The organism is Bradyrhizobium sp. WYCCWR 13022 (assembly GCF_030435535.1).
Classification (GTDB): Bacteria; Pseudomonadota; Alphaproteobacteria; order Rhizobiales; family Xanthobacteraceae; genus Bradyrhizobium.
Map to the genome: position 1 here is coordinate 57,672 of NZ_JAUIZJ010000017.1, position 55,824 is coordinate 113,495.

The following is a 55,824-nucleotide window of genomic DNA, read 5'->3' on the forward strand; positions in this document are numbered from 1 at the left end:
AGACTCATCCCTCTCTGGATAAGCCTTCTCCAACTGGCGACGCACACACAGGAGGAGTCCAGATGAGCACGGGCAAGTATTTGCGCGTCACACGACGCCGTTTCCTGCAACACACCGGTCTTACCCTTGCCGCCGCATCGGTGCCGTCGGTATATGCGCCGTTCGTCTCCCGCGCGCTTGCCGACACCAAATCCCTTTCCATCGTGCAGTGGAGCCATTTCGTCCCCGAGTACGACAAATGGTTCGATGCGTTCGCAAAGGACTGGGGAGAGAAAAATCACGTCGAGGTCACCGTCGATCACATCCCGGTCGGCAACGTCGCCGCGCGCGCCGCCGCCGAGGCCTCCGCACAATCGGGCCACGATCTGTTCGGCTGGAACGGCGCGGGCGGCGCGCACCTCTATCGCAAGTTCCTCGTCGACGTGACGAGCCTCGTCGAGGCGACGGAGAAAAAGTACGGCAAGGTCAGCACGATCGGGCGGCAGATCGGCTACAACCAGGACGACAAGACCTGGTCTGCGTTCCCCGATTTCTACATCAACTTCCCCATCATGTATCGCAAGAGCATGTGGGACGAGATCGGAGTGAAGCCGGACACGTGGGACAACGTGCGTACGGGCGGCGCCAAGCTGAAAGCCAAGGGTCATCCAGTCGGCATTTCGCTCGGGCACAGCAACGACCCGAATACGACCTGGCGCGGCCTGCTGTGGAGCTATGGCGGCGCGCTTCAGGACGCCGATGGCAAGAGCGTCGTGCTCAACAGCGAGGAGACGGTCGAAGCCGTCAAATATGTCTCGGCGCTATACAAGGAGGCGATGACGCCGGAAGTGCTGTCGTGGGACGACTCCAGCAACAACCGATATCTCGTGTCGGGCGTCGGCTCGCTGATCGTCAACCCGATTTCGGCCTACCGTACCTTCCAGAAGGCCAACAAGAAGGGCGCCGACGACACCTTCGTGATGGCCCCGCCGAAGGGGCCGGTACGCCAGATCATGGGCGGCGCGTCCGAGTTCTACGGCATCTGGAAGTTCGCCAAGAACAAGGAAGGTGCAATCGAGTTCCTCAAATACTACGCCGATCACTGGCCGGAAGCGTTCAAGGCGAGCGAGGGGTACAACAATCCCTGCTTCGCCAACCTCGTGCCGAAGCCGATGCCGATTCTGTCGAATGATCCGACCTCGACGCCGAATGACAAGCTTGCCGTGCTGCAGGATTCCGGACAGTGGTCGGCTTCCCCAGGATATCCCGGTCCGTCATGGCCTGCCGTCGACGAGGTCTACAACGACTTCGTCATCTGCGACATGATGTCGAAGGCCGCGACCGGTCAGATGTCGGCCGAGGACGCCGTCAAATGGGCGCACCAGCAGTCCGAGGCGATCTTCACCAAGTGGCACGGCAAAACCTGAGGCGGTGTCCGGACGGCGCTCGCGCGGGCCGGACACCGCAAAGGTTGCTACCTGTCACAAAGAACGGCGCTCCGCCGCATGATCGACGGCGGGGCGCAGTGCATTGATCTCAGGAGGTCCGATGGCTGCGGTATTGACTAGGGATATCGTCAAGAAATTCGGCGAGGTGCCTGCCGTCAACGGCATCTCGCTCACGGTGCCGGATGGCGAGTTCATGGTGCTGCTCGGCCCTTCGGGCTGCGGCAAAACGACGTTTCTGCGCATCATCTGCGGCCTCGAGCAACAGACGAGCGGCGATCTCCTAATCGGCGGCCACGTCGTCAACGACATCCCGCCGCGCGCTCGCGGCGTTGCGATGATGTTTCAGAGCTATGGTCTCTATCCGCACTACACCGTCCGCAACAACATTGCGTTTCCGTTGCGGACGCAGCGAGTGCCCCGCGAGGAAATCCAGAAGAAGGTCGATTGGGCCTCGCGGCTGCTTGGCATCGGCCATCTTCTCGACCGGCGGCCGCGTCAGCTCTCCGGCGGCGAGCGCCAGCGCGTTGCGCTTGCGCGCGCGCTCGTTCGCGAGCCGACTGCGCTTCTGCTCGATGAGCCGCTGTCCAATCTCGATGCCAAATTGCGCACCCTGGCTCGGCAGGAAATCAAGAACTTCCAGCAGAGCGTTGGGCTTACGACCGTCTACGTGACCCACGACCAGGTCGAAGCGATGGGCATGGGCGACCGCATTGCGGTCATCGACCATGGACGTATCAGGCAGGTGGGCACGCCAACCGAAATCTACGAAGATCCAGCCGACCTTTTCGTCGCGACCTTTGTCGGCGCGCCGCCGATGAACGTCGTGACGCACAACGGCGGCGGCTATTTGGGTTTCAGGCCGGAGAATTTCCTGCCCAGGAACATGATTGAAGATGGCGGCGCGACCGAATTCTCGTTTCGCGTCGACCGCTCCGAATATCTCGGGTCCGAGCGCATCGTTTACGGTGTGATCGCTGATTTCAATTCGAGCCAACCAATCACGGCGAAGTTGCCGCCAGCCCACGTCGCCGAAGCAAGCATTCATCCCGGGGAGTGGCATCCGTTCGCGGTGAAGAACAGCGCCTTGCGTCATTTCGACGCCGGCGGCAATCGCAGCACTCGCCACTGAACCGGGGACAGCTGATGGCAGTCATTGCCGAGCCCATTGCGAAGCCGGTTTCACGCTTTCACTTCGTGCTCGACCGTCGCGAAGTGCTGGAAGCGATTTTGGTCGCGCCGGCGATCCTGTACGTCTTGCTGCTAGTCGGTCTTCCGCTGCTGCTTGCGATCTATTACTCGGTCAGCGCATACACGATCTACGACCCGACCTGGAGGTTCGTTGGCCTGGCCAATTTCGAACAGATCCTGCAAAATCCGACGTTCATCGAAACCTTGCGCAATACCTTCATCTTCACGTTCGGGTCGCAACTGCTCGGGCTCGTGCTCGGAAAGTTCGGCGCGTTCCTGCTATTGCGACCCTTTCGGGGTCGCAAGATCGTGCGGGCGCTGATTATTCTGCCCTTTGCGGTGCCGGTCGCACTCGCCACGATCGCCTGGCAGTGGATGTTCGATTCGCTCTACAGCGTGATCAACTGGAGCCTGATCGCGGCGGGCTTTCTCACTCGCGAAGATGCGCCGAACTGGCTTGGCGACCCCTACCTTGCAATGTTGTGCATTGTCATCATCAACGCCTGGCGCTTCTTTCCATTTGCCATCGTGATCTTCCTCGCCGGCATCACTGCCGTTCCGCAGGACGTGATCGACGCGGCCACGGTCGACGGTGCAGGTTTTTGGCGCCGCAACTACCAGATCATCCTGCCCATGATCCTGCCGATCATGGCCATCGGCCTGATCTTCGGCATCGTGTTCACGTTCACTGATCTCTCCATCGTCTTCTTGCTGACGATGGGTGGTCCTGGCGGCGCGACATCGGTGCTGGGCTTCGCTGGCTTTCAGACCGGCATCGTCTCCGGCGATGTCTCGCACGGCGCGGCCATCTCGTTGTTCATGCTGCCGGTGCTGCTGGTGGTGGTGATTTTCATGCTGCGCTTCATTCGTCGCCGGGAGATCTGAGATGTCGTCCCCCGTTGCCCGCTCGCTCCGCGAAACCGGCTTCTTCCTCGGCGTCGCCTTCTTCGTCATCCTGGCCGCGTTTCCGTTCTATTGGATGGTGATCACGGCGTTCAAGCAGAACAGCGACCTCTACGACATCGCCAACACCCCGTTCTGGTTCAATGAGCCGCCGACGCTCGAGCACATCAAGTACCTGTTCGAGGAGACTCTGTTCGCGCGCTGGCTGCTGAACTCGCTAATCATCGGCGTCTGCGTCACGGCGATCACGCTGGTCACCGCGGTTCCGGCCGGTTACAGCTTGGCCCGCATGACCAGCCGAAAGGGCGAAGCGCTCGGCATCATGATCTTCCTGACCTACCTGGTGCCGCCGACCCTGTTGTTCCTGCCGTTGTCCCGGATCATCGCCGTGCTCGGTCTGCAGAACTCGATGTGGGCGCTGGTGCTGGTCTACCCGACGTTCACGATCCCGTTCTGCTCGTGGCTGCTGATGGGATTCTTCAAGGCGTTGCCGGTCGAGATCGAGGAGGCCGCGATCGTCGACGGCTGCAGCCTGTTCGGCGCGTTCATCAAGATGGCGATTCCGCTGTCGGTGCCGGCAATTTTGACGGTGGTGATCTTTACGTTCACCCTGACCCTTCAGGAGTTTGTCTACGCGCTGACCTTCGTCTCGTCATCCGACCAAAAGCCGATCACGTTGGGCGTCTCGACCGACTTGATCCGCGGCGATGTGTTCTTCTGGGGTGAGATCATGGCGGGTGCCCTGATCGCCTCGGTGCCGGTGGCTATCGCTTACAATCTCTTTCTCGATCGCTTTATCGCCGGTATCACCGGAGGAGCGGTCAAGTAAGCTGACTTCGTACGTCGGATCGACGGTCCCTTGCACGCCGCGGTCGAATTGCCGAAGTTGGGTCAGGTCTGCCGGAGGTACGGTAGAGCGCATCAGATTTGCTAGACCTGAGCTATCGCGCTTTGACCCGAAGCTGCTTCGACGGCTAACATTTGTGGCAGTACGTCGCCACAAGCTGAATTTTCGACGACACTTCGCCGCCAGGCGACGGATACAAGGAGTTCGTGGGCGGCAGCGTGCTTACGCCTCATCGCGGCTTTCCTTGATCAAAGGGTGCAGCTTGGCCTCCTTTACGCGGATGCCGACGCCCCGCTCGGCGTTGTGCTCGTCCATCAGAAACTCGACGCCCATCTCCTGCAGACAATCGACGAGCGCTTTGAGAGTACGGTCGTGGGGAATGCGACCGCCATTCTCAATGTGCGCGATCGTTCGCTTCGCCACCTTGGATGCAAGCGCAAGTTCAGCCTGAGAGATCTCCAGCCAGACGCGCGCAGACGCAATTTGCCTTCCGTTAACCATTATGGTGCATTTCTGGTGCACTCGGGTGCATTTCTGGTGCACTTGTGCGCCAACGGTGTTACGGTCCTGTCAACGCAACGAACGAGGACCCTGATGACCTTTCCCGACGCCGATGGCCAGCCGCAGTTGATCCCCCCTGCGCAGGTCATTTCCGCCGACGACACGCCCTTCTCCACCATCTGCTCCGAGGCTCCTGCCGAATCCGCCGCCGATCGCGCATCGGCGTACGGACGCTATATCAGCAGCGCAGCCTGGCAAACCAGCCCGGCCCGCCTGGCCGAGCTCGAGGCGTCCGGACACCGGTGCCGGCTCTGCTTCGCCTCGCGCCGGGAGGCAAGGCTGGAGGTGCACCACCGCACTTACCGAAACTTCCGCTGCGAACTCGCCGAGGACCTGACGACCCTCTGCCATCCCTGCCACCTCGGCGTGACCGGCATGGAGCGCTTCCGCAAGTACGCGCGGTCGCCCTTCAAGCCGCCGACGCCGACGCCGGCGGCGCCGCCTCCTCCCGCCCTCTTCGACTACCGCTCGCCCCTGGAGATCGACTAATGAGCATCGAACACATTGCCCTCCGCCTCGTCGGCATCGGCCCCATGTTGATGCGCAATTCGCGCCTGGGCGATCCTCTCGATCCCATCGCCAAGCAGATCGACGCCGTGACCGGCAAGAGCGAGAGGACCGAGGCCGACCATCTGCGCGTGGCGGAGCTGGAATTCCACGGTTCGCTGTATCTGCACAACGGCACGCCGTGCCTCCCGGCGAACATGGTCAAAAGCGTCTGCGTGGACGGCGCCAAGCCGACGAAGATGGGCAACACCACCAAGGCCGGCTTCCGCGCGGACGGCCCGGCCCTCCTGCAGTACGACGGTCCCAAGACCGCGCCGGAGTTGTGGAAGGATGAGCGCTTCCGGTACCGCACGACCGTCCGGATCCGCAGGACCGGTGCGCTCACCGTCAGGACCCGACCCATGTTCGACGGCTGGAGCGCTGTCATTCGCGGCACGTTCCTGACCTCGCTGCTCGATCGCGAAGACATCGTCGGGTTTTACCGCGTGGCCGGCCTGTACGGCCTCGGCGACTACACCCCCGAGTTCGGCCGCTTCCAGGTCGAGGAAACGGTCAAATAGCTCCCCGTGCCGGGGCGTGGCCCGGCGAGGCATGGCATGGCCCGCCGTGGATCTTCAGGAGAAAGATCCGCGAACATCATCAATTGCAACGAACGCGCAGTCGGCTGCGCGATCGATGGAGGCTGACCTGAAGAACTACGACGACGAGCAAAACGATCCCGCACGGCGCCACGACTCCGGCTGGCCCCGCGTGCTGAGTTACTGGCGAAGGGTCCCCGCCGAGGAGTTCGACGACGCCTTCAAGGCGGAGGTGACGGCCTTCGTGCGCGGAACGACAACCACGATCCCGGAGTGGCGCCGTGCGATCGCGGGCGACACCGCGGCCGCCATCGCTATGGTGATCGACTGCAAGGCGCCCGACACCATCGGCATCAAGGTCGACTTCGCCATGACGGTATTGCTGGCCTGCGCCTTCGACGACCCCGCCGCGGCGCTCGTGCTCTCCGTCAAGCTCCGGCAGATGCCGCTCCCTGCCCGGCTTCGCAAGCAGCTCGCCACCTCGTGGCTGGTGGCGAACATGCTCTCGTGCCTCAAGCGGTCCGCGCCAACCTGCGGAGGGCATGGCACCTGAGCAACAGCAAGGCTTGCGACCAGCACCTCACTGTTCGTGTCGTCGGTGTCTTGGACGGCGCCGGCCGCGAGTCGTCGGCCACAACTCCGACTTCAACCTCAGCCGAACCTCAAGGTGATGACCTGACGACGTCTCTTACCATGCCAAAGATCGCCGTGACGCCGGACAGCGTAGCTGTCTCCGACGACGACACGATGCCGTGCAAGGACGTCGCGGGCATGGGTCCGCTGGAGCTCGAGGTCTATCGGGACGACTGGCGGGACGCTGCGCAATTCAGGCTGCGCGCCGCTTTCGTGAAGGCGATGAAACGGCGCGGGACGGCTCCGAAGAAGACCGGCAAGGCCCGGAAAAAGTCGCCCGAGGCGCCGTCCGAAACGTTTTCGCAACTCGGCAGCCGAAGGTTCGTCGAGATGCTGGACGACGACGAGGTGGAAACGTTGCCGGAGAGACCCAAGCCCGGCCCTGCCTACCCGGTGATCGCCGCCAAGGTCGCCGCGCGTCTGCTCCTCGCCCGTCTGTTCGACGGTCGCAAAGACGTGCTCGGTCGGCTGAAGCTTGCGGCGCCGGTGGTCACCATCGACGTCGCCGAGCGCGACCTGCTGCCGGCCGTGATCGGCCACTGGCAGGACGTCCTCTTTCCGGAGGGCGTGCGGGTGATGGATACGGGCAACTTGGGCCGGCGGGACGATTTCGACATGGTCTGCCTGACCATGACGCAGCCCCGCAAGAGCAAGGACACGAGCGAATCCGAGAAGGAGGCACTTTCCGCTCTCTGCTTGGGGCTTCCATTCGTCGCGATCTCGCCCGATGCGGAAACACACCTGCCGGCCGTGCTGCTGAAGTCGGACCCGATCAGGCTCGTGTTGCCACCTATCGATGCTCGCATCGTCGCGCTGGCGATCCGCGTCGTCACCGGCAAACCTTGTCGCGAAATGTTGGAGGAGGATGCCGCACATTTGCTCACTGCCATGGATCTCTCGATCGGCATCCGGTTCGACCGGTCGCCGGAGGAATGCCTTTCCCAGCTCAAGCGCCTCGTCGACCTGAAGCGGGCGCCGGCGTCTGTTCGGGCCATCTCGCTCGACGACCTGCACGGCATGAGCGCGGCGGTGAGCTGGGCAAAATCGGTAATCACGGATCTGAAAATGTGGAAAGCCGGTATGCCCTGGTCGGAGATCGACGCCGGCGCGTGCCTGGAGGGACCGCCCGGCGTGGGCAAGACGACGCTTCCCATGGCCATGCAACGTTCGGCCGCCGAGCAGGGCATCAAGCTCGAGCTGGCGTCTTGTTCGCACAGCCAATTTCAGGGCGCAGGCGAAGGCCACCTTGGCCACTTCTTACGCGAGATGACCAGTTTTTTCGCATCCGCACGGGCAAAACCCCGGCCGATTCTGGTCTTTATCGACGAATGCGATTCTTTCGCCGACAGATCCAAATTGCGTCATTCTCATGCCGACTACGTTACCGCTTGCGTGAACGGGCTTATTTCCGAGCTAGACGGAATCTCAAGCGGCCGCGAAGGCGCGACTTCGAGCCGCGAGGGCCTGATACTGCTTGGAGCTTCAAACGATCTCAGCAGATGTGATCCCGCGATCCTCCGCTCGGGCCGTCTCAACCGCATCATCAAGATCGGACTGCCGGACCTGAACGACCTGGAAAAGATGTTTCGCTTTAGGCTCGGCGGGCGGCTGGTCCACGACGACCTGCAGGAGATCTGCATGCTGTCGCTCGGCAGCACCGGCGCCGACGTCGAACGCATCGTCAAGGATGCGCTGCGCGTCGCGCGCCATGCCTCGCGTGATCTGATGCTGTCCGACCTGCGCGCCGTCGTCTCGCCCGAGGAGGACCGCGACTTCGATACGCAGCGGCGGGTCGCGATCCACGAAGCGGGTCACGTCCTCATGGACGTGCTCAATTTCGGCGCGCCGCAAGGCGTATTCGCGAACATCGCGGCCGTCGGCCAGCGCGGCGGCGCCACGGTGCGCACCAAGTCCCCGCCCTTCGCAGGCACTTACTCGGACTATCGTCTTCGGCTGGAAACTCTGATCGCAGGACGCACCGCGGAGAGCTTGCTGCTGTCCGAACATTCGCACGGCTCCGGCGGTCGCAGGGGATCGGATATCCACCTCCTGACCACCACCGCCGTCGCCATGGTCGGCTCGCTTGGGCTGGCCGGTCCAGCACCACTGCTGTTCTTCGGTTCGCTCGACGACACCGAGGAGCTCATGAGCTATCCCGAAGTCAGACGGGCGGCGCACGAAGAACTTCAGAAGGCCGCCGAGAGCTGTCTCGCCAAGCTGACCGCGCATCGTCCCGTACTCGAAGAGATCGTGAAGATCTTGCTGCAAGCGCGCCGCATCGACGGGCTCGCCGTTGTCGATCTCCTCGCAAGGTCGAAGATCCGGTCGTGAGCCAGCATTTTCCGATCGAGATAGGCGACCGCGACCTAGAGGAGATCGCTGCCTTGCTGGAATCCTCGGGCCGGTTTCGGGTTCTGAGGCGGCTGGCGAAGCCCGCCCCCGCTCCGGTGCCGTCCGACCTCTTTCGACGGGGGCTGTTCGTCGACGTGGAGACGACCGGGCTCGACGCAGGCAAGGATACCGTTATCGAGCTCGCCATGGTGCCGTTCGGCTACGGCGCCGACGGCGAGATCGTCTGGGTCGGCCAAGCCTACTCCGGCTTGCGCGATCCCGGTTTTCCCATCCCCGAGGCCGTGTCGCGCCTTACGGGCATTACCGACGCCGCCGTGAAGGGCATGTCGATCGACGCCGCCACCGTCGAGGCCGCCGCACGCGAGTGCGCCGTTGTCGTCGCACACAACTGCGCTTTCGACCGAGCCTTTTGCGAGCGACTTTGGCCCGTCTTCAGAGACAAGCCCTGGGCCTGCTCGTTCCAGGAGATCGACTGGTCCGCCGAGGGCTTCGAAGGAGCGAAGCTAGGACAGATCGCCGCCGGCTTCGGGTTCTACTTCGATTCGCACAGGGCCGCGGACGACTGCTACGCCGGCGTCGAGATCCTCCGACGGAAGCTGCCGAGGAGCGGCTCGGCGGCGTTCGCGACGCTGCTCGCGTCGGCGCGGAGGACGACCGCACGCATATTGGCCGGCGACACCCCGTTCGCCGCACGGGAAGTTCTTAAGCAACGAGGGTACAGATGGCATCCCGGCTCGCCCGATAGACCGAAATGCTGGTTCGTCGAGCTTGGCGAAGAAGACGTCGTGGCGGAGATCGCTTTCCTTCGGGAACGCGTCTACAGAAAACCGAATCCCGATATCTCATTTGTCAAGTTGACCGCCTACGAGCGCTACTCGGATCGGATGCTAAGCGACGTTCGGAAGGTCGGTAATCAGATGGGAAGCCTCTCCGCGAGATCCGGAAAGGCGCATCACGGCCGGCGGTGAGCTGGAGCAGAACCGCAGCCGCCTTATTTGCCCGGCGGGCATCTTTCAATTTTTTGATGCCCGGGACGTAAACCCCACGATCGCGCATACGCCAGAATTTCGAAGGAATTTTCGCTGCTCAGGCTGAGGGAGTCCCCTCTCCTCATTCCTGCGGGGATCCACGTAAGCGGCGACTCCAAGTACTGCGCAGGCCAGCGTTATACGCCCGGCGATAAGTGCCCGCGCATATCTTCCTTTATTGCGCAGGAATAATTTGTCCCATTCCACACGCTTCTTGCCGAAACCATCACTTTCGAGTCCTCGTTGAGCGACCCACGCGTGGCAGTGCGGGTCGTAGCCATGGTCTGAAGCTTCCGGATACTCGATGTCGGGTCGAACGGCCATTCCTTGGTTAGCGAATTCTGCCAGCACAAATGCCGCGGCGGGCCGTAAAAGGTCCCGAGAGGCGTTATGGGGGAGCATCTTCTCGAGGAGGCGACGAGGTCCAATTTACTTGGCCGTCACAAGCGGGATTCCACCGAAGACCATTGAAATTACGGGCAACATAGTTTTCCCATAACTCGGCAGCATGCCTTCGACGCACGATCTCTTCAGCTGGGGTCGGCGTCGACGGCTCGGGGAATTCAAGTTCGTGCCAATCGGATTTTAAATTGGAGCGGATCTGTTTTGGCTCTGACGGAGCAACCAACGTCAGAGGCCGAACGTTGGAATTGCCATCGCCGATCGGGCGCATCAACGGGTGCTCGGCTCTCGCCAATGGGGTCTTATCCTGTTTTTTCGGGATCGATCGGGTGACGCCAGGCGAAATGGCATGGGTATCGGCCGGGAGATTTTGGATTACAGGCGCGGGATAGCTCAATACAGACGTCGCGGCGTCGCCGGTGGCCAGAAGGGCAGCCTCCGTCGCCTTCTTTGCATCGTCGATCTTCCTGCGGACCTCCGCAGCACGCGCGACGTTGCCGGCTTGCGGCACCTTCTCGCTCGCGACCCCGATCAGCCCGCGCCGCCGGCGGCCATGCTGGACCCGGCCATATTTCGCCTGCGTTCGGTCGGTGCAGTGCCCGCAAGCGGCCGCAACGGCTACGCCGGCCCCTAGGGTCGCCTTTAGGTCTGCGATGATTTGGTGGCGGCACACGTATGGCGTGATGTTGACGAGGCAGCCCGGCAAGGCGATTTTGCCTAGTCGCAGCAGCTTTTTCCGGCTGCCGTCCTTTGAGTGGAGGCTGACCACCAGCACCTCGCCTTCACATCGCTCTGCCAGGTAAGAAGCCGCCCCTCCCGCCTTCGTTGGGTTGATCTTCACGACCGTGATGCCGGTGCCGAACTTGCCGTTGTGGGCCTTGGCGGGTGCGATCGTGATGTCGATGCGGTGTGCCGAACGGCGTCTCACCAGCACGCCTTCCGACCATCCGGAGCCACGCTCGCCAGGCATCATATCTTCCGATCGAACCGGGACAAGCAGTCGAACCGCCAGGGCATCCAGATCCGCCTGGTCCGAGGCATCGGTCCAAGTCTCAAGCGCCTTTTGCCAGACCGTATCATCCCACGCCGGCGGCAGGTCTCCCAGCACGTGGATCTTGGAGTTTGCGCCGGGCACAGGATGAGGGCCATTCGCGGCCTCCCAACGCGACGGCGATGACTTCAACGCCGCCGCGCCCTCCTCCAGCGGCGGATCGATCTCCACAGCCGGCTCGATGCGGCTCAGCAAACGAACCAGGACTGCAGCGCACAACCTGGCTGAGCTGTCATCGTTGCGAACGCGAGCGGCCTCAAGGGCGCTGCAAAGGCGCACCAAGACCGACCGGCTGGCCCAATACATGGCAGCGCGACGGTAGTAATAAGTGCCCCTGGCGATGCCGGGCAACAAAGGATCAAGGACCGGCTCGCGCAGCATGTTCGCGAGCGTGCGGCGATAGCGCTTTTCGGTCGTGGCGTTGACCTGGCGATCAGGCAGCCTGCCGATCAGTTCCTTGGTTCTTTGAAGTAGTGCCGCGCGGTCCATCGCCCTGCTCGCTTTGCCGACACCCTCGTTATTGTCGGACGCGGAGGACGGTAACCCGGCAGCCTGCAAGGCGGGATCCAATCCTTCGAGGAGCACGACGAAAAGCCGCATTCCGGCCGTCACCACGGCTGTTGCGCGGTCCACAAATGTCATCCAACGCGGTGACCTTAGACTGTCGGCCGCCGCAAAAAGCGTAGTTTGATCAATGGATTACAGGGAGCCTGTGGTGTTGCTCAGAATCTAGGTTGCCAGTTGGCTTCGAAAAACAGCTCCAATTTCAACAACTTAGATCGGCGTAGCCGGCCGCGAGGATCGTCGCCCCAGTGCCCACACCACGAACCGGTCTGCACCCTGACTAGTTGCACCTGGTCCTGCCACTCATCAGAATGTGTGGACTTGCGACCTCAGGTCGATCTGCTCGGTGCCGACCTGGCCGATAAGATATTTTGCCGACCGCTGCATGCCTCCGAGTTCCCCGCTCAGGAGCCGAGCACGAAAGCCGGCTCGCTCGCGAATCTCGATGCACCTCAGAGCCTCAGGACAGCCGGATGCCGCGACGGCCGCCTCCAGGCGCCCTTGGCGGAATCGTCCGAAATCCCTGGCATGGTGGACGAGGCAATCCGGAGCCGAGAAGAACTAGTCATGGGTCTTCGCCAGGCGGCGAGGTCGTCAAGCAGCGCAGGACCCGCCGCGCGGATTGCGACCAACTTGGCTAAATCCCGCGCCTGAGTTCGATGGCGGGCTCGAGCGAGGCCCGGGACGTGGGTCTGTCTTAATTAAAATCAGAATCCGCCAACGCGCATAAAGAGTGCGATATATCTACTCAATTTTAAATAGATATCGTGCGAACATTTGACATTGTCTGACTTTTTTTATATTTATTTGACATGGAGAATCGCCATGAGTGATGGTCCGTACAAAAGCCTGAATATGACGCCCGCCTGGAAGAAGTTCGCGGAATGGGCGCATAAAGTCGCCTTTGAGCCTGATGAGGTCGCTAGTCGGGTCATCCCGGCCTTGGAAGAGACGTGGCGCGACGAAGGCTGCAGCGAAGTCGTCCGTGCCATCCAATTGATTTTAGGCGATGCCCGGCAGATCGACTTGTTCGGCCAAGATAAGTCAATCGAACTGGAAGCTGCGCGACGAGAGCTTTCCGCCGGATCCCCGATGCGGCGCCTTATCGTCGATTACATCGTGCAATCATTGGCGAATGGAAAGCGCGGCTACGATGCGGTGTGTGACGGCGTCGAAAGCGCGTTGCGCGACCGCGCGGCGCGAGGTCCCCGGCAGGTAGAAGAGCATTATCTGCGCAAGCAAAGTCCCGAAGCCATCGCCACCCGCATTAGAAGCCGTATGGAGGACGCTATCGCAAGCACTCCGATTACGCGCCTTGCGCGTCGTTTGTCCGGCCTAGACTCCGCTACTCAACCGCAATCCGTCAAGAAGCAAGGGCTTGAAGACGGCGTGAGCCTACCATGAGCAACGATGAACTGCCTGCGGTCCAAGTCGATGTGCATGAAGCCGGCGGGCGTGCCCGCGCAGGCCGGGTTCCCTGCGAGATCGAAACCAACCTTATCTTTAAGGCACATAATCTTGCAGCGTATTTTTTCGCCAAGTGGGAGCCAGTCGTCTTCGATCTGATGCTTTTGGCCGCAGCTGTCGAATTCTGTGATCGCATACAGCGCCGACCGGCCCTGCGATGGGGCCGCGCTTTTGAACTGCGCCTACCGGTTCATGATCCACACATTTGGCAGCACAAGAGCGTTTCTAACACTCTGCATGAAGCACTTGAACTTCTGACGGGCGACCGATGGGAAATTACGTTCACGAAGCGTAGGAAGCCGACTGCCGAACCAGTGCAGGAGCTATTCAATCTAGATACGGAGGTTGAAGCTGTCATTCCCTTCAGCGAGGGACTTGATTCGCGTGCAGCCGGTGCGTTGATGGCGGAAGAATACGGCAGCAGATTGATCCGCGTCCGCCTCGGGTCAAAAACGAAGGACCAGCCGAAAGATTCGTCGGGCCGCAAGCAACCTTTCATGGCGCTGCCATATCAAGTGAAGCCCGTCGAATCCCGCTTTGTCGAATCAAGCGCCCGGTCTCGCGGCTTTAAATTTGCAGTACTGAGCGGATCCGCCGCTTACTTTGCCAAAGCGGGCAAGGTCATTGTTCCAGAGAGCGGGCAAGGCGCGCTCGGTCCGACGCTAGTACCGGTCGGTCAGACGTACGAAGACTATCGCAACCATCCGCGTTTCATGAAGCAGATGACGGAATTTTTCAAAGCACTTCTCGGCGCTGACATCGAATTTGTATTCCCCCGCCTATGGTTCACTAAAGGTGAAACGCTGAAAGCGTACATAGAATTGAGCAATAGCAGGAATGATGAGTGGTGGAGGACGCGATCGTGCTGGCAGGATAATCGCCATGTGTCAGTCAATAATCACCGACGCCAATGTGGCATTTGCGCGGCCTGCATGCTGCGCCGACTGAGCGTTCATGCGGCCGGTCTCGCGGAACCCGCAGAGATGTACGTCTGGAAAAACCTCTCTGCGCCGACGTTCGATGCAGGCGTCGCCGTGGGATACAATAAAAGGACGCGAACTCAGAAGCAGTACGCTATCGCCGGCACGCTGCATCTCGATCATCTGGCGCACTTGAAGCAATCTCGCGCGGCTGAACGTCCGCTCAGCCTTGCGGTGTTTCAACTGGCGCGTTCTCTCGGGGAATCGGAAGCGGCCATCGCTCCAAGACTGGAACGGCTGCTCTCCCAACACAAAAAAGAATGGAATAGCTATATGAACTTCTTGGGGCCGCAGTCCTTCATTGCGCAGTGGGCGGACAATGACCAGTCTGCTTGACACTATACCACCAACGGAGGTCGGCGAGCGACTCCGAGAAGCGCGCGACCGCGTGAAGCTCAAGCAAGCCGACGCCGCGGAATCCGTTGGCCTTTCGCGAACCACCTTGGTTGCAATCGAGCAAGGGCAGCGGCGGGTACGAATCGACGAGTTGCGCAAGCTTGCGAAACTTTATCAGATGTCGATCAATGAGTTGATGCGTCAGGAGGCGATCCACACTGAACTCGTTCCGAAATTCCGGAAACTGTTCCAGCAGGACGACAGTGCGATCGAACTTGCTGTTAAGCGGTTGGAGGACCTCGCCCGAGCCGAAGCAGAATTGGAGCAACTTCTCGGCGTTCAACCCCTGCGCAACTATCCACCGGAACGACCGATCCTTCCCGGTGATGTTCGGGCACAAGCGGAGCAGGATGCCCTTGAATTGCGGCAGCGGCTTGGACTGGGATTGAGTCCCATCTCCGACGTCGTAACGCTCCTGGAGCTTGAACTCGGTGTACGCGTTTACATTCGGCGTATCGATGGCGGGATCTCCGGCATATTCGCATATGATGAGGCACTCGGCGCCTGCATCCTTCTCAATGGCAATCACCCTCGTGATCGCCGCGCTCAAACGGCGGCGCACGAACTTGGCCACCTGGTTTCTACGCGGCGAGAACCAGAGGTGTTGGAAGAGGGAGTAACCGAGAACTCCCGCGAGGAGCGTTACGCCAACACCTTCGGCAGAGCATTCATGACCCCCGCTCGTGCGGTCATGCAAAAATTCAAGGAAGTCACTGTCGGATCGGAAAAACTGACTCGGCGGCATGTCATCATTCTCGCCCATTTCTTTGGCGTCTCTCGCGAAGCGATTGTCAGACGACTAGAAGAGCTCAAGCTGGCGAAGTCCGGCACGTGGGATTGGTTTCTGGCGAACGGAGGCATCAGTGATCAGCAGGCCGTCCAAGTATTGGGCGACCTGACGAGTCCCGACATCCATAAGGCGGATGCGGACAGGCCAACGACGCTTCGGCTTGCTCTCCTCGCGGGGGAAGCCTGGCGCCGTGGAATGCTGAGCGAGGGCCAACTCGCTCGCATGCTCCACTTGGACCGTGTCGAACTGCGGCGCATGTTCGACGGCCTGGAACTGGAAGGGAGCGAAGCCGATGGGGCTGTCATGCCTGATTGACCCCACGGCACCGGTGGTTGTCGATGCGAGTACCGTGATCAATCTGAATGCAACGGCCTGCGGGCCGCGCATTCTGAAAGCTATTCCGAATCCGTTCATTATTACCGACGTCGTGCAGGGAGAACTGCTCGAAGACCACCGTAGCGGCCGTCAGGATGGACGGTTAGTTGCTGAGCTTGTTGGGGCGGGCCTGATCTCGGTCGCAAAACTTGATGATCTTACCGAGTCCCATTTCGAGGATTTAGTGATCGGTCGGGGTGATGCGACCCTCGACGATGGTGAAGCCGCGACAATCGCTTACGGCATGGAGAAAGGAGCAATCACCCTGATCGACGAGCGGAAGGCCACGCGATTGACTCGCGAGCGATATCCGCGTCTGACCGTCGGCAACTCCCTTGATGTGCTCTCCCACAGCGCTGTGTTCGCGGAATTGGGACACGACGGAACTGCTGATGCAGTCTTCAATGCTCTACGCCTAGCTCGGATGCGAGTACCGCCTGCGACGCTCGAGTGGGTTGTGACATTAATCGGGCGAAAACGCGCCGCGGTGTGCGAGTGCCTTCCGCGCAGGTATCGAGTAACACAGGAGATCCCAACTAAGTAAGAACTTGGTCTTTATTGTACATCCGGTGCCGCAACGTGTCGCACGGCACGGTAATGAGAATTGATCAGCGATCGCCTCGGATGTATCGATGAGACATTCCTCGCCTCGAAACTCGATCGGCCAAGTCTGGAAATCAACGGGTTACGCTGGATATAGTAGCGGGGGGCTCGCCCCGCTCCTAAGTCGAGGCAACCGCGCCCCCGGGACGCGCCTTTCGTCCTCTCATCTTCTGCTCCGGCAACCCATTCGTCAAAGCGGCTTTTCGCATCTCAACTGCTTTCGCCAAGCGCGGATCCTTCTTTGCCGCTTCGTAGGCCGGCAACACCGCTTCCATCCACATCAACATGCCTTCGGCCTTGAACACCACGCGATCGGCGGCGCTGTAAACGCTCTGGGTGATGGCAGCGACCTCGCGCGACATCTTGTCTGCACCGCTCACGCGATGATCCAGGAGCGCGGATGCGTATGCACCTTCGCCGAAATTCTCGAAGAAACTCGTGACGGACCGACGCTCGTCGTGAGGGCCAATCCGGTTGGGCAGCCCGACCACGGTGAGCAAATCGGGCCATCCCGGCTTGCGTCCGGCCAGGGCATCGAGCGCGTGATTGAGGGAGGAAGGGGTAATCGCTTTGTCCAGATGGGCCGGTACGCGATTATCGTTACGTTGCTTAGCGGCAAGAGCGCGCACAAGATACTTGTTACGATCCTGCGGAAACGCCCACATCGAGACCGCTCCCAGTTGCTGCTTCGAGTACCGCGCCACTCTTTCGAGTATCTCGATCGCAATAGGCGGTACGCTCAGCTTGATTTCGCGCTTGTTTTTGACCTCATCCGGTTTCCAGGTATAGACGCGCCAGCCAGCACGCTCCGGCGCGGGATCAGGCACCCAGCGATCGGAGCCCAAGGCGAGCATGTTCACCAGCGCGGAGCTCCGTTGGGGAATCATCCATGAAACCTGCAGGGCACCCAGGACCGCGTCGTTGTTGTTGCCCCCCAAAGGCCTGACGGCCTCCAAAAGCGCAATCAGCATCCCGATCTGGGCCGGGGTCAGATAGCGCCCCGAGCGATCCTCCATTTCGTACTCGTGGGACAATGCCTCCCACCAGGTCGCGGTCGGCTCAAGGCCGGTGAAGCGCCGCTTTTGCTTGAGTCCCCAGCGCAGGACCCGCTTGGCGAGATCGGCATATTTCGCTCCAGCCGAGGGACCTGAACCGCTGGCGTCAATCAAGTCGCGAACCTCTTCCAGATCCTCGAGGCGAAGCTCCTTTACGAAGCGCTTCTTAAGTTCGGCGTTCTCCGGCCGATCTCGCAATCGCGTCTCAATCTCGGTGATGGACGAAGGCGCAAGGCGCAACTTGGGAGCTTCATTCCGGCCGCCGTCTTTCGAGCTTTTTGTCCGCTGCGCGTATTGAGTGATCAACGTCTCGAAGGTCCAGAGTTCGCCCTTCAAGGCTTCAGCACGGTCAACGGCGACAGCGACGGACTTTTCGTCGCCGCCCATCAACCTGGTTTCGATGACGGCGTCCGGGTCGCGCCCGTTTTTGATCGCGAATATTGCCTCGGTGGCAATCTTCTTCACCTGGGCGAACGTAAAGTCTCCCACCGCACCAAGCCGCCGTTTTACGACCGTGGACTTTTGGCCTCGGACACGCGTGCGAGCCTGCACATAGTAAGCAACTTCTCCGCCCCTGACGCGGATGCTCAGGCCTCTGGGATTATCGATCGCGAACTGACATTCGGCGTCCGCGTCGCGCTTCGCGCCGGCTTCGCTCAGCAAATCTTTCGTCAGCGCGTATCGCTTGTTTGCCATTTCCCTGGCCTTTTGGGGATACAAGGGGATACACAAATATGGAGACCAAAGGCCCGTTCCACAAGCGGTCGATTTTAGCCGCCTCCATAACCTATTATACTGTCAACAAATTTTTCAATTTCAGACCCCTTCGGGCGATATCCTGTTTACAGGCAATAGGTTTTGTAAACCGAAGGTCGGGGGTTCAATCCCCTCAGCCGGCACCAGCGCTCAATGCGTCCTCCTCAGCTTGAAGTCTTCTGCGCCGTACCTCGTTGCAAATGCTCGACGCCGAGGCCTGTTATCTCGACCCACGCATGTTTCGATTGCTCGAACACCGATTTGATCGGCGCCGGAAAATTCGGGTCCGCCATCGCGCCGAGAGCAACGCCGATCATCCCCGGGAACTTTTCCGGCGTCCAAAAAACCGTCGAGCCGCAATCCGGGCAGAAATATGAGCGAACCTTGCCCCCGCTCTCGCCGGAGCGAACATATTCCTTCGGCGTCCCTGAGATCTTGACGGCCTCCATCGGATAGAAAGCACCAACCCCAAATGGCGCGCCGCTCCGCCGCTGGCATTCGAGACAGTGACAGGCCGCGACCAGGTTGGTCGGCCCCGGAAGCGATAGCGCAATGGCGCCACAACTGCATCTGGCATCGATCATTGGCCGTGCTCCTCAAGTCTACTCCGCCGGTCTCCGGAGGTTCTAGTCCGCAAGTGACCGTATTGTCCGACAAGCCGCGGCGGGCGGACTGATCCTGGCATCTCCCACATCGGGGCGATGATGGCGCGGCGATCCGTCAGGCCGCGTCCGCGCTGCCGTCAGGCAGTTCATCCAGCCGCCAGAGCCCGAGGCTCTTGTCGCGCCAGCCGCCATCGCCTTCGTCGCAGCGCTCGTTGATCAACTCGCGCGGGCGCGGCCAGTTGAACGGTGCCTTGGTCATGTTGAGCGCGCGCCAGTCGCCGTCCTCGCAATCGCGATTGTCGTCCCATTCCGGGAACGTCGTGGCCAACAGGAATTGCGCTCCGCTCGCACGGAATCGGGCGGTGGCGCGCGCGATGTTCTGGACGCTCAGATGCACGAGACAGTCGCGGCACAGGATCGCGTCGGCAGACGGCAGCGGGTCGCGCGTGATATCGGCGACGAGAAAGCGGCCACTCAGATCGCCGCGCGCTACGCGCGCGCTGTTGGCCGCGATCAGCGACGGCACGATGTCGATGCCGGTATAGTCCACCTCCAACTTCATGCTGCCGATCCAACCGGCATCGCCGCAGGGTGCATCGAGCAGCGAGCGCGCCCCAAGGCGCCGCAACAGGCCGGGCAGCGCTTCGCGGATCGCGGCGGTGGCGAGATCTTCCGACCCGAGGCCCGAGACCGACGTCGCAGCTCCCCACAGATTCGTCCGCTCGATCCGCTCGAAGCGCGCGGCGAGATCGAGGCCGGTAAAATTCCGGCGGTCGGCCACGAACCGCTCATGGGCGAGCACGGTGGGACGATTGGAGATCATCGGGCGGGACTCGCGTCAAGATTCCGTCGCAAGCGCAATATACACGGGGCGCATGGCGTCCGAAATCACCCTCCGATCGCCACGACAAAGATCAACCGACGCGCGGCTCTGGCCGCCATCGCCGCACGCGGTGCGCGGCCCGGCCGCACTGACGTCATCGCTCAAGGCGCAACCTTCGAGAATTGATTGGCCGCTGGCGGTGCGGCGACCGCTACCGACCAGATTGGGTCAGAGTGCAACATGAGGTAGAGTGCACGCCGCATGCAGTTCGATACCAGCCGAGAAAGCGTCAAGATCATCGCCGGAGCCGTCGCAGCCGTCGTCGCGACGCTCTTCCTTTTCGCGATCGCGATGGCGCTCTTGCTGCAATAGAAATCTGCGGCGGCACGAGGCCGCCTGCGGCACGAGGCAGATCATTCGTGGATCTGCCGGCGCGACGATGCCATGCCGGAACCAAGGCGGGGGCTGGCTTGTTCTCGTCCCGTGCGGATCCGGGAAGACAATCGAAACATGGTCCTGTTGACGACGTTCACGCTGTGCTGCGCCGTCGTGGCCGGTGCGCTCGCGGTACTCGAGCCGGTGCTTGGGCGGGCGCCCGAGAAGCAGGTCGCCGACGGCAGGCCGATGGAGAGCGCAAGCCCCGCATCGATCCGGGTGGTTGGTGCCCCCTTCGTGCCAAACGTCAATCCGCGCCAGCGTTAGCGATCCGGGGAAACCTCCCGGCCGTCATCCGGTCGAACATGGGTGCGGACCAAATCCTCGACGAACGCAATCACCTCCGCCCGCTTCTCGGGCGGCAGTGTCAAAAATGCGCGCACGAGCCGCAGGCCCTGCGCTTCGTCCGACGGGTTGGCCTTGGCGTCCATATACCTAATGTCAGGCGTCCGGGAAAAATATGCAATCCCGCGGAGACCGCCTGCTTGATTCGGCGCCACGACTTTGGTGGAATGTTTGCAACAGGGGTGGTGGATCATGAAGTGGATCAGGGAGCGCGACGCACTGATCGCGCAGACACTGGCCTTCGTGCAGTCGGTCTCCGGCCGGAAGGACGACTTTCGTCAACCGGATACCGCTGTGGCTGCGCCGGTCCCGGTTGCGGAGATCGTCTCCGTCGAGACGGTGACGGTTGAGTTCGAGCCACAGTACGCCGATCCACCTCAGCCCGCCCCGCCGCCCCAGCAGCCCTTGCCGGTCGCCCCGCCACGGGCGAGCGACTTCCGCAGCGAAATGCAGGCCCGTATCGCCAATTTTCGAAAGCATCAGGAGCGGTTCGAGCGCGAACGCGAGGAGTATTGTGCGGCGACGCTGACAAAGCTGCGCGCCGCCATTCGCGAGGTGCGCCCGCCGCCGGTTCAAAAATAGACCGGACCGCCTACAACCAGGACCACACCAGCCAGAGATTGGCTGCGCAGGCACCAAACAGTGCCAGCGTCAGTGGCAGGAGCATGTGCCCGCAGCAGGTTTTCAGGTCGGTCGTCATGGCCGGAAACATCCGCTGATTCCGCCAAACGAGTCCCAAGGTTTCTTTTTTGGAGGATTCAGGACTCGTTAAGGACTCAAGCCCCGGCTATTCGCCAGCCTGGATCACGCCCCCGTGATCAGCTGGGAACCCCTCGCAGCGCGAAGTCGTTAACGCGCTTTCCGGGAGCGGGAAGCATGCCCTACGCCCTGTTCTGCAACGACGGCCAGATCAGCAAGGCCTATCCTGACGAAGCCGACGTCTGGAAACTCGCGCAACGCAGCGGACTGGTCGTGGATGTCGGCACCGACGACGAGCGGCACGGTCCGCGCCGGGTGCTCGACAATGACTACGAGATCAAACCCTGCCGCGCCGCCCAAGGCGAGGACCCCGCCAAGAACAAGGCGGACGCCGAGCGGGAATCCAGGATGGAGCTTCAGCTCAACTCGTGAGATCTGCCTGAACGCCGGCAGGCTTAGGGCATGGCGGTCGCCAGCGAAGCCTGCTCGCCGGCCAGCGACACGCACGCCTTGCGACGGTGCAGCCCGCGGATTGCTCCTGTCACCTTCAACACTTTACCGGAAGGACAGGAGGCGTCCTTCACGAAGGCGACCTCATAGGGTGCCAACATCAGAGGCTCGGATTTGAGGATTGTTTGGGCAGAACACGGCAGGGCAACGAAGCACGAGATCACCACCGCCGACGCCAAGATACGCATGTTCGTTGTCCCAACCTACCCGGCAACTCTCTAATAACGCATTCCGGAGCGCGAGTTCCGTAAGTCGCAAAAATTATTTTTGCTTTACGCGATCCCCGTGACGCGCGTGAGAAAGCGCGCACCGAACTGTTTGCTTGCAAATGACGCGCCAGATGGTTCACGCAATACAAACATCGGGGCGGCAGGCAGGAAGCCGACCAACGAAAGGCCGGCGGAGCCGGCCTTTCGTCAGATCTTTGTGCTGGATCTGGTCGCTCTCGGCCGATCAGTAGCGCGATGCCGCCGGACCGCCCCAGCCGAAACGATAGTTCACACCGACCTTGACGGTATGCTCGTCGTCCCGGCCGCGGACACCGACGATCTCGCCCGGACCGGAAGCGGAGGTAAATGTGGTGCTGCCGAAATTATAGTACTGGTACTCGGCCTTGGCCGACCAGTTCGGCGCGAACATGTATTCGAGGCCGGCACCGACGGTGTAGCCATCCTTGCTGTTGCCGGTGGTCGTGAAGGTCTGCGGCACGCCGGCGACGTTGACCCCGAGATTGTTGTTACGCCAGGCATAACCGCCCTTGGCGTAGAGCAGCGTTGGCCCCCAAGTGTAGCCGATGCGGCCGGTGACCGAGCCGATCTGATCGGTGTTGGAGGTCACCTGCGTGCCCAGCGGGAACGTGACCCCGTTGTTGTTGGTCGGCAGCCAGGAATACTGGGCCTCGACACCCACCACCCAATTGGGCGCGAACTGGTAGTCGAAGCCGCCCTGCACGCCGCCCAGGAAACGGGCGTCGCTGGACTGGAAGGTGGTGTCGCCGGCGAAGGCACCGCCGACATGGCCACCGATGTAGAAGCCGGTCCAGTTGTAGATCACCTGCGGCGGCGTGTAGGCCGGAGCCTTGGTGTAGGTGCGCGGCTGCATGTCGGCTGCTGCCGCCGGTGCGGCCAGCGCCAGCAGAGCTGCTGCACCGAGCAAAATCGTCTTCATGGTCATCCCCGTTCTTTCATTTACGACACTCAGGAAACAACGTGGCGTGAATTGGGTTGCTTCGCGGCGATGCCGGAACGTTGATCGTTCGTTACTGTGACGGGGCGGCAACATCGCGATTTTGTTCCGCCACGTCCGGCTCTTGCGCACGATTTTTTCGCTCGCGCAGAACCTGCCGTAACTATTTGTCGCAAGGCAAAACCGCCCGTTCAAAGCTCGCCAAAATGTGATCCAGCGGCTCCGGCGGCACCTGTCCTAGCACCGGGCGATGAAGGTGGGCTTTGCGCTACCGCGTCATCTCTTCCAGTTCTGGAAAGGGTGCGTAAACCGCGCCGGCGCAGAGCTCGTTTGTGCGGTCGACGATACGGTCGCCCCGCCCGTTGACGAAGATGGCGGCGCGTTCGCGCATGCCCTTGTAGCTGCCGTCGCTCTCGCGTGGCGTGAAGTGCAGACAGCTCACGTAGAACTGCCGTCCGCCGACCTCTCGCAACACAGGGTCAGCCATGCCGGCCTCGCGCACGCCGACGGGATTGTTGAGATACGCGCGCATCAAGGCCAGCGTGTCGCTACGGAAATTGTCGGGAAACGGCTGGGGCCCTCCAGCCTGCCCCCCGCCCATCAGGGATGGGCGATCACCGTCGCTGCCGAAACAGGCCGCGAGCGCCAGAGGCAGCATCAGGATCGCCGCGCGTTTCGCCAATCGCCCCAAGGGATCAAATTCTCCGGCCAGTCAGTTTCGGAGATGTTCTAGCCCCAAGGTTGCACGAAGGGAATTCGCTTCCGCGAACGACGCACCGGCCCGCCGTCAGCACCCCACGCTTTCGCGCGAGGGGTGACGATGGGCCGGGCCTGAACTCCGTACGAGGCGGCGGGGCAATGCCAGGGATGCCGCCTCGCAGGGGCCAGCGGTTAGCTGCGCTTCTCGGTGGGCGCTGGCTTGGTGAGGCCCGACTGCGTCTTCAGCGACTTCTTGGCCGACAGATGCTTGTGGTGATGGCGATGCGTCCGCACCGTCTTGTGCTCGCCGGGCGTGATCGCGGCGTTGGCGTTCATTGCCTTCGTCTTGGTATCGACCTTGGTGCCGGACTTGATGTCGGCGGTCTTCGCATCGGCCTTGACGCTGGCGTCGGGTTTGGTGGCGGTGGTCGACACCTTGCTCTGGGTCTGGTCCGCCTTGATCACCGGCGCGGTCGTGGTGGTCTTGCCGGCTTCGGCCGCGAAGGCCGGCGCCGCGATGACAGAAACTGCGAGCAAGGCTGCGGAAATGGTCTTCAACATGGTGGTCTCCTCTTGGAAGGATCTTGAGGCGGCGCCCTCTCGCCGACCCTTCGATCATGGGGAGAGCCTAGATCGAGCACGCTGAACCAGTTGTGAAGCGCCCGGCAGGCTTCCGTTCATCTGGATGACGAATTTGTTATCTTGTCGTGGGAGCGCCGAAGGGCCGGGAACAGCCGGGAATGTTTTTGCCGCCCGGGTGTTCCGGTCTTTGGGCAATCGTGTAGGATCGCCACGTTTCATTCGGGAGAACTTAGATGCGCAAACTCTCAACGCTTCTTGTGCCGGGAATCGTCGCCATGACCCTGGCGGCCGGGCCGGCTCTGACCAGCGCCTATGCCGCGGGCAGTGACGAGCCCTCCTCGCCGCCGAAGTCGGATACCTCGACGAAGAAGGGCAAGAAGAAGAGCTCTTCCATCAGCGATCCCAAATTCCTCGCGGCCTATCGCACCGCTTACACCACGATCTACGACAAGCACGACTATAAGGACGCGATCGGCCAGCTGAAGCAGCTCAAGCGTGACGACGTGGCCGACGTCGCCAATCTGATCGGCTACTCCTACCGCAAGCTCGGCGACTATCAGTCGTCGAAGGTCTATTACGAGATCGCGCTGAAGGACGATCCGAACCACGTCCGCACCTGGCAGTATTACGGCCTCTGGCAGCTCGAGCAGGGCAACCGCGAGCAGGCTCAGTATCATCTGAACAAGATCGCCTCGCTCGCCGGCACCGACAGCTCCGAGTATCGCTCGCTGGCTGCCGCGCTCGACAAGCCGACCGGCGCGACGCTCGTCTACTGAGGACATCGCATCTTCGTTCGACGCGAACGGGCACAACCTTCCGGGTTGTGCCCGTTCTGCTTTCTCGGCTAGCTTTCGCGCACCTATCCCCTGGCAAATTGGTAGCGCAATGGACCCGTGGCTGCGATCCGCGATCGACTACATCGGCTCCTGGATTGAATTCCAGCAGACGACCTTCCAGCAGCCGGGCGTCTTGCTCGCCTTCGTCCATCGCGGCGAGGTCGTCGCCGAGCAGGCATTCGGGCTTGCCAATCTCGACACTGGCGAGAAGCTCACCCCGCGCCACCGCTTCCGCATCGCCTCGCACTCGAAAAGCTTTACCTCGGCCGGCATCATGAAGCTGCGTGAGCAGCGCAAACTCCGGCTCGACGATCCCGTCGGCCAGTATGTCAGCGGCCTGCATCCGCGCGTCGCCGAGACGACGATTGCACAGGTGCTGTCGCACAGCGCCGGGCTGACGCGCGACGGCGCCGACTCAGGCCAGTTCATCGACAGCCGTTCCTATCTCAATGCGAAAGAGCTGCTCGCGGAGTTGAAGCTGCCGACCGCGATCGAACCAAGCACGCGCTTCAAATATTCCAATCACGGCTTTGGCCTGATGGGCCTCGTCATCGAAGCGGTGACGAAGGAACCCTACTCCGCCTGGATCAAGCGCGAGATCATCGAGCCCGCGGGCTTGCGCGAGACCGAGCCCAACGCTCCGCTTCCCAAGGGCGCGCCGTTTGCGCGCGGCCATACGCGCAAGCTGCCGCTGGGCGAACGCTGCGTGATCCCGGGCGACAATCCGGCGCACGCGATGGCATCAGCCGCGGGCTTCGTTGCCACCGCTGCGGACACCGCGCGATTCTTCGCCCAGCTCGCACCCAACGCCAGGAAGAGCGTGCTGTCGGTCGCGAGCCGCCGCGAGATGACGCGGCATCATTGGCGCGTGCCGCAAAGCTTCGAGGCCTATTACGGTCTCGGCGTCAACGCCGGCAAGACCGACGGCTGGGACTGGTTCGGCCATGGCGGCGGCTTCCAGGGTTACATTTCCCGGACCTGCTCCATTCCGGGCTGCGAGCTCGCGATCAGCATTCTCAGCAACTCCATCGATGGCGCGGCACCCTTCTGGATGGACGGCGCAATGCAGATACTGCGCGTCTTCAAGACGCGCGGCGCTCCCGACCGCCGCCTGCGCGACTGGACCGGCCGCTGGTGGACGATCTGGGGCGCGACTGACCTCGTACCCGCCGGCAACCGTGTGCTCGTCGCCAATCCGCAGTTCAACAATCCATTCATGGATGCCGCCGAGATCGAGGTCACCGGCCGCGACACGGGCAAGCTCGCCTGGGCGGCCGGCTATTCCAGCCATGGCGAACCGGTGCGCCGCCTCCGCGACAAGCGCGGCAGGGTTGGCGACATCTGGCTTGGCGGCGCCAACATCAAGCCTGCAAGCGTCGTCGCACGCGAGATCGCGCGGCGGTATCCACCACGCAAGCGGCGGCCTATTCCCTGATCAGCGCCTCGACCTCTCCACGCAAAGCCTGCCGCGAACCGTCGCGTGAATAGAACATGTGGCCGCCGGGATAGACCACGAACTTCACCCGCGACGTCGCGAAGGCAGGAAGCTGGTCAAGCACCCGCTTCGTGCCGAAATAGGGCGTGGCGAGATCGAACAGGCCGTGCGCGACCAGCACATTCAGTTTCGCGTCGGTAGCGAGTATCTGGCGCAGCTCCGACAGCGATTGCGGCGGGTTGATACCGCCGCCGAAATTCCAGTTGTGCTCGACGGCGCCGTTGAGGACTTCATAGGAGCCATCCGGCCGCCAGTTGAGTTTTCGCGTGAGCACATCAACGGCGGCACTCGTCAGCGGCGCCTGAAGCGCATCGCCGGAGGGATCGCCGAAGCGTGAGCCGCTTGAATCTGGATAGGGATCGAGGCCACGGACCGATCCGTCATAGCGCCCGGTCACCATGCCATTCTTGCGATCAAACTCGCGGCGAAATTCACCGACATCGAAACGACCGGCGAGCCTTCGGCTCACTGCCTGGTCGATGCCGGTAAGCTCGGCGACCTTGTCGGCGAGACGATTGGTGGCCTCCTTGTCCGCCTCGCCCTTGACGAGGTCGGCCAGGAATTCACCGCGTGCGTAGGCCTCCACATCGGCGAGATCCGCGCGCTTGACCGGCCCCCTGGCTTCGCGCGCCACCGCAACATAGCTCGGCAAGGTCGCGACATATTGCAGGAGGCTCGAGCCGGAGAACTCGCGAAAATCCAGCAGCGGCGATACCAGGATCAAGCCTTTGACGCCGACGCCATGCTGGATCTGCAATTGCCGCACGACTTTCGGTCCGCGGATGCCGCCATAGCTCTCGCCGGTGACATATTTCGGCGAGGTCAGGCGGTCGTGTTTCTCGAGCCAGCGGCGAATGACGAGCGCGATCGAATTGACGTCACCGTCGACCGAATAGAACCTTTTCCGCGCATCCTCGCCGCTCGCGATGACGCGGCTGTAGCCGGTGCCGACAGGATCGATGAAGACGAGATCGGTGAAGTCGAGCCAAGTCTCCGCGTTCGGCTTCACCTCCGGCGAAGCCGACGGCGACAGCCCCTCGCCGTCGAGCGGCAGCCGCCATGGCCCGACCGCGCCGAACTGGAGCCATGCCGAGGACGCGCCGGGCCCGCCGTTGAACAGGAACGTGACTGGGCGCGTGGCGCGGTCGGCGCCGTCGAGCTCATAAGACGTGACGGCGATGTCGGCGAGCGGCTCGCCCTTCTCGTCGAACACACGGATGGAGCCGGCGGTCGCCGCGAAGCGGAGCGTTCGGCCCGGTAGGTCGAGGGTCTGCCTGGTGGTCGAATCTCCGGGAAGACGACGATCGGGCGCCGATGGCGAAGCCTGCGTCGCATTCTGTGCACTGCCGCCGCGTCCACCCTTCTGTCCCGCGGGCGCTGCAGCCTCGCTGCGCGGCTGCGGCGGTTCGTCCGCCCGCGCCGGGCCGGCGAGCGCGAAAGCAACGACCGCCAACGCCAACCCCGCACCGCGCAGCATGCGCAATCTCGTGACCATGACTGTTCTCCCTGCCCCGCTCGCGGTTTTTCGATCACAGATCTAGCCGCCAAATGCGACCGTTTGGCGGATCTGAGGCCCTGGACGGGCCTTCCGGGCCGATGAACCCGGCTTCGACCCCAAATGGTAAGCCTTGTTGGAGGGCGCGTTTGCCTTGCCAGCTAGTCGTCCTCGACAATACAGGCCCAGGTCGTATAGACGACCTCGGCGGAACTTTCTCGAGCCAACGGCTCCTGCCTGGAAGCCATGATCTGGAAGCCATGACCAAGCCATCGCGATACGACCGGATCGCCTTTGTCGCCAGCCCGAGCAGCGAGGCCGAGGCCGCCTTCCACCAGCTCACCTCGCAATACGGCAATTGCGATCCTGACGAGGCCGACGTCATTGTCGCGCTTGGCGGCGACGGGCTGATGCTCCAGACGCTGCACCACCACATGCGTTCGGGCAAGCCGATCTACGGCATGCATCGCGGCACTGTCGGCTTCCTGATGAACGAGTACTCGACGCACGATCTGCGCGCACGGCTCGAGGCTGCACATGAATCCGAGATCAATCCGCTCCTGATGCGCGCGACCGACGTCAACGACCGCGTGCACCTGCACCACGCCATCAACGAGGTCTACCTGTTCCGGCAGACCTCCCAGGCCGCACGCCTGCGGATCCTGATCGACGAGCGCGAACGCATGCCCGAGTTGATCGCCGACGGCATCATCGTGGCGACGCCGGCAGGCTCGACGGCCTACAATCTGTCGGCGCAAGGCCCGATCCTGCCGATCAACGCGGCGCTCCTGGCGCTGACGCCGATCAGCGCATTCCGGCCGCGGCGTTGGCGCGGCGCCCTGCTCCCCAACACCGCCTATGTCGTGATCGAGGTGCTGGAGGACGACAAGCGCCCGGTCGCGGCGGTCGCCGACCACGAGGAGGTGCGCAGGGTCCGGCGCGTCGAAATCCTGTCCGACAGGACCATCTCGATGCGCATGCTGTTCGACCCCGGCCACAGCCTGGAAGAGCGCATTTTGCGCGAGCAGTTCGGTTACTGAGCCCCTGCCGCGCGGGCGGCGGCAACCCTTCGTTAACCCTCGGCACGATATGGTTAATGAAGGTTGACCGCTTTGGCCCGGGCGTCATGTTTCGCATCGACTTCAACAAGCTGCGCTTCCTCGTCTGCGACGATAATCCGCACATGCGCCGCATCCTGCGGACGCTGCTGCATTCGTTCGGCGCGCGCGAGGTCTACGAGGCCGAGGACGGCGCCACCGCGCTGGAAATGTACAGCCATTACGTGCCCGACATCGTCATCACCGACTGGGCGATGCCGATCTTCGACGGGCTCGAGCTCGCGCAGATGATCCGGCAGCCAGAATCCAAGGGTAACCCCTACGCACCGATCATCATGCTGACCGGCCATTCCGAGAAGCGCCGCGTCACCGTCGCGCGCGATGCCGGCGTCACCGAATTCCTGGCCAAGCCGATCTCGGCCAAGGGCCTCTACCAGCGCATCCTCAACGTGGTCGCCAGTCCCCGGCCCTTCATCAAGACCAAGACCTATTTCGGCCCGGACCGGCGCCGCAACACCAACTCCGCCTATATGGGCCCGGAGCGCCGCGTCGGCGAAAAACACGAGGTGCTCCAGCAGCCCTCGCTGCTCGACAAGGCACGCTCCTCCATCTAGCGCAACGTCTCATCCGACGAGGCAGGCATCATGGCGAAGAACAGCGCAAAGGACATCGAGGTCAAGGCCTTCGCCACGCACCACGTGATCACGCAGCCCAATCCGCTGCGCAAGGTTCTGCGCCGTGTCGAAGAAAAGGACATGGACGACCCGATCGGTCGCGCCGAGCAGGCGCTTGCCGGTCTGTCCGGCGAGTTCAAGACCTGGATGACGACCGAGGTCAACCGGCTGTCGGCCGCCCATGTCGCCATCCGCAACGACGGCTTCACCAAGGCGCGGCGCGACGAGCTGTTCCATGCCGCGCACGACATCAAGGGCGACGCAGCCACGTTTGGCTTCCCGGCAGCCGCGGGAGTTGCGGAGAGCCTCTGTCGCGTCATCGAGCACGCGCCAGATCTCGAGAAGGTGCCGGCCGAGCTGTTCACGCACCACATCAACGCAATCCTCGCCATCGTGCACGAGAACACAAAGCTCGACAGCATCAGCGTCTCCGCCGAGCTCAGCCGCCGTCTGCGCAAGGTCGCCGACGACTATCTCGCCGACGTCAACCGCGACCGCCCCGAGCATCTCGAAGTGATCCTCGCGCCGAGCATCGTGCCGGCGGAGTAGCGCTCGGCTCTCTCCTCGTCATTGCGAGTTTAGCACCGGCGGAATGCCGACCCGCGCTTGATGTAACGTGAAGCAATCCAGACTGTCCCCGCAGAGGGATTCCTGGATTGCCTCGCTGCGCTCGCAATGGCGGAGTTTGTGGGGCCGGCTCGAACTACGCCGCGATCAGGTCGTCATACATGGGGTCGATCGTGTCATCCGCGACGATCTCGTCGCAGAACAGCCTCGCCTCTTCGCGGGCGGATTCCGTGGCGAAGCGACGCAGCAGGACCATCAGCGGCTCGGTGGCGCCGCGGTCGGTCTCGCAATGGGTGAGTACGCGCTCGACCATGCGACGGCGAAGCCGGGCCGCGGTGTCGTCGGTATCGACGAAGCCCTGCTCGTGGCAGGCATCGAGCGCGACCTGGAACGCGGCGAAGGTCGCCTCGGGCAACCCGGCGCGACGGAGTAGCGCGTGCAGGCTGTTGCCGCCGCGGTCGTGCAGCAGCGCCGAGACGCGCGCGAGCGGCAGATCGGCGAGTTCGGCGAGCGCGGCGTCAAACAGGTCGAGATTGCTCGACAGCAGAGCGCGCAGGATCAGGCCCGCGGTGAGCTGGCCGGTGACACGCAGATGCTTCACCAGGCCCTGCATGTCCTCGCCGCGCGAGCGCGCAGCGATGTTCATGGTGGAGCGGTCACGCGCCTCTGATGTCATGCGCTCGGCACGATCGGCACTCAGCCAGTTCCGCGCCACGACGAATTGCGCCAGCGTCTCGGACAGCTTTGCCACCAATGCGGCGCGCGTTGCGGCCGGAATGTCGTCCAGCACGAGCATTGCCTCGCGGATCGCGGCGAGATGGCCGTGACGCTCGACAATACGCGTCCAGGAGAACGGCGCGAGCTCGGCGTGGGGATTTTCAATGAGCTCGAGGGACGCGGCCGCACAGCCGACCTCGGCGATGGCGGCGCAGATCGAGACCGGCAGCGCGATGCGGCGGGCGACCGCGCATTGTACCTCGTCATTACCGGTCGCGACGATGTCGACGAGATCGGCGTCGATCAGCAGCGGCGAATGTTCGAGCACGGGCAGCGCCACGGTCGGCTGATCCGCCGACAGCGCCCGCACGATCGACGCCGGCGCATCCGCGCTGCGCGCAAAAGCCTCGGCCATCGCCTGCCGCACCAGCGGCGACGGATCGTCGAGCAGCATCAGCAGCGCGCCTTCGGCGGCGACGCGGTCGTCATGGGAAAGGTCCGAGATCAGCCAGGCCCGGGCCAATGCCCGCGTCGCCTCGGCCCGCTCACCGGCGGGCGCGGTCCTGATCCAATTGATGAACTGCCGAACAATCATGGTGCTTCCGGCTTACGCAACGAAGAACGTGGCGGTGACGGCGTGTCACCTGCAACACAAAATAAACCACGACGCTTAACAAAGCGTTCACCATAACCGGCTGGTTTTGTTGATGATTTGTTAAGAGCTGAAAATCGCCCAGCGGACGCGGCGGCGCGGCTAGCTCGAGAACGTGCCGCTGCGGTCGCTGAAGAGATCGAGCGGCTGCGGCGGCCGCACGTCGGGCGTCGCCGACGCAACCGACGTGAGCGAAGCGTTATTGCCCCACAATTTCTGTACCGTCGTCGAGACCGGCTGCGTCGCATCGCCGGGCTGATAGATCGAACGAAACGCAGGTGCAGTCGGCGCGCTGTCGGCAACGGCCGTTGACGGGGTCGCACTCACCGGCGTCACTGAACGCGAGTCCGGGAAGGTCTGGAGATAGGCCGCGCCATTGACCATTGGCGCGGCGGGCTGCACGCCGTTGGCGGCGGCAACCTGCGTGGTCGACGGGGTGTCGCCATACATCGCCATCGCGCTACGCGTCGATTTTGCATTCGAGGCGCTGGCGTAGCGCGCATTCAGTACTGAATAGACTTCGGAGACGCTGCGCGCACGCCCGTCCCTGGCGTAGAAGATCGAGCGGTTCGCGGAGGCGGCATTGGGAAACAGCCGAGCGCCAACAGCTTGCGGATTGTCCTCGGCATTGGCAATCAGTTTCGCCGCACCGCCGACGCCCATGAAATGCGCCATGTAGAGCTCGCTGTCGGATGGCCGGCGGCCAATCAGACCGGTGAGCTTGAAGCTGTTCGACTGCGTCAGCGCCGCCGCCATGCTGGATGCGGCTTCGGGATCGTCACGCAGCTTCATGATCGAGCGCTTCATGAAGGGATCGTCGACGGTGTAGGTGCCTGACGACGTCCTGGTGATGGCGTCGGCATAGTTGCCATAGCCGAGCTGGGTGCCCGCCTCCTTCACCGTGCCGAGCCAGGTCTGGTCGATGAACTGGTAGAGCCCGTGGGCGGACGAGGTGGTGGCGCCAGCCGACGGATCGAAATCCGATTCCATCTTGGCGGTCGTCAGCATGTATTCGAAGCTGACGCCGGTCTGGTTCGACGCCTGCCTGATCGCGCCCGCGACGCGCCGCGCACCTTCAGTTGCGGTCGTCTGCGATGCACTGGAATTGTCGACCGACATGATGGCGTGACCGGCCCGCGCGGCGTGTGAGCGGCGCCGGCAATTCGGGCGCCTGATCGTCCCACCGTGGGACAATTATGGTTAACGCGGGGTTAATTTGCGGGCTACTGTCATTCCGGGGCATCGCACAGCGATGAACCCGGAATGACGGGTGGGCTATTTCCTGTAGACCGCGTCCGGGTCGAACAGCCTGTCGGCATCGACAAACACCAGCTTCGCACCGCCGCCCTCGGCCTCGACCTTGCGGTAGAAGCAGGATCGGCGGCCGGTGTGGCAGGCAGCACCAGTCTGCTCGACGCGAAGCCAGACCGCATCCTGGTCGCAGTCGGTGCGAATCTCGACCACGCGTTGGGTCTGACCTGAGGTCTCACCTTTTCGCCACAAGGCATTGCGCGAGCGGCTGAAGTACCAAGCTTCGCCGGTCGCAATGGTCCTGCGCAGCGCCTCGTCGTTCATGTGCGCGACCATGAGCACGTCGCCGGTCGCGACGTCGGTCGCGACGACCGTCACGAGGCCAGCGGCATCGAACTTGGGGAGGAAGGCCAGGCCTTCCTCGATCTCGTGGGAGTGAGCGGACACGGCCGTCCTCGCTTCAGATACCCGCGAGGTCAGCGCGTGAGGCCTCGCACCATGGACAGGAAACGGGCCTGCTCCGCCGGATTGTCGCGGAACATGCCCGTGTAGCGGCTGGTGAAGGTGGAAGCGCCATGCTTGGCGACGCCACGCACCGACATACAGGTATGCTCGGCCTCGATCAGGACGGCAACGCCGCGTGGCTTCAGGATCTCGTCGATCGCGGCTGCGATCTGCGCCGTCAAATGCTCCTGGGTCTGGAGCCGTCGGGCGAAGATATCGGTCAGGCGCGCGAGCTTCGACAGGCCGACGACGCGTTCCACCGGCGTGTAGGCGATGTGCGCCTTGCCGTAGAACGGCATCATGTGATGCTCGCACTGCGAGGTGAACTCGATGTCACGGACCAGCACGAAGTCGTCATAGCCGGCGGTCTCGCCGAACGTGCGGTCGAGCACCTCGGCCGGGCATTGGTGATAGCCCTGATAGAGCTCGTCGAAGGCCTCGACGACGCGGCGCGGCGTGTCGAGCAGGCCCTCGCGCTCGGTGTTCTCCCCGATATAGGCGAGAAGTGTCTTCACCGCGGCTTCCGCCTCGGCGCGCGCCGGGCGCGGCTGGTCGGCGCGGACGGCGGCCGCGAGGAATTCGGCAGGATCGAGCTCCGCCGGGCGGCTCTCAACCTGCTTGTCAGCGGGCTTGCTGGGGCGGATGGATTTGATGGCAGCGTCCATGTCTACTCCGTTCGACGGCCTTGCGGCCGGAGTGTCACCGGCAGACGGGGCGGACGAGCCGCCGGACGCCTGAAGAGAACAGTATTTGGCGAAAGAGGTCACTTGGCAATAACGCCGGCTGCGCAGATCTGGATCACTGCCAACGCACCGCCGGACTGTTTTTCCGCCAGTTCCGACCCTATATAGGACCGTGGACGGCGCCCGCCAAGGCCGATCCGGTAGGTAAGTGTTGGACTCCATCACATGCTGAACGACATCTATAACAAGCGGATCATCGAGCTGGCCGGGAATATTCCGCGCCTCGGGCGGTTGCCGGATCCCGACGCAAGCGCCACCGCCCACTCCAAATTGTGCGGCTCGACCGTGAAGATCGACCTCAAGATGGAGGGCGATACCGTCACCGACTTCGCGCATGACGTGAAGGCCTGCGCTTTGGGACAGGCCTCTTCATCCATCATGGCAAGTCACGTGGTCGGCTCGACTGCGAGTGAACTCCGTGAGTTACGCGACACCGTTCGCAAGATGCTCAAGGAGAATGGCGCGCCTCCTGAAGGCAAATGGGAAGAGATCAAATTCCTCGAGCCGGTCCGCGAGTACAAGGCGCGCCACGCCTCGACGCTCCTGACCTTCGATGCCGTGGTCGACGCAATCGGCCAGATCGAGGCCAAGGCGAAGCAGCCGGCCACCGCGTAAGGGCCAAGTCGAGACCGAAGCTCTTACTTCTGCGGCGCAGCCCCCGGCGCTGCCACGCTCCCGGTCGGGACCACGGCTTCCGCCGTCTTGGTCGACTTGGCAGGCTGCGGCCCCGCCTCCTCGCCGAACCTGGCCTGCGTCTTCGGTGCGAGCTCCGCCACCGCTGGCGCCGTGATATCGACGTGTGGCAGCACATCGGCAACCAGGTCTGTCGTCACAAGATTGGTCAATTTCAGCTCGCCCGCATCGAGCTCGTGCAGATCTTCCCAGGGCGGCACGCTGAGCGCGAGCGACAGCAGGTCCCCCGCCCCGCCCATGTCGAAGGTGTATTTGGCGAGCCGGCCGATGTCGCGTTCCACGATCATCAGATCCTGCGCGTTGTAGCTCGCGGCCTTGGCGTCGTCGGCGCGGTCACCCATCCAGATCTGATGGACGCGGACATGGGCCGCTTCCGGGACGTAGCGCTTCTTGCCGGCCAGCAGCAGGAACACACACATGGATTCACAATAGGCCTCCGAAGCGACCGCCGGACGGGCGCCTTGGCCGCCGCCGTTCTGCTGCGTGATGCCGACGGTGGTCAGGAGGCCGAGACTACGGAAGCGTCGACCGAGCGTGATCGCATCGTTGACGGAACCGCCGCTGGAGTCGAGCACGACGGTAGCGCCGCCCAGCTGGCGTCCGCGGGCAAAGTCGTCAAAATCCTTCGGGGTATCAGCGGTGATGATGCCGACCGCACTGACCCAGCCGCGGCAGTTCGGTGCGCAGGCGACCCAGCCAAATTTCATCGGCAGCTTACGCTCTTCCAGCGAGGTGCCGGCCCTGGCCGGCGAGCCAACAGTCGCGACGGCGCCAGCCAACACGAGACCACAAGCGGCGGTTCCCACCAGCAACCAACCGCGAAGGTTGAGCGACTTCAGAACTCTCAAACTGGTTCCTTCCCCAAGCCCCAAAAGCAATCAGGCAAGCCCCGTTTCGACGTTCCCATGAGTCTACACAAGAACGTCACAAAAATGGTATCCGGGGGAATACAGATCGTCCATAGGTACTTGCTGCACTGCTCCCTCAAAGCAGGCAAAATATGGCTCGCGTACAACAGCGCACTGTTCCCTGCGCTGGAACCGCGCATCGGCGCGTACAGGATGTCGGCACAGCGCACATGAAGCACACAACCTGCGAGCACTGTTCCGCTCCCGTTGCCGAAGCGCTGCGGCTGCCCCGCAGATTCGGTCGCGCGCTGATCTGGCTCTATCGCCATACGCTGTCGCCACTGGTGGGTTACAACTGCCGCCATCTGCCCACCTGCTCCGTGTATGGCGACGAAGCGATCGAGCGGTTTGGCCTCTGGGCCGGGGGCTGGATGACGCTCGCGCGTCTGCTGCGCTGCAATCCCTTTGGCACCTCGGGCATCGACAACGTGCCTCTCACCGTGCCCAAAGGTGCGCGCTGGTATCTGCCATGGCGTTACGCGCGCTGGCGCGGCGTCAATGCGTCCTAGGAACGCTGCGGTGCTTTGAGCTTCGCTCCATTGAGCGGAACCGGAACTCTGTCCTCGCGTTGTCGTGACGCTCCCACGGGAGGAAACAACAATGCGCTGGAAAATCAGCCCCCATTTTCACATCAGGCCTGGTTCACATCTTGGCTTCAATCCCCGGGATCACGATCCCCGAACCATCGACATGCTCGCGATCATAGCGCTGCTCGTTCTCGTCGTCGGCTCCGGCTGGTATCTGGCGGCAAGTCTCTCAACACCGCCGAGCACGACGGCGTTCATCGTGCCGAGTCAAAGCGTGCACTGGTAGCTAGCGGAACCAGAAGAAGCGGCCGGGTGGCGGCGGGATCGGCTCGGGTGGACGCGGCCGCTTCGGCCGCGGTTTCGGCGGCGGCTCCGCGGATGATGTGGTCTCGGCCGGCGCGGTTTCGCTTCCGGGGATCTTCACCGACAGCAGCAAATTCGACTCGTGCATGCGCCAGCGATAGCCGACGCCGAAATCGATCGGCTGGGCGCGCGTGAACAGTTCGGCGTAACGCTCCTGGTAGCGGCCGGGGAATTCGTTGATCGGACCAAGATAGCGGCCGAACGGGAAGAACCGCCACTGCCGCGAATTGTAGTTGGCCAGCGGAATGCCGGAATCGTCCTGGATGATGGTCGCGCTGTTGGCGAGCAGCCAGTCCCGCACGACGGTGAAGTTGCCTGCGTGCAGGAGGTACGACGCGCTCTTGATCAGGCTGTTGCCGGGCCCGAGCGCCTGGCAGAATTTCAGGAAGCCGGCGGCGCGTGCGCCCGAGTTGGAGAGATCGGTCGAGAAATAATACAGCGTGCGCGCCTCGCCGTCGGCGCCTGCGAAGGTGATGCGAACGCCACGCGTGGCATTCGGCCCCGGATTGTCGTTGCCTGTATGCATTCCCCCCTTGTCGTCGAGCGCGACCATCTCGACGTTGCGGATGGTTTTGCCCGAGCGGGCCAGGAAGACATAGAGGATCGGCAGGGTGCCGTTGACCTGGTTGGAGTGCAGGTCGACCTTCATCTGCTTGGTGATGAAGAATGAGAAGCTCAGGATCGAGCCGAGCGAGCGCTCGACATTGTAGAGCGCGGCGTTGACCGAGCCACGCTGCAATCTGGTCGGATCAGGCACCGCGCCGACCGGCTCCAGCGCGCCCAGCACATAGGTGCTGGCCTTGGAATAGAAGGCGTTGGCGTAGAGGAAGTCCGGGCCACTGAAAAAATAGAACATGGTCGGCCGCGGCGCGGCGAGATTCACCTCGGACCAGTCGCGGATCTTGGACAATTGCCGTTGCTCGAGCTGGGCAAAGGCGCCGTCGAAGAATCTGGCGTGACGCTGCCAGGACGGGTCCTTGGTGAGCGCTAGCAGCGGTGAGTCCGCTGACGGCTGCATGCCCGCGAGGAAGCGCGCCGTGTCGTCGAAGGTAACCTCCGCGGCACGCACGGACGAGATGGCCGCAGCCATAAGGGCAAGAGCGACGGCCGCAAGTCTCATGGCTCGAAACATGTCTATTCGCGATGATGTGACGTAGAAGCGGCGACCGGCCGCCTGCGGAAAACAGCATAAATCAACAGGCCCGCAAGCATGACGAACATCCCCGACAGCGATTGCACCGGCCGCTCGGTCAAGAGGTAGTACATCATGGATGCGGTCACGAGCAGGAAAACGAGCGGCGTGAAAGGGTATCCCCAGGCGCGATAGGGCCTCGGCAAATCGGGATCGGTGATGCGCAGCTTGATGACGCCGGCGACCGTGAAGAACGAACAGAACAACAGCGCGAACTGGATGAAGTCGAGCACCGCCTCGAAGCTGCGCGTGAACAGCAGCAGGTTGGCGACCGCGAGCTGGAACAGGATGGCGTAGGCCGGCGCGCCGCGCACCGATCGCTTCGAGAACACGCGCAGCGCCGGGATGTCTTCCCCCATCGTCATCATTACGCGCGGGCCGATCCACATCATTGCACTGATCGAGGAAATCAGGCCGACGCAGATCATGGCGCCGACGATCCGGCCGCCGAGCGAGCCGAAAATGGCACTGCCGGCCACGCTCGCGACGTCGAGCTGGCCGGCCAGGGCGTCGATCGGCGTCGCGTAGAGGAACACCGCGTTGAGCGCGACATACAGCACCAGCACGATCAGCGTGCCCGCAAGCAGCGCGCGAGGCAGACTCTGCTGCGGCGTGTTCATCTCGCCGATGATGTAGGTCGCAGCATTCCAGCCCGAGAACGAGTACATCACGAAGACGAGCCCGATCGCGAAAGGCGCGCTCACGATATGGGCGAGATCGCCCGCCTGCGGCGCAAAGGAGATCGGCTGCGGCGTGCCGATGATGAAGCCCGCAACGAGGAAAGCGACGATCAGCACGACCTTGAGGATGGTCGAGATCAACTGGAAGGTCGAGGAGTGCCTGACGCCGGTCAGTTGCACGATCGACACCAGCCACACCACGCCGATGGCGAGCGGGATCGGCGGCACCTCGGGCACGACGGACTTGGCATATTCGCCGAAAGCCATGGCCGCGAGCGCCACGGGTGCAGCGAAACCCACCGTCGCCGAGACCCAGCCGGCGAGAAAACCGAACGCCGGATGGTAGGTGCGGCCGAGGAAATTGTACTCGCCGCTCGAGCGCGGAAACATTGCGCCCAGTTCGCTATAGGAGAACACGCCGCACAGCGCGACAATGCCGCCGACCGTCCATAGCGCCAGGATCGAGAAGCCCGAGGGAAGATCCTTGACCTGGAAGCCGAGGCTGGTGAAGACGCCCACCCCGATCATGTCGGCCACGACGATCGCGGTCGCGACCAGAACGGAAACTCCGGAGCCTCCGGTCAACCGCCCGGTCCAGGGCGCAGTTCCCGCATCTGATGCCGTCATCTGGGTCCCTGAGCCTCAGGCGTGGCGCCTCGTGGGAGGCATCGTGCAGATTGGTCCAGTCAATTCAAGCAGGGTTAACAAGGGTTAAATGAGGCAAGCAAAATAGGTAACGAGCCACCTTTTATGCCCGTTTTTGGCAATAAACCCGTAGCCGGCCGCGGAAATGCGCGCGTCTCTCCCACAATCGCGACACGATTGCGTGGTCTTTTTTGATCGTTCCGGATGTGGGGAAGTTTGTCCGGACGCTTAACGTCGCCTAAACGCCAGTCGGCTCAATTGTCTCAAGATTGCCGATGGTTCGTGACTTGGGGTCATGGGTGGATGGTCGGGGCCGTTCCGAAATTGGAAGCAGACATGCGTGCTGACCGGACCAAGGCGTCCGGCGCGCGTGGTCGTGCGCTTCGGATCGCCCTCGTCTCAGGCTTGGTGCCCCTCTCGCTCACGCTGGTTCAATGCGGCCAGTCACCCAATCCGACGGCGCTCGCCGCGGGCTCGCAGGCCAATGTCCAGGTCATTGGCAAGACCAATCCCCAAGTCGCCAGCCGGCAAGTCACAAGCGGCGACACGTTCGACGATCGCTTCCCCGCCCCGCAATTCAAGGAACGCTTTCCCTCGGCAAGCGAGAGTTTCCTGCAGCGGCAGATGTCGGACTTCTCGCCCAAGCGCGCCGTGCAGCAACCACCCAAGCCCGAGCAGGCACCCTACAAGGTCGCGTCGCTCGCGCCGCAGGTCCCCTACCAGCGTCCGCAGCGCGAAGACCTGACGACCCTCGTCAGCATGAAGTCCTCGGCCTTCCCCTATTTCGGCAACAATCCCGCCTCCGACGCGCCCTTCCTCAACATCTCCAAGGGCGAGCGCCGCGGCCACCGCAGCTATTCGGGACGTGTATTCTGGCAGGACGAAACCTACAACGACAGCCGCGTGCTGGTGCACGTCCCCGAGCACTTCGACGTGCGCAAGCCTGGCGTGATCGTGGTGTTCTTCCATGGAAATGGCGCGACGCTGGAGCGCGACGTACGCGACCGCCAGCTGGTGCCCAAGCAGATCACCGATTCCGGCGCCAATGCCGTGCTGCTCGCGCCGCAGATGGCGGTCGACGCCGCAGACTCCAGCGCCGGAAAATTCTGGCAGCCCGGCGGCCTCAAGCGCTTCATGGAGGAATCGGCGAGCCACCTTGCCCGTCTCACCGGCGACCCTAACAGCGCGCGGGCCTTCGCCAACATGCCGATCGTGATCGTCGGGTATAGCGGCGGCTTCCTGCCGACGGCTTGGAGCCTCGAGGTCGGCGGCATCAGCGATCGCGTCCGCGGTGTCGTGCTGCTCGATGCGGTTTATGGCGAGATGGACAAGTTCGCGTCCTGGATCGAGAGCCACCGCTCCGGCTTCTTCGTCAGTTCCTACACGCACTACACTGCACGGCGCGACCACGAATTGATGAGCATGCTCAGGCAAAAGGGCATCAGCGTCTCCGAAGACATGGATGGACCCTTGCGTCCCGGAAGCGTGGTGTTCGTGGAAACCGGCGACGGCATCACCCATCGCGACTACGTCAACCGCGCGTGGACGCAGTACCCGCTCAAGGACGTTCTTGTGAAGATGTCGGCCACGCCGGCGCTGGCGCTGACGCGCGTCGCGGCCACCAGCCCTTCGGCATCGAGCCGCTGATCCCGATATTGCGCACGCCGGCATTTCGGCGTGTTGCCTGCAATTCTCTCAGGCCATGATCAAAATGTGATGTTGATGGCCGACAATCCCCGGCAGCCACCGGATTGTTTCTGCTGGCCACGACCATAATTTGCCGGCCAAGTTGAATTTGGATTTCCACGGGGACAGGCAGTGCGTCAGGGACTCTACAAGGTCGACTTCCACACCGTTCACGGGACCGGCTGCGGCGTCGTCTACGTGACTGACGGCAAGATGCGCGGCGGCAATTCGGCCTTCGCCTTCATCGGCACCTATACCGGCCAAGGCGACAGCATCAAGGTCAAGATCTCGACCGAGCGCTACAACGACGACCCGTCGTTCAAGGCTCTGTTCGGCATCGACCGGATCACGCTGACGCTCGCCGGTCGCGAGGATGGCGACACGGCGGAGTTCGAAGGCACCGCGCTGCAAGTGCCGGGCGTTGCCTTCAGGGCCGTATTGAGCCGGCTCAGCGACTAGGCCGCCGGCCCCCAAGCTTCAGCTTTTGGGCAGCTTCGGAATGCTCTCGGCGAAACCGTTGAAGCAGGCCAAGCGCTCATCCTCTTCCTTGAAGAAACGGCAATCGGCGTAGCCCTTGGCCTTCGCCGGCTTCGGCTTCGGCGTCGGCGCGACAATCGCGTCGTAGCAGTTGAGCCGGTCCTTGGTGCCGTCGTCGAGGTCAAGGCACGCCTGGAGCCGTACCGCGACCGACTGGGGCTTGCCCTTGGGCGCCGCGGCCGGCTTGGCAGCCGCTTCTTTGGTGCCGGCCTTGGTCCCCTTGGGCTTCACCTGCACCAGCGGCTTGTCCCCCACCATCGGTGGCTTATCGGTTTGCGCAAATGCGGAGGCTGAATAGAGCACCGCGGCTACCGCCAGAATCATCCTCATTTCAGTCAAACCTCTTTGGTCCCCATGACCGGCCTTCTAGCGCTCTCCCGCGCCGTTTGCCAAGCGCCTTGCGCACAGGAGAGACGGCTTTCAACCCGGGACGGCGGCCGCCGGCCGGGGCCGGCTCGCAACCACCAGGACCAGCGCCAGAACGACGAAACCGACCGCCACGAAGCCTGTGCTGTGGAGCAGATCGCGGGCAAACAGCAGCCCTCCGACGGCAGAACCGATGGCCTGGCCGATATAAAGGACTGACGTATTGAGCGCGACGGTTGCGGGCGCAAGCGGCGGTGCGGCCGCGACCAGCCGCACCTGCTGCATCGAATTGGTCGAGGCAAATCCCAGTCCCCAGATCGCAACCCCGACCGCCATCAGCACAAGCGTGCCTGCGCTCAGCGCCCAGCCGGCAATGCCCGCCAGTAACAGGCTCGTGAACAGCAGCGAGGTCCGGTACGGCCCCCAAGTGTCGACGATACGGCTCGCGACCACAACGCCGAGAAAACCGCACACGCCGTAGATGCCGAACACCAGTCCGATCGCGTCCGGGCTTGCGTCGGTCAGCTTCTTGAGCAACGGGCCCATGAAGGTGAATACCGCGAACTGGCCGGACATCTGCAGCATCGTGATCGCGAGCAACAGCAGGATCGCCTTGCTGCGGCCGACCTCGCGCCACGTCTTCAGGTCGACAGGCGTGCCCTTCAGGCCGGCCGGCAGGCACACCAGCAACAACAGGAAGCTGACGCAACCCAGCGCGCCGATCTCGCCATAGGCGGCGCGCCAGCCATAGCGGCTGGCGATGAAGGTGATCAGCGGAAGGCCGACGGCGGCAGCGAGCGACCAGCCAAGGAAGATATAGGCAATCGTGCTGCCGCGCCGCTCCGCCGGCACGATCAGCGCCGCGGTGCCCGCGGCCTGCGGCGTGTACAGCGCGCCGACAGCGAGCATCACCAGGCGGATGACGAGGAGGCTTGCGTAATCGGGCGCGAAGGCAGAAGCGAGATTGCCGAGGGCGAGCACGGCAAGCGTGGCGGTCAGCAGGAGCCGCCGTTCGATGCGGCTCGTCAACCACGCCGTCACCGGCGAGCCGATGCACAGCGTGATCGCGCCGAAGGTGATGAGCAGCCCGGCGGTGCGCACGCTGATGCCGAGCCCCTCCGACAATTCAGGCAGCATCCCCGCCGGCGCCAGCACCGAGCAGCCGGTGACGAGATTGCCAAGCATCAGGGCTGTGGGCGTGAGGCGGTCGGCGCGCGAATTTTCCATGCAAATGCATGTAGAGCAGCCCCGCGACCAGTTAAAGGGTGCAGCGCCAAATAGTTGGAGCGTCGCCTCCGCTTTTGCGCGCCAGTTTCTTGGAAATGCCGGATTGCGCAGGCCGAATCGCCTGATATATCGCTCGTTCCCGCTTACCTGCGCTCGTTCGCAGGAGTGAGCCTCAGGAGAAAAGCAATGTCCGAACAGCCCAAATCCGAATCCGGCTTCCAATATTCCCTCAGCAACCTGAAGCCCGTGACCCCCGCAGCCAAAGTCACCCTCACCTTCCCCGACGGCGCCCAGCGCCAATATGACAAGAGCATCACCGGCCTCGACATCGCCAAGGGCATCTCGCCCTCGCTGGCCAAGCGCACGGTCGCGATGGCGCTCGACGGCGAGCTCGCCGATCTCAACGATCCAATCGAGGCCGACGCAAAGATCGAGCTCGTCAACCGCGACGATCCGCGCGCGCTCGAATTGATCCGCCACGACTGCGCCCACGTGCTGGCGGAAGCCGTGCAATCGCTGTGGCCGGGCACGCAGGTGACCATTGGCCCGGTGATCGAGAACGGCTTCTATTACGATTTCTTCCGCAACGAGCCGTTCACGCCGGACGATTTTGCCGCGATCGAGAAGAAGATGCGCGAGATCATCGCGCGCGACAAACCTTTCACGAAGGAGGTTTGGGATCGCGAAAAGACCAAGCAGGTGTTCCGCGACAAGGGCGAGGCCTTCAAGGTCGAGCTGGTCGATGCCATTCCCGGCAACGAGCCGATCAAGATCTACTACCAGGGCGACTGGTTCGATCTCTGCCGCGGCCCGCACATGACCTCGACCGGCAAGGTCGGAGGCGCCTTCAAGCTGATGAAGGTGGCCGGTGCCTATTGGCGCGGCGACAGCAACAACCCGATGCTGACGCGCATCTACGGCACGGCCTTCGCCAAGCAGGAGGACCTCGACGCTTACCTCAAGCAGATCGAGGAAGCCGAGAAGCGCGACCATCGCAAGCTCGGACGCGAGCTCGACCTGTTCCACTTCCAGGAGGAAGGTCCTGGTGTCGTGTTCTGGCACCCCAAGGGCTGGACCATCTTCCAGCAGCTGATCGCCTATATGCGCCGCCGCCTGACCGGCGATTACAGCGAGGTCAACGCACCGCAGATCCTCGACAAGGTGCTGTGGGAGACCTCCGGCCATTGGGGCTGGTACCGCGAAAACATGTTCGCGGCGCAGTCCGCCGGCGACGAGGCCGAGGACAAGCGCTGGTTTGCGCTGAAGCCGATGAACTGCCCCGGTCACGTCCAGATCTTCAAGCACGGCCTGAAGAGCTACCGCGACCTGCCCTTGCGCCTCGCCGAGTTCGGCGTGGTACATCGCTACGAGCCGTCGGGCGCCATGCACGGCCTGATGCGCGTGCGCGGCTTCACCCAGGACGACGCACACATCTTCTGCACCGAGGACCAGCTCGCCGAGGAGTGCCTGAAGATCAACGATCTCATCCTGTCGACCTATGCGGATTTCGGCTTCACCGGCGATCTCACGGTGAAACTCTCCACGCGGCCGGAAAAACGCGTCGGCACGGACGCGATGTGGGATCACGCCGAACGCGTGATGGCGACTGTGCTGCGCGAGATCCAGTCGCAGAACAACCATATCAAGACCGAGATCAATCCGGGCGAAGGCGCCTTCTACGGGCCGAAGTTCGAATATGTGCTGCGCGACGCCATCGGCCGCGACTGGCAGTGCGGCACCACGCAGGTCGACTTCAACCTGCCGGAGCGGTTCGGCGCGTTCTACATCGACCATGACGGCGGCAAGAAACCGCCTGTCATGGTTCACCGCGCGATCTGCGGCTCGATGGAGCGCTACATCGGCATCCTGATCGAGCACTATGCCGGCAACTTCCCGCTCTGGCTCTCGCCGGTACAGGCGGTGGTCACGACCATCACCTCGGAGGGCGACGAATACGCCAAGGTGGTGCTGGAGCAGGCCCGGCGCGCCGGACTTCGCGTCGAGATCGATCTGCGCAACGAAAAGATCAACTACAAGGTCCGCGAACACTCGCTGGCCAAGATCCCGGCGCTGCTCGTGGTCGGCAAGAAAGAGGCCGAGACGCACTCGGTCTCGGTCCGCCGGCTCGGCAGCGACGGCCAGAAGGTCATGACGACGGAGGAGGCAATCGCCGCCCTCGTCGACGAAGCGACCCCGCCGGATGTCCGGCGGGCACGCGGCGCGGTCTGATCCCTGAAATCGATCTAAACTTGCTTTCGGTTGCGGGCGTGCATGCCTATCTCGGCATGGCACGCCCGCTGACCAGCCGAAGAGGCCATCGCAATGCCTGACGCCATCGAACTCCTCAAGACCCGCCGCTCGGTCAAGCCGCGCGAGATGACCGGCCCCGGCCCCTCGCCCGCCGAGCTCGAGACCATTCTGACCATCGGCGCGCGCGTACCCGATCACGGCAAGCTCGCGCCGTGGCGCTTCATCGTTTTCGAGGGCGATGCACGCCAGCGCGCCGGCGAGGTCATCGCCAGGGTCTTTGCCCGCAAGAATCCCGGCGCGCCCGCCGCTGACATCGAGACCGAGCGCAAGCGTCTCACCGATGCGCCACTGGTGATCGGCATCGTCAGCTTCACCAAGCCGCATCCGAAGGTGCCGGCGTGGGAACAGGAGATGTCGGCGGGCGCCAGCGCCATGAACATCGTCACGGCCGCAACCGCGCTGGGCTACGGCGCCTGCTGGCTGAGCGGCTGGTTCTCCTTCGATCGCGACGTGCTGGACGGTCTTGGCCTCAAGGCGGACGAAAAGCTCGCCGGCCTCGTCCACATCGGCAAGCCGACCAAGGCGAGCGAGGATCGTCCGCGACCGGTCCTTTCCGAAATCGTGACGCGTTTTTAATCGAAGTCCTGTTGACGCCTCCGACGTCTTGCGGCTCTGTTCCCGGCGAGGGAGGAAGCCCTGATGAAGCGTCGTGAATTTCTGGTCGGGGCGGCGATGATGGCCGGCACGATGGCGCGGAGCCGCGCCACCGACGTCCCTGCTCCCGCACCCGACAAGCTGCGACGCATCACCGCGTTCTTCGAAAACGAAGTGACCACCGGCCGTTTGTCGGGCGCGATCGTGCTGATCCATCAGCACGGCAAGCCGGTTTATTTCAAGCTGTTCGGCGTCCGCGACGTCAGGACGCGGCTGTCGATGACGCCGGACACGATCTTCGCGATCCATTCCATGAGCAAACCGATCACCAGCCTGGCGGCAATGATGCTGATCGACGAGGGCAAGCTTGCGCTCACTGATCCCGTCTCTAAATACATTCCCCTCTTCGCCGGCACCAAGGTCGGAATGGAGGTCACCAGGCCCGACGGCTCGATGGCGCTCGAGATGGTGCCGCCGATCCATCCGGTGACGATCAGGGATTTGATGCGGCACACCTCGGGCATCACCTACGATTATATCGGCGGCAGATGGGTCGAGCTTGCCTACAAGGCCGCCAATATCTTCGAGGGCCCCTTCAACAACCGGGAATTCGCCGACCGCATCGCCAGGCTGCCGCTTGCGCGGCAGCCTGGGACGCTGTGGCGCTACGGTCATTCCACCGACGTGCTCGGCAGCGTCATCGAAATCATCACCGGGCAGTCGCTGTACGATGCCCTGAAGCAGCGCATCTTCGACCCGCTCGGCATGACCAGCACAAAATTCGCGCTGTCGACACCGGACGAATTCGAGCGGATGGCGCGGCCGCTGCCGAGCGACCAGATCCTGCTCGATGGCGAGCGTGAACGCCTCGACCATCCGGAATGGCAATCCGGCGGCGGCGGCCTGCTCTCGACCATCACCGACTATCAGCGCTTCGCGCAGATGCTGCTCAACGGCGGCGAGTTCGACGGCAAGCGCTATCTCAGCCCGGCCGCCTTCAAGGCGATGACGACCGACCAGATCGGACCTGACTCCGGCGTCGAGCGCGACTATTTCTATTTCCCCGGCGACGGTTTCGGTTATGGCTATGGTCTCGCTGTTCGCACCGATCCCGGCAACGCAAAGCCGCCGCCGGCGGGCTCGATCGGCGAATTGAAATGGGACTCGGGCAGCGGCACCTATTTCGGGGTCGATCCCAAGCTCGACATGGTCTACGTCCTGATGGAGCAGACCCAGAACGAACGCGGCCGCATCACGCCCGCCTTCAAGGAACTGGTCTACGGCTGCTTTCCGCCCGAGCTAAGCCGCCCGTGAGGTGCGCTGACCGAAATCGGCGAGCAACTTTGCGATTTCGGCGGCGGGCCGCGCTGCGCTGAACAGAAATCCCTGTACCTCGTTGCAGCCTTCCGCCCGCAGCCAGTCGAGCTGGTCCTCGGTCTCGACGCCCTCCGCGGTCGTGGTGATGTTGAGGCTGCGGCCGAGCCCGGAAATCGCGCGCACGATCGCGCCGCAATCGGGCCGCTGCGCCAGATCCTTCACGAAGGAGCGATCGATCTTGATCTTGTCGAACGGAAAGCTGCGCAGATAGCTGAGACTGGAATAGCCGGTGCCGAAGTCATCCATGGAGATGCCGACACCGAGCTCGCGCAATTGATGCAGGATCGCGAGGTTGGCATCGGTCTCGGCGAGGAAGATCGACTCGGTGATCTCGAGCTCGAGCCGCTTCGGCGACAGGCCGGATTGCGCCAGCGCCGAGATCACGACCTGAACCAGATTGCGGCTGCGGAATTGCGCCGGCGACAGATTGACCGCGACCTTGACGTCAACGGGCCACTTCACCGCTTCGGCACAGGCTTCGCGCAGCACCCATTCGCCGAGCTGGGTGATCAGGCCGATGTCCTCGGCGACAGGAATAAACTCCGCCGGCGAGATCATGCCCTTGTCGGGATGACGCCAGCGCAACAGCGATTCGAAGCCGGAGATGCGATCGGATGCGATCGACACCAGCGGCTGGTAATGCAGCTCGAACTCGCCATTGGCAAAGGCGCGGCGCAGATCGAGCTCCATGTCGCGGCGCTTCTGCGCCTGGAGGTCCATCTCGCGCTCGAAGAAATGATGCACGCCGCCGCCTTCGGACTTCGCCCGATACAGCGCCATGTCGGCATTGCGCATCAGCTCCTCCGACGTCACGCCGTCGCCCGGCGACAGCGCGATGCCGATGCTGGCGCCGATCACCATCTCCTGGCCGTCGATGTCATAGGGCGCCTTCAGCATGTCGATCAGCACCGTCGCGCAGGCGCTGGCCTCGTTCGGCGAAACGTCCGCCGCCAGGATCACGGCGAACTCGTCGCCGCCGAGCCTTGCCGCGAGATTGGCGCCGCGGACCGCGGTGGTCAGGCGTTCGGCAACCTCCTTGAGCAGGCGGTCTCCCGCGGGATGCCCGAAGGAATCGTTGATGTTCTTGAACAGGTCGAGGTCGATATAGAGCACGCCGACACGCTTGCCGCCGGCCTGGTCCAGCGCCTGCTTCAAGCGTTCCTGGAAGTATTCGCGGTTGGGCAGATCGGTGAGCCCGTCATGATGGGCCATGTGGGCGATCCGCGCCTCGGCCTTGCGCCGCTCGGTGATGTCGACCATCGCAACCAGATAGCCGTCGCGGTCGTCGAAGGCGACGCGGCGGCCCAAGGTGAGCACCTCGATCTCGCTGCCGTCGGCGCGCAAGTGCCGCCAGTTGCGCGAGGAGTGGTAGGTTTCGCCGATGCGATCGAGCGCTTCGGCGTGGCTGTCCCATTCGTCCTCGGGCCAGATCTCGTGCAGCTTCATGCGCAGGAACGCCGCGCGGCTGTAGCCGTAATGCTGGACCGCGGCGTCATTGACGCCCAAGAACTCCTTTGTCTCGGCGTCGAACACCCACATCGGCATCGGGTTGTTGTCGAACAGCAGGCGAAACGAGGCGTCACGCCGCTTCAGCGCCGTGACATCGGAGATCGCCAGCGAGATGACGTCGGCAAATGCGGTGGCGCTGAGCCGGAGGTAGCGGCCACCGTGCTCGATCTCGAGCTGCTCGCCGCGGCCGCCGGAGACGGCCTTGAGCAGGAGCTCCATGACGTCGGGCGCAGCCAGCAGCGTGGTGCCCTGGCCGATCTGCCGCCACAGCAGTCCGCCGCTCGCAACATTCAGCAGCAGTTCCGCGCTCTTGTTGTGATGCACGACCTGGAAATCGAACGGCCGGCCGCTCGCATCGCGCAACGTCGCCAGTGAGACCACCGCGTCGTCGGTCGCGGAGAAGATCGCGTCCAGCAGATTGTATTGCGCGCCGCGCTCGTTGACGTAAGCGCCGACCAGCGTTGCGCCCCAGCGCGAGGCGGTCGGCAGCGCCAGCACATCGTAGGTCCTGACCATGCCGTCGCGCACGCAATGGGCGCTGGACTGATGCGGTCGCTCGTTCCTGAGCGCGTTTGCCGCGGCCTCCGACAGCGCGGTGGCGCAGTCCGGCGACAGCTCCGCGACCGGAATGTCCCAGCGCTCATCGCCGAGCCATTTCTGCACGTAGCGCCCGCTGCGCGACAGCTCGAGCGTGCCGTCGCCCTTGAGCAGCGCGATATGATCGGCCAGCCGCCCGAGGCTGCCGAGCATCACGTCCTCATAGCGCGGCAGCCGGTCACCCGGCTTCAACGCGGCGCGCCATTTGCGCTGAAGCACCGGTATGTCGTCGAACATTTCGGTGGCCGGTTTGCCCGGCATCTTCTTCGCGGCACTCATAGCAGTCCCCAACGCACTTTCCCGGCGCATCCAATGCAACCGCGCTTAATGGCGTGTAAAAAGGACGCAGCGCCGGTTCCGCTCTAGTGATTATGACAGTTTTAAGTTGGACGATGGTTAGCGCGCTTTAGAGACTGTGACAGTGGCTTGAAATGCGAACTCTCTGTAACGCGCGAGTGCTGCTGCGCCCGCTTCCGGGGCACGAGACCTATTTCAACGTTAGACATGGATAATCATCCTCGCGGCTTGTCCGCCCGAGTTTTGCTTCAACACCTCACCCTCAAATGAAAGAGGGCGCAGGGAAGACCGGGTGCTGACCTGGCACCCGCGGTCCACTGTGCGATATCTGCGCTACAAGAGGCTGCACAGCGGCATACAGGTGAAGCCAAACATCCGGCCTTCCCTGCGCAGTGGTTTGACGGCTTATGTCGTGATCTCCCCGGGGAGCGATGCACTATTGCCCCCGTCGCCCTGCGGATGGTTGATGTGTGCGTCCGGTTGGACATCGCACATCACCACAGGGCTTGGCGCACAGGCTCCGGGCGCCAGGACCACACGATTTTGCCGTACGCGGATCACACCGGTCGTGTGCGCGAGGTCTTGCTCACGGTTGCCCGCCCTGCAAAGCCCTTCGCGCCGATGAGACCCACGCCCACCACAGCCCGGCCCGCGTCGTGACGATCGCGATACGCCCCTCTTCCAAGGGCCGGGTTGCGCGACACATACGCCGTTTCCGAATTTCGGTAAAGCGGAATATTTTGAGCGGCCGGTCTCGACCAATGGATGGCGTGTTTTGCCCGTTGGGCACCGCAAGGGGTTGTGGTCGGATCACCCCGCCAGCTCCTCAATCACCAGATCCAGCAGCGCGCGCAGGCGTGCCAGCCGCTTGAGATCACGGTGATAGCCGACATAGGTGTCGCGGCCCGGTGGCGCGGCGCCGATGTCGAGCGCGACCAGGCGGCGGTCGCGGTCGCCGAGGGGACGCGGCAGCACCGCAAGGCCCCCGCCGCCGGCGCAGAGTTCGGCCTGCGCCTGGCGGTTGTTGCTGCGCGCGCCGATCTCCGCCTTCGGCAACGTGCGCTTCAGCCAGACGGCGTCGGGCATGTCGGCGAATTCGGCGTTCATGGTCACGACGCGAATGCCGCTGCCGTCACCGGCACGTGGCGGCTTGCTGCCCTTCCTGCCGTACAGCGCGTAGGGAATGTGGAGCAGCTTTCTGGAAACGACCTCGGGCTCATCAAACGGCTTGATGCGAAAAACGAGGTCGGCTTCACGCCGCGGCAGGCTGTAGAGCCGTGCGTCGGTCAGAAGCTCGACGATCACCCGGGGATGGCGCTTGCCGAAGGCCGCGATCACCGGCGACAGCATCAGCGTGCCGAACCAGTCCGAGGAGGACAGGCGCAACGTGCCGTCGAGTTGCGTCTCCGTGCCCGTCGCCTGCCGCTGGAGCGCGAGCGCCTCGTCCTCGATCCGCTCGGCATGCGCGAGCACGGCGGTGCCTTCATCGGTCAGGACAAAACCATCCGCCGTGCGCTGAAACAGCGTCTGCCCGAGCGCCTGCTCGAGCGCGCGCAGCCGCCGCCCCATCGTCGGCTGGGTCTGGCCGATCTTTCGCGCGGCAGCACCTAGCGTGCCTTCGCGCGCAATCGCGAGGAAAATGCGCAGATCGCTCCACTCCATCCGATATCCTGCCCATTCAAAAATGCACGATGATCGTACATCCTTGTTCCTTCCCATGCAAAAAAATCATAGGCATATTGGGGGGCGACATTGGAGCAGGACGATCATGACCAAGCAATCGACAATGCGCGCCGGCGTGCTGGAGACCCACAACGCCCCCTTGCGCATCTCAACCATCTCCACACCCGAGATCGGCCCGCGCGAGGTGCTGGTGCGCGTGCGCGCGAGCGGCGTCAATCCGCTCGACACCAAGATCCATGCCGGCGCTGCCGCGCATGCGCGCCATCCGCTGCCGGCAATCCCCGGCATCGATCTCGCCGGCATAGTCGAGCAGACCGGGCGCGAGGTCTCGCGCTTCAGGATTGGCGACGAAGTCTACGGCATGACCGGCGGCGTCGGCGGCGTGCAGGGATCGCTGGCGGAATTCGCCGCTGTCGATGCCGACTTGCTGGCATTGAAGCCGGCCAATCTCAGCATGCGCGAGGCCGCCGCTCTGCCCCTCATCTTCATCACGGCGTGGGAAGGCTTGATCGACCGCGCCGCCTTGAAGGCCGGCCAGAAGGTGTTGATCCATGGCGGCGCGGGCGGTGTCGGCCATGTCGCGATCCAGATCGCGCATGCCTTCGGCGCGGAGGTGTTCGCGACAGGCTCGGCCTCGCAGCGCGCAACGATCGAGGGCTTTGGCGCCACCTTCATCGACCGGGAAGCCGCGGTTGAGGCTTACGTCGCGGAGCACACCGGCGGCCACGGCTTCGACATCGTCTACGACACCGTCGGCGGCAAGGTGCTCGATGCGTCCTTCACCGCTGTGCGCCGCTTCGGCCATGTCGTGAGCGCGCTCGGCTGGGGCACGCATGCGCTGGCACCGCTGTCGTTCCGGGCCGCCAGCTATTCCGGCGTGTTCACGCTGCTACCGCTGCTGTCAGGCGAAGGCCGCGCGCATCACGGGAAGATCATGACTGAAGCCACGCGCCTTGCCGAAGCCGGCAAGCTGGTGCCGCTGCTCGATGCCAGGCACTTCAGGATGGAGAGCGTTGACGACGCCTACGCGCTGATCCGGGATCACGCTGCCAGGGGCAAGCTGGTCGTCGAGATCTGACGGCGCAGAAACGCCGCTAATCCTCGCTGGACGCCGCCGAGCGGTTGCGCAAGTAAGCCTGCGACAACAGGAAGAACAGTGCGCGCTCGCCATGATATTTGGCCGAAGGACGCGTGCGCTCGAAACCGTCGGCAAAGATCTTGCCGGACTGGTCGCAGACCTGCCATCGCCAACCAAGCCGTTTGCGTCTGGTGAGGATCACTTCGAACATGCCGGCGCGCTTGGTCCCTGCTCCTTGCCGGTCACGCAAGCCCACCAAGGCTGCGCCGGCCTCCTCCATTGGACGGATGCCCGAGATATAGCGCAGCAGGAGAGAAAGCGAATGAAATTGATTATCGGAAATACGTAGCTCGCGCCTGAAACGACGAAGTCGCAATGCGCCTGGAATAAGCCGATGCCGCCGGTGTTTCTTAACCTCTTCCGCGCGCGTTTTGGTAGCGCTTACAGGCGGTATTCAAAGCGAAACACAGCATGAATGCTCGCTAAGCGAAAGCTTACCGGACAAACACAACAAATGTTAGCGTCCGACGCGTGCCTGAAGATGCGCAGGATAACGCTCGCCTTGCACCGAGACCCTCGCCAGCACCGCTGCAATGGCCGCGAGATCGGCTTGCGACAGCGCCACCGCAGCCGCGCCGAGATTTTCCTCGAGCCGGTGCAGCTTGGTGGTGCCGGGAATCGGTACGATCCAGGGCCTTTGCGCGAGCAGCCAAGCCAGCGCGATCTGTGCCGGCGTCACCTTCCACGATGCAGCGATCTCGCCGAGCAGATCGACCAGCGACTGGTTGGCTTTGCGTGCACTGGATGAGAAGCGCGGCACGATGTTGCGGAAATCGCTGCTGTCGAACTGCGTGCTCTCGTTGATCGCGCCGGTCAGAAAGCCCTTGCCGAGCGGGCTGAACGGCACGAAGCCGATGCCGAGCTCTTCCAGGACAGGCAGGATCTCCTGCTCCGGCTCGCGCCACCACAGCGAATATTCGCTTTGCAATGCGGTGACGGGCTGCACGGCATGGGCGCGGCGGATGCTCGCGGCGCTCGCCTCCGACAGGCCGAAATGCAGCACCTTGCCCTCGCGGATCAGATCCTTGACCGCGCCCGCAGTGTCCTCGATCGGCACCGTGGGATCGACGCGATGCTGATAGAACAAATCGATGCGGTCGGTCTTCAGCCGCCGCAAGGCGGCCTCCGCGACCGCCTTGACGTTGGCGGGCGAGCTGTCGAGCCCGGCATCGACCTTGCCGCCCCTGAAGCCGAACTTGGTGGCGATCACCACTCTGTCGCGGAACGGCGCCAGCGCCTCGCCGACCAGTTCCTCGTTGACGAAGGGGCCGTAGGCCTCGGCGGTATCGAAGAAGGTCACGCCGCGCTCGAACGCGGTCCGGATCAGCGCGATCGCCTGCGACGTCTCGGTCGCGGGGCCGTAGCCGTAGCTCAATCCCATGCAGCCGAGGCCGAGGGCCGAAACCTCGAGACCACCTTTGCCCAGTTTGCGCGTCTGCATCGCAGTTCTCCTTTCAAAATCATGTTCGGCAGCGAACTTAAGCCGCGCGAGGTCCTGCGATTAGGTGATAAAATCGGCATGTACTCATGATCCGGACTCATGAATGGCCCGCGCCAACGCCAACGACCTGCTCGCCTTTCTCGCCGTCGCGCGCGAGCGCAGCTTTACCCGCGCGGCCGCCCAGCTCGGCGTCTCGCAATCGGCGCTCAGCCACACCGTGCGCGGTCTGGAGGAACGGCTCGGCTTAAGGCTCCTCACACGCACCACCCGCAGCGTCGCGCCGACCGAGGCCGGCGAACGGCTGCTGCGCACGATCGGACCGCGTTTCGACGAGATCGATGCCGAGCTGTCGGCGCTGACCGCACTGCGCGCGACACCTGCCGGCACGGTCCGCATCACCTCGGGCGAGCACGCGGCCCAGACGATCCTGTGGCCGGCGCTGGCCAAGCTGCTGCCGCGCTATCCTGACATCAAGGTCGAACTCGTCGTCGACTACGGCCTCACCGACATCGTCACTGAACGCTACGACGCCGGCGTCCGCCTCGGCGAGCAGGTTGCGAAAGACATGATCGCTGTCAGGATCGGGCCGGAGATGCGGATGGCCGTGGTCGGCGCGCCCGCCTATTTCGCCGCACGCGACAAACCGAAGCAGCCGCAGGATCTCACCGAGCACAATTGCATCAATCTGCGCCTGCCGACCTATGGCGGGATCTATGCCTGGGAATTCGAGAAGCGCGGCCGCGTCGTGAAGGTGCGCGTCGACGGCCAGCTCGTGTTCAACACCGGCCTGCTCAGGACGAATGCCGTGCTCGCGGGCCTTGGCCTCGCCTACATCCCCGAAGATCTGGTGAGGCGCGAGATCGCCGACGGCCGGCTGATCCGCGTGCTCGCCGACTGGTGCGCGCCGTTCGCGGGCTATCACCTCTATTACCCGAGCCGGCGGCAGCCGACGCCGGCGTTCGCCGTGCTGGTGGAGGCGCTCAGGTATCGGAAGTGAAGCTTAGTGCGCGACGACTTCGACTTCGCCGTCGACGCCGTTGACGACGTTGAAGCCGCGCTCGTAGACCTTGCCCTCGTTCTTGGCGATGGCGCGGTATTCGCCTTCGGAGAGCACGACGCGCGGGAAGGCGCCGATCGATTCCTTGATGACGTCGCCGCCGGGCGTCAGCACCGACCAGGCGGTGTTGGCGAGCGCCTCGCCGCCCTTGTCGCTGACGAGCTTGAGCGTGATCACGGCCGCGCGGTGGGTGATGGTGACGTCGGTGAGCTTGCCGGCCTGGACGCGGATGTCCGAGCGCACCACCGAGTTGGCATCGCCATAGTTGGAGATGATGTAGTAGGTGCCCTCGGGCAGCAGCACGACGTCACCGGCGGACACGTTCGGCACCAGCGAGGCACGCTCGCCGGATTCGAACTGGCTGCCCTTGTAGATCGCGAACGAGATCTGGTTCTGCGGAATGCGGCTGGTGCCGACGCGGCCCTCGATGCGCAGGCCTCCTGCCGGCAGCACGAAGGATTCACGGTCGGTCTCGGCCTTCAGGCTGACGGTGCGTACCGCGCTGACGAGACCGAAGGCGACGTGCACGACGTAGTTGCCGGGCGGCAGCACGATGCTGGGCGTGGCGCTGCGGTCCTCGCGGATCAGCTTGAAGGTGCCGTTCTCGTCGGGACGGTCAGCAAAGACGCGCCAGACCAGGCCGGCATTGATCGCCGGAG

General features: G+C 63.2%; 56 protein-coding genes (1 of these 56 cut by a window edge). 31 read left to right on the forward strand and 25 right to left on the reverse strand.

The genetic code is table 11. The features are described 5' to 3' along the window. Positions 1–62: 62 nt before the first annotated feature. The 4 genes from QY049_RS24420 to QY049_RS24435 all read left to right on the forward strand — a co-directional run bounded on the left by QY049_RS24420 (position 63) and on the right by QY049_RS24435 (position 4,347). Positions 63–1,406, forward strand: a complete 1,344-nt coding sequence (locus QY049_RS24420) for an ABC transporter substrate-binding protein (protein WP_301270025.1) — start codon at positions 63–65, stop codon at positions 1,404–1,406. Positions 1,407–1,527: 121 nt separating this feature from the next. Then, positions 1,528–2,556 carry an ABC transporter ATP-binding protein gene (locus QY049_RS24425; RefSeq protein WP_301270026.1) on the forward strand — a complete coding sequence of 343 codons (1,029 nt, stop codon included), beginning with the start codon at positions 1,528–1,530 and terminating at the stop codon, positions 2,554–2,556. A 14-nt stretch (positions 2,557–2,570) separates the two neighbouring features. After that, a complete protein-coding gene (locus QY049_RS24430) occupies positions 2,571–3,500 on the forward strand; it encodes a carbohydrate ABC transporter permease (protein WP_301270027.1) in 930 nt (309 codons plus the stop codon). Position 3,501: 1 nt separating this feature from the next. Next, positions 3,502–4,347, forward strand: a complete 846-nt coding sequence (locus QY049_RS24435) for a carbohydrate ABC transporter permease (RefSeq protein WP_301270028.1) — start codon at positions 3,502–3,504, stop codon at positions 4,345–4,347. Between the two features lie 240 nt (positions 4,348–4,587). Here the strand turns inward: QY049_RS24435 and QY049_RS24440 are convergent, their stop codons facing one another. After that, on the reverse strand, positions 4,588–4,887 hold the full coding sequence (locus tag QY049_RS24440) for a helix-turn-helix transcriptional regulator (protein WP_301270029.1): 300 nt from the start codon (positions 4,885–4,887) through the stop codon (positions 4,588–4,590). Positions 4,888–4,959: 72 nt separating this feature from the next. Between QY049_RS24440 and QY049_RS24445 the strand changes: the two genes are divergently transcribed. The 5 genes from QY049_RS24445 to QY049_RS24465 all read left to right on the forward strand — a co-directional run bounded on the left by QY049_RS24445 (position 4,960) and on the right by QY049_RS24465 (position 9,964). Next, positions 4,960–5,415 (forward strand): hypothetical protein, encoded by a 456-nt coding sequence (locus QY049_RS24445; protein WP_301270030.1) that lies wholly within the window; start codon positions 4,960–4,962, stop codon positions 5,413–5,415. Further along, positions 5,415–5,993 carry a hypothetical protein gene (locus QY049_RS24450; protein ID WP_301270031.1) on the forward strand — a complete coding sequence of 193 codons (579 nt, stop codon included), beginning with the start codon at positions 5,415–5,417 and terminating at the stop codon, positions 5,991–5,993. Before QY049_RS24445 ends, QY049_RS24450 begins: the two co-directional genes overlap by 1 nt. Positions 5,994–6,108: 115 nt before the next feature. Then, positions 6,109–6,564, forward strand: a complete 456-nt coding sequence (locus QY049_RS24455; RefSeq protein ID WP_301270032.1) for a hypothetical protein — start codon at positions 6,109–6,111, stop codon at positions 6,562–6,564. After that, positions 6,519–8,975: an AAA family ATPase gene (locus QY049_RS24460; RefSeq protein WP_301270033.1), complete on the forward strand. Its 2,457-nt coding sequence runs from the start codon at positions 6,519–6,521 to the stop codon at positions 8,973–8,975. Before QY049_RS24455 ends, QY049_RS24460 begins: the two co-directional genes overlap by 46 nt. Next, positions 8,972–9,964, forward strand: coding sequence for a 3'-5' exonuclease (locus QY049_RS24465; protein WP_301270034.1), 993 nt, complete (start codon positions 8,972–8,974; stop codon positions 9,962–9,964). The genes QY049_RS24460 and QY049_RS24465 overlap by 4 nt, the downstream gene beginning before the upstream one ends. Before the next feature lie 448 nt (positions 9,965–10,412). Here QY049_RS24465 and QY049_RS24470 read toward each other — a convergent pair whose 3' ends face one another. Next, positions 10,413–12,119, reverse strand: a complete 1,707-nt coding sequence (locus QY049_RS24470) for a hypothetical protein (protein WP_301270035.1) — start codon at positions 12,117–12,119, stop codon at positions 10,413–10,415. A 747-nt stretch (positions 12,120–12,866) separates the two neighbouring features. Here QY049_RS24470 and QY049_RS24475 point away from each other — a divergent pair. The 4 genes from QY049_RS24475 to QY049_RS24490 are packed head-to-tail and all read left to right on the forward strand — an operon-like array spanning position 12,867 to position 16,593. After that, a complete protein-coding gene (locus QY049_RS24475; RefSeq protein WP_301270036.1) occupies positions 12,867–13,445 on the forward strand; it encodes a hypothetical protein in 579 nt (192 codons plus the stop codon). Continuing rightward, entirely contained in the window at positions 13,442–14,824 is a 1,383-nt protein-coding gene (locus QY049_RS24480) for a 7-cyano-7-deazaguanine synthase (protein WP_301270037.1), read from the forward strand. Before QY049_RS24475 ends, QY049_RS24480 begins: the two co-directional genes overlap by 4 nt. Next, positions 14,808–15,989: an XRE family transcriptional regulator gene (locus tag QY049_RS24485; protein WP_301270038.1), complete on the forward strand. Its 1,182-nt coding sequence runs from the start codon at positions 14,808–14,810 to the stop codon at positions 15,987–15,989. The genes QY049_RS24480 and QY049_RS24485 overlap by 17 nt, the downstream gene beginning before the upstream one ends. Beyond that, positions 15,967–16,593 carry a hypothetical protein gene (locus tag QY049_RS24490; protein ID WP_301270039.1) on the forward strand — a complete coding sequence of 209 codons (627 nt, stop codon included), beginning with the start codon at positions 15,967–15,969 and terminating at the stop codon, positions 16,591–16,593. The genes QY049_RS24485 and QY049_RS24490 overlap by 23 nt, the downstream gene beginning before the upstream one ends. A 178-nt stretch (positions 16,594–16,771) precedes the next feature. Here the strand turns inward: QY049_RS24490 and QY049_RS24495 are convergent, their stop codons facing one another. The 3 genes from QY049_RS24495 to QY049_RS24505 form a co-directional block, all read right to left on the reverse strand. Beyond that, positions 16,772–18,403: a hypothetical protein gene (locus QY049_RS24495; protein WP_301270040.1), complete on the reverse strand. Its 1,632-nt coding sequence runs from the start codon at positions 18,401–18,403 to the stop codon at positions 16,772–16,774. 224 nt (positions 18,404–18,627) lie between these two features. Then, complete coding sequence (locus QY049_RS24500) at positions 18,628–19,047, reverse strand: GFA family protein (RefSeq protein ID WP_301270041.1); 420 nt, start codon at positions 19,045–19,047, stop codon at positions 18,628–18,630. 136 nt (positions 19,048–19,183) lie between these two features. Continuing rightward, positions 19,184–19,891, reverse strand: coding sequence for a class I SAM-dependent methyltransferase (locus QY049_RS24505; RefSeq protein ID WP_301270042.1), 708 nt, complete (start codon positions 19,889–19,891; stop codon positions 19,184–19,186). Positions 19,892–20,401: 510 nt separating this feature from the next. On the opposite strand from QY049_RS24505, the gene QY049_RS24510 reads away from it, so the two are divergent. Beyond that, positions 20,402–20,593, forward strand: a complete 192-nt coding sequence (locus QY049_RS24510) for a hypothetical protein (protein WP_301270043.1) — start codon at positions 20,402–20,404, stop codon at positions 20,591–20,593. On the opposite strand, the gene QY049_RS24515 is transcribed toward QY049_RS24510, so the two are convergent. Next, entirely contained in the window at positions 20,590–20,757 is a 168-nt protein-coding gene (locus QY049_RS24515; RefSeq protein ID WP_301270044.1) for a hypothetical protein, read from the reverse strand. The genes QY049_RS24510 and QY049_RS24515 overlap by 4 nt on opposite strands. Before the next feature lie 106 nt (positions 20,758–20,863). Here QY049_RS24515 and QY049_RS24520 point away from each other — a divergent pair, with 106 nt between their 5' ends. Together QY049_RS24520 and QY049_RS24525 are read left to right on the forward strand one after the other, a co-directional pair. After that, entirely contained in the window at positions 20,864–21,253 is a 390-nt protein-coding gene (locus tag QY049_RS24520) for a hypothetical protein (protein ID WP_301270045.1), read from the forward strand. A gap of 294 nt (positions 21,254–21,547) precedes the next feature. Further along, positions 21,548–21,802, forward strand: a complete 255-nt coding sequence (locus QY049_RS24525; protein WP_194482106.1) for a hypothetical protein — start codon at positions 21,548–21,550, stop codon at positions 21,800–21,802. A gap of 23 nt (positions 21,803–21,825) precedes the next feature. Here the strand turns inward: QY049_RS24525 and QY049_RS24530 are convergent, their stop codons facing one another. The 4 genes from QY049_RS24530 to QY049_RS24545 all read right to left on the reverse strand — a co-directional run bounded on the left by QY049_RS24530 (position 21,826) and on the right by QY049_RS24545 (position 24,325). Next, complete coding sequence (locus QY049_RS24530) at positions 21,826–22,068, reverse strand: DUF6719 family protein (RefSeq protein WP_194482105.1); 243 nt, start codon at positions 22,066–22,068, stop codon at positions 21,826–21,828. A 265-nt stretch (positions 22,069–22,333) separates the two neighbouring features. Then, complete coding sequence (locus QY049_RS24535; RefSeq protein ID WP_301270046.1) at positions 22,334–23,047, reverse strand: outer membrane protein; 714 nt, start codon at positions 23,045–23,047, stop codon at positions 22,334–22,336. A 286-nt stretch (positions 23,048–23,333) separates the two neighbouring features. Continuing rightward, positions 23,334–23,756: a hypothetical protein gene (locus QY049_RS24540; RefSeq protein WP_301270047.1), complete on the reverse strand. Its 423-nt coding sequence runs from the start codon at positions 23,754–23,756 to the stop codon at positions 23,334–23,336. A gap of 200 nt (positions 23,757–23,956) precedes the next feature. Next, the gene (locus QY049_RS24545; protein ID WP_301270048.1) at positions 23,957–24,325 is read right to left on the reverse strand and encodes a hypothetical protein; all 369 of its coding nucleotides are present in this window, start codon (positions 24,323–24,325) and stop codon (positions 23,957–23,959) included. Positions 24,326–24,579: 254 nt separating this feature from the next. On the opposite strand from QY049_RS24545, the gene QY049_RS24550 reads away from it, so the two are divergent. Both QY049_RS24550 and QY049_RS24555 read left to right on the forward strand, forming a co-directional pair. Continuing rightward, positions 24,580–25,122 (forward strand): lipopolysaccharide assembly protein LapB, encoded by a 543-nt coding sequence (locus tag QY049_RS24550; RefSeq protein ID WP_301270049.1) that lies wholly within the window; start codon positions 24,580–24,582, stop codon positions 25,120–25,122. Positions 25,123–25,231: 109 nt separating this feature from the next. Further along, the gene (locus tag QY049_RS24555) at positions 25,232–26,617 is read left to right on the forward strand and encodes a serine hydrolase (RefSeq protein WP_301270050.1); all 1,386 of its coding nucleotides are present in this window, start codon (positions 25,232–25,234) and stop codon (positions 26,615–26,617) included. On the opposite strand, the gene QY049_RS24560 is transcribed toward QY049_RS24555, so the two are convergent. Further along, complete coding sequence (locus QY049_RS24560) at positions 26,607–28,172, reverse strand: S10 family peptidase (RefSeq protein WP_301270051.1); 1,566 nt, start codon at positions 28,170–28,172, stop codon at positions 26,607–26,609. The two genes, QY049_RS24555 and QY049_RS24560, sit on opposite strands and share 11 nt — an antisense overlap. A 260-nt stretch (positions 28,173–28,432) precedes the next feature. On the opposite strand from QY049_RS24560, the gene QY049_RS24565 reads away from it, so the two are divergent. The 3 genes from QY049_RS24565 (at position 28,433) to QY049_RS24575 (ending at position 30,453) form a co-directional block, all read left to right on the forward strand. Next, positions 28,433–29,212 (forward strand): NAD kinase, encoded by a 780-nt coding sequence (locus QY049_RS24565; RefSeq protein ID WP_194482098.1) that lies wholly within the window; start codon positions 28,433–28,435, stop codon positions 29,210–29,212. Positions 29,213–29,298: 86 nt separating this feature from the next. Next, the gene (locus QY049_RS24570) at positions 29,299–29,844 is read left to right on the forward strand and encodes a response regulator (protein ID WP_008133731.1); all 546 of its coding nucleotides are present in this window, start codon (positions 29,299–29,301) and stop codon (positions 29,842–29,844) included. Positions 29,845–29,874: 30 nt separating this feature from the next. After that, positions 29,875–30,453 carry an Hpt domain-containing protein gene (locus QY049_RS24575; RefSeq protein WP_301270052.1) on the forward strand — a complete coding sequence of 193 codons (579 nt, stop codon included), beginning with the start codon at positions 29,875–29,877 and terminating at the stop codon, positions 30,451–30,453. A gap of 154 nt (positions 30,454–30,607) precedes the next feature. Here QY049_RS24575 and QY049_RS24580 read toward each other — a convergent pair whose 3' ends face one another. The 4 genes from QY049_RS24580 to folE all read right to left on the reverse strand — a co-directional run bounded on the left by QY049_RS24580 (position 30,608) and on the right by folE (position 34,260). Continuing rightward, positions 30,608–31,783 carry a DUF2336 domain-containing protein gene (locus tag QY049_RS24580; RefSeq protein WP_301270053.1) on the reverse strand — a complete coding sequence of 392 codons (1,176 nt, stop codon included), beginning with the start codon at positions 31,781–31,783 and terminating at the stop codon, positions 30,608–30,610. A 159-nt stretch (positions 31,784–31,942) separates the two neighbouring features. Beyond that, the gene (locus QY049_RS24585; RefSeq protein ID WP_301270054.1) at positions 31,943–32,959 is read right to left on the reverse strand and encodes a lytic transglycosylase domain-containing protein; all 1,017 of its coding nucleotides are present in this window, start codon (positions 32,957–32,959) and stop codon (positions 31,943–31,945) included. A gap of 156 nt (positions 32,960–33,115) precedes the next feature. Continuing rightward, positions 33,116–33,538, reverse strand: a complete 423-nt coding sequence (gene hisI, locus QY049_RS24590; protein WP_194482094.1) for a phosphoribosyl-AMP cyclohydrolase — start codon at positions 33,536–33,538, stop codon at positions 33,116–33,118. A gap of 29 nt (positions 33,539–33,567) precedes the next feature. Beyond that, positions 33,568–34,260 carry a GTP cyclohydrolase I FolE gene (gene folE, locus QY049_RS24595; protein WP_258766461.1) on the reverse strand — a complete coding sequence of 231 codons (693 nt, stop codon included), beginning with the start codon at positions 34,258–34,260 and terminating at the stop codon, positions 33,568–33,570. A gap of 243 nt (positions 34,261–34,503) precedes the next feature. On the opposite strand from folE, the gene QY049_RS24600 reads away from it, so the two are divergent. Then, entirely contained in the window at positions 34,504–34,953 is a 450-nt protein-coding gene (locus QY049_RS24600; protein WP_194482092.1) for an iron-sulfur cluster assembly scaffold protein, read from the forward strand. 23 nt (positions 34,954–34,976) lie between these two features. Here the strand turns inward: QY049_RS24600 and QY049_RS24605 are convergent, their stop codons facing one another. Then, positions 34,977–35,879, reverse strand: a complete 903-nt coding sequence (locus QY049_RS24605; protein ID WP_301270055.1) for a hypothetical protein — start codon at positions 35,877–35,879, stop codon at positions 34,977–34,979. A gap of 230 nt (positions 35,880–36,109) precedes the next feature. Here QY049_RS24605 and yidD point away from each other — a divergent pair, with 230 nt between their 5' ends. Both yidD and QY049_RS24615 read left to right on the forward strand, forming a co-directional pair. Beyond that, positions 36,110–36,448, forward strand: a complete 339-nt coding sequence (gene yidD / locus QY049_RS24610; RefSeq protein ID WP_194482090.1) for a membrane protein insertion efficiency factor YidD — start codon at positions 36,110–36,112, stop codon at positions 36,446–36,448. Between the two features lie 91 nt (positions 36,449–36,539). Continuing rightward, positions 36,540–36,752: a hypothetical protein gene (locus QY049_RS24615; protein ID WP_194482089.1), complete on the forward strand. Its 213-nt coding sequence runs from the start codon at positions 36,540–36,542 to the stop codon at positions 36,750–36,752. Here the strand turns inward: QY049_RS24615 and QY049_RS24620 are convergent, their stop codons facing one another. Next, positions 36,753–37,961 carry a hypothetical protein gene (locus QY049_RS24620; protein ID WP_301270056.1) on the reverse strand — a complete coding sequence of 403 codons (1,209 nt, stop codon included), beginning with the start codon at positions 37,959–37,961 and terminating at the stop codon, positions 36,753–36,755. 2 nt (positions 37,962–37,963) lie between these two features. Next, positions 37,964–39,328, reverse strand: coding sequence for an APC family permease (locus tag QY049_RS24625; RefSeq protein ID WP_301270057.1), 1,365 nt, complete (start codon positions 39,326–39,328; stop codon positions 37,964–37,966). Between the two features lie 354 nt (positions 39,329–39,682). On the opposite strand from QY049_RS24625, the gene QY049_RS24630 reads away from it, so the two are divergent. Then, the gene (locus tag QY049_RS24630; RefSeq protein WP_194482086.1) at positions 39,683–40,993 is read left to right on the forward strand and encodes an alpha/beta hydrolase; all 1,311 of its coding nucleotides are present in this window, start codon (positions 39,683–39,685) and stop codon (positions 40,991–40,993) included. 171 nt (positions 40,994–41,164) lie between these two features. Further along, positions 41,165–41,491 carry a GrlR family regulatory protein gene (locus QY049_RS24635; protein ID WP_194482085.1) on the forward strand — a complete coding sequence of 109 codons (327 nt, stop codon included), beginning with the start codon at positions 41,165–41,167 and terminating at the stop codon, positions 41,489–41,491. Between the two features lie 18 nt (positions 41,492–41,509). Here the strand turns inward: QY049_RS24635 and QY049_RS24640 are convergent, their stop codons facing one another. Beyond that, positions 41,510–41,899: a hypothetical protein gene (locus QY049_RS24640; RefSeq protein WP_194482084.1), complete on the reverse strand. Its 390-nt coding sequence runs from the start codon at positions 41,897–41,899 to the stop codon at positions 41,510–41,512. 90 nt (positions 41,900–41,989) lie between these two features. Then, entirely contained in the window at positions 41,990–43,162 is a 1,173-nt protein-coding gene (locus QY049_RS24645) for an MFS transporter (protein ID WP_258766452.1), read from the reverse strand. Between the two features lie 186 nt (positions 43,163–43,348). Between QY049_RS24645 and thrS the strand changes: the two genes are divergently transcribed. The 3 genes from thrS to QY049_RS24660 all read left to right on the forward strand — a co-directional run bounded on the left by thrS (position 43,349) and on the right by QY049_RS24660 (position 47,380). After that, complete coding sequence (gene thrS, locus QY049_RS24650; RefSeq protein ID WP_301270058.1) at positions 43,349–45,391, forward strand: threonine--tRNA ligase; 2,043 nt, start codon at positions 43,349–43,351, stop codon at positions 45,389–45,391. A gap of 93 nt (positions 45,392–45,484) precedes the next feature. Continuing rightward, positions 45,485–46,048 (forward strand): nitroreductase, encoded by a 564-nt coding sequence (locus QY049_RS24655; RefSeq protein WP_194482081.1) that lies wholly within the window; start codon positions 45,485–45,487, stop codon positions 46,046–46,048. A gap of 63 nt (positions 46,049–46,111) precedes the next feature. Continuing rightward, entirely contained in the window at positions 46,112–47,380 is a 1,269-nt protein-coding gene (locus tag QY049_RS24660; protein WP_194482080.1) for a serine hydrolase, read from the forward strand. On the opposite strand, the gene QY049_RS24665 is transcribed toward QY049_RS24660, so the two are convergent. Then, positions 47,366–49,828, reverse strand: a complete 2,463-nt coding sequence (locus QY049_RS24665; protein ID WP_301270059.1) for a bifunctional diguanylate cyclase/phosphodiesterase — start codon at positions 49,826–49,828, stop codon at positions 47,366–47,368. The genes QY049_RS24660 and QY049_RS24665 overlap by 15 nt on opposite strands. A gap of 828 nt (positions 49,829–50,656) precedes the next feature. Further along, positions 50,657–51,508 carry a LysR family transcriptional regulator gene (locus tag QY049_RS24670; RefSeq protein WP_301270060.1) on the reverse strand — a complete coding sequence of 284 codons (852 nt, stop codon included), beginning with the start codon at positions 51,506–51,508 and terminating at the stop codon, positions 50,657–50,659. Between the two features lie 106 nt (positions 51,509–51,614). Here QY049_RS24670 and QY049_RS24675 point away from each other — a divergent pair, with 106 nt between their 5' ends. After that, positions 51,615–52,607: a zinc-dependent alcohol dehydrogenase family protein gene (locus QY049_RS24675; RefSeq protein ID WP_258766447.1), complete on the forward strand. Its 993-nt coding sequence runs from the start codon at positions 51,615–51,617 to the stop codon at positions 52,605–52,607. 16 nt (positions 52,608–52,623) lie between these two features. Here QY049_RS24675 and QY049_RS24680 read toward each other — a convergent pair whose 3' ends face one another. Continuing rightward, the gene (locus QY049_RS24680) at positions 52,624–52,887 is read right to left on the reverse strand and encodes a hypothetical protein (RefSeq protein ID WP_258766446.1); all 264 of its coding nucleotides are present in this window, start codon (positions 52,885–52,887) and stop codon (positions 52,624–52,626) included. 237 nt (positions 52,888–53,124) lie between these two features. Continuing rightward, positions 53,125–54,108 (reverse strand): aldo/keto reductase, encoded by a 984-nt coding sequence (locus QY049_RS24685; protein ID WP_258766445.1) that lies wholly within the window; start codon positions 54,106–54,108, stop codon positions 53,125–53,127. A 103-nt stretch (positions 54,109–54,211) separates the two neighbouring features. On the opposite strand from QY049_RS24685, the gene QY049_RS24690 reads away from it, so the two are divergent. Further along, complete coding sequence (locus QY049_RS24690; RefSeq protein WP_301270061.1) at positions 54,212–55,105, forward strand: LysR family transcriptional regulator; 894 nt, start codon at positions 54,212–54,214, stop codon at positions 55,103–55,105. Positions 55,106–55,108: 3 nt separating this feature from the next. Here QY049_RS24690 and QY049_RS24695 read toward each other — a convergent pair whose 3' ends face one another. Beyond that, positions 55,109–55,824 carry the 3' portion of a hypothetical protein gene (locus tag QY049_RS24695; RefSeq protein WP_194482076.1) on the reverse strand. Its footprint extends 358 nt past the window's final position, so only the last 716 of its 1,074 coding nucleotides appear in the window; its start codon lies off the right edge, out of view — the gene reads right to left on this strand; its stop codon occupies positions 55,109–55,111.

Excerpts from the sequence above, each read along its gene's own strand:
- QY049_RS24570 (WP_008133731.1), top strand. The coding sequence starts at position 29,299 with ATGTTTCGCATCGACTTCAACAAGCTGCGCTTCCTCGTCTGCGACGAT.
- yidD (WP_194482090.1), top strand. The coding sequence starts at position 36,110 with ATGAAGCACACAACCTGCGAGCACTGTTCCGCTCCCGTTGCCGAAGCG.
- QY049_RS24565 (WP_194482098.1), top strand. The coding sequence starts at position 28,433 with ATGACCAAGCCATCGCGATACGACCGGATCGCCTTTGTCGCCAGCCCG.
- QY049_RS24470 (WP_301270035.1), bottom strand. The coding sequence starts at position 12,119 with ATGACATTTGTGGACCGCGCAACAGCCGTGGTGACGGCCGGAATGCGG.
- QY049_RS24455 (WP_301270032.1), top strand. The coding sequence starts at position 6,109 with ATGGAGGCTGACCTGAAGAACTACGACGACGAGCAAAACGATCCCGCA.
- QY049_RS24615 (WP_194482089.1), top strand. The coding sequence starts at position 36,540 with ATGCGCTGGAAAATCAGCCCCCATTTTCACATCAGGCCTGGTTCACAT.
- QY049_RS24495 (WP_301270040.1), bottom strand. The coding sequence starts at position 18,403 with ATGGCAAACAAGCGATACGCGCTGACGAAAGATTTGCTGAGCGAAGCC.
- QY049_RS24520 (WP_301270045.1), top strand. The coding sequence starts at position 20,864 with ATGAAGTGGATCAGGGAGCGCGACGCACTGATCGCGCAGACACTGGCC.
- QY049_RS24420 (WP_301270025.1), top strand. The coding sequence starts at position 63 with ATGAGCACGGGCAAGTATTTGCGCGTCACACGACGCCGTTTCCTGCAA.
- QY049_RS24545 (WP_301270048.1), bottom strand. The coding sequence starts at position 24,325 with ATGTTGAAGACCATTTCCGCAGCCTTGCTCGCAGTTTCTGTCATCGCG.
- QY049_RS24670 (WP_301270060.1), bottom strand. The coding sequence starts at position 51,508 with ATGGAGTGGAGCGATCTGCGCATTTTCCTCGCGATTGCGCGCGAAGGC.
- QY049_RS24630 (WP_194482086.1), top strand. The coding sequence starts at position 39,683 with ATGCGTGCTGACCGGACCAAGGCGTCCGGCGCGCGTGGTCGTGCGCTT.
- QY049_RS24660 (WP_194482080.1), top strand. The coding sequence starts at position 46,112 with ATGAAGCGTCGTGAATTTCTGGTCGGGGCGGCGATGATGGCCGGCACG.
- QY049_RS24490 (WP_301270039.1), top strand. The coding sequence starts at position 15,967 with ATGGGGCTGTCATGCCTGATTGACCCCACGGCACCGGTGGTTGTCGAT.
- QY049_RS24585 (WP_301270054.1), bottom strand. The coding sequence starts at position 32,959 with ATGTCGGTCGACAATTCCAGTGCATCGCAGACGACCGCAACTGAAGGT.
- QY049_RS24640 (WP_194482084.1), bottom strand. The coding sequence starts at position 41,899 with ATGAGGATGATTCTGGCGGTAGCCGCGGTGCTCTATTCAGCCTCCGCA.
- QY049_RS24550 (WP_301270049.1), top strand. The coding sequence starts at position 24,580 with ATGCGCAAACTCTCAACGCTTCTTGTGCCGGGAATCGTCGCCATGACC.
- QY049_RS24430 (WP_301270027.1), top strand. The coding sequence starts at position 2,571 with ATGGCAGTCATTGCCGAGCCCATTGCGAAGCCGGTTTCACGCTTTCAC.
- QY049_RS24555 (WP_301270050.1), top strand. The coding sequence starts at position 25,232 with ATGGACCCGTGGCTGCGATCCGCGATCGACTACATCGGCTCCTGGATT.
- QY049_RS24685 (WP_258766445.1), bottom strand. The coding sequence starts at position 54,108 with ATGCAGACGCGCAAACTGGGCAAAGGTGGTCTCGAGGTTTCGGCCCTC.
- QY049_RS24435 (WP_301270028.1), top strand. The coding sequence starts at position 3,502 with ATGTCGTCCCCCGTTGCCCGCTCGCTCCGCGAAACCGGCTTCTTCCTC.
- QY049_RS24475 (WP_301270036.1), top strand. The coding sequence starts at position 12,867 with ATGAGTGATGGTCCGTACAAAAGCCTGAATATGACGCCCGCCTGGAAG.
- QY049_RS24625 (WP_301270057.1), bottom strand. The coding sequence starts at position 39,328 with ATGACGGCATCAGATGCGGGAACTGCGCCCTGGACCGGGCGGTTGACC.
- QY049_RS24620 (WP_301270056.1), bottom strand. The coding sequence starts at position 37,961 with ATGTTTCGAGCCATGAGACTTGCGGCCGTCGCTCTTGCCCTTATGGCT.
- QY049_RS24525 (WP_194482106.1), top strand. The coding sequence starts at position 21,548 with ATGCCCTACGCCCTGTTCTGCAACGACGGCCAGATCAGCAAGGCCTAT.
- QY049_RS24480 (WP_301270037.1), top strand. The coding sequence starts at position 13,442 with ATGAGCAACGATGAACTGCCTGCGGTCCAAGTCGATGTGCATGAAGCC.
- QY049_RS24560 (WP_301270051.1), bottom strand. The coding sequence starts at position 28,172 with ATGGTCACGAGATTGCGCATGCTGCGCGGTGCGGGGTTGGCGTTGGCG.
- QY049_RS24655 (WP_194482081.1), top strand. The coding sequence starts at position 45,485 with ATGCCTGACGCCATCGAACTCCTCAAGACCCGCCGCTCGGTCAAGCCG.
- QY049_RS24645 (WP_258766452.1), bottom strand. The coding sequence starts at position 43,162 with ATGGAAAATTCGCGCGCCGACCGCCTCACGCCCACAGCCCTGATGCTT.
- QY049_RS24665 (WP_301270059.1), bottom strand. The coding sequence starts at position 49,828 with ATGAGTGCCGCGAAGAAGATGCCGGGCAAACCGGCCACCGAAATGTTC.
- QY049_RS24500 (WP_301270041.1), bottom strand. The coding sequence starts at position 19,047 with ATGATCGATGCCAGATGCAGTTGTGGCGCCATTGCGCTATCGCTTCCG.
- QY049_RS24530 (WP_194482105.1), bottom strand. The coding sequence starts at position 22,068 with ATGCGTATCTTGGCGTCGGCGGTGGTGATCTCGTGCTTCGTTGCCCTG.
- QY049_RS24450 (WP_301270031.1), top strand. The coding sequence starts at position 5,415 with ATGAGCATCGAACACATTGCCCTCCGCCTCGTCGGCATCGGCCCCATG.
- QY049_RS24510 (WP_301270043.1), top strand. The coding sequence starts at position 20,402 with ATGGTCCTGTTGACGACGTTCACGCTGTGCTGCGCCGTCGTGGCCGGT.
- QY049_RS24505 (WP_301270042.1), bottom strand. The coding sequence starts at position 19,891 with ATGATCTCCAATCGTCCCACCGTGCTCGCCCATGAGCGGTTCGTGGCC.
- QY049_RS24675 (WP_258766447.1), top strand. The coding sequence starts at position 51,615 with ATGACCAAGCAATCGACAATGCGCGCCGGCGTGCTGGAGACCCACAAC.
- QY049_RS24690 (WP_301270061.1), top strand. The coding sequence starts at position 54,212 with ATGGCCCGCGCCAACGCCAACGACCTGCTCGCCTTTCTCGCCGTCGCG.
- QY049_RS24485 (WP_301270038.1), top strand. The coding sequence starts at position 14,808 with ATGACCAGTCTGCTTGACACTATACCACCAACGGAGGTCGGCGAGCGA.
- QY049_RS24425 (WP_301270026.1), top strand. The coding sequence starts at position 1,528 with ATGGCTGCGGTATTGACTAGGGATATCGTCAAGAAATTCGGCGAGGTG.
- QY049_RS24580 (WP_301270053.1), bottom strand. The coding sequence starts at position 31,783 with ATGATTGTTCGGCAGTTCATCAATTGGATCAGGACCGCGCCCGCCGGT.
- QY049_RS24600 (WP_194482092.1), top strand. The coding sequence starts at position 34,504 with ATGCTGAACGACATCTATAACAAGCGGATCATCGAGCTGGCCGGGAAT.
- folE (WP_258766461.1), bottom strand. The coding sequence starts at position 34,260 with ATGGACGCTGCCATCAAATCCATCCGCCCCAGCAAGCCCGCTGACAAG.
- QY049_RS24535 (WP_301270046.1), bottom strand. The coding sequence starts at position 23,047 with ATGAAGACGATTTTGCTCGGTGCAGCAGCTCTGCTGGCGCTGGCCGCA.
- QY049_RS24680 (WP_258766446.1), bottom strand. The coding sequence starts at position 52,887 with ATGGAGGAGGCCGGCGCAGCCTTGGTGGGCTTGCGTGACCGGCAAGGA.
- QY049_RS24575 (WP_301270052.1), top strand. The coding sequence starts at position 29,875 with ATGGCGAAGAACAGCGCAAAGGACATCGAGGTCAAGGCCTTCGCCACG.
- QY049_RS24445 (WP_301270030.1), top strand. The coding sequence starts at position 4,960 with ATGACCTTTCCCGACGCCGATGGCCAGCCGCAGTTGATCCCCCCTGCG.
- thrS (WP_301270058.1), top strand. The coding sequence starts at position 43,349 with ATGTCCGAACAGCCCAAATCCGAATCCGGCTTCCAATATTCCCTCAGC.
- QY049_RS24515 (WP_301270044.1), bottom strand. The coding sequence starts at position 20,757 with ATGGACGCCAAGGCCAACCCGTCGGACGAAGCGCAGGGCCTGCGGCTC.